Origin of the sequence: Ensifer sp. LC11 (assembly GCF_001695835.1) — a bacterium.
Taxonomy (GTDB): Bacteria; Pseudomonadota; Alphaproteobacteria; order Rhizobiales; family Rhizobiaceae; genus Ensifer.
This window is the reverse complement of sequence record NZ_MBSO01000015.1, coordinates 57,672-113,657: the sequence shown is the minus strand read 5'-3', so window position 1 is coordinate 113,657 and position 55,986 is coordinate 57,672. Positions and strand designations below refer to the sequence as shown.

The 55,986-nt window shown below is 62.8% G+C and carries 54 protein-coding genes (1 of these 54 cut by a window edge); 16 read left to right on the top strand and 38 right to left on the bottom strand.

From position 1 onward, the window contains the following. Window positions 1-192: 192 nt before the first annotated feature. Entirely contained in the window at window positions 193-1,206 is a 1,014-nt protein-coding gene (locus BBX50_RS13095) for an IS30 family transposase (protein WP_201723482.1), read from the top strand. Window positions 1,207-1,460: 254 nt separating this feature from the next. Here the strand turns inward: BBX50_RS13095 and BBX50_RS13090 are convergent, their stop codons facing one another. Next, the gene (locus tag BBX50_RS13090; RefSeq protein ID WP_065775761.1) at window positions 1,461-2,771 is read right to left on the bottom strand and encodes an aspartate aminotransferase family protein; all 1,311 of its coding nucleotides are present in this window, start codon (window positions 2,769-2,771) and stop codon (window positions 1,461-1,463) included. A 97-nt stretch (window positions 2,772-2,868) separates the two neighbouring features. On the opposite strand from BBX50_RS13090, the gene BBX50_RS13085 reads away from it, so the two are divergent. Next, window positions 2,869-3,720, top strand: a complete 852-nt coding sequence (locus BBX50_RS13085) for a LysR family transcriptional regulator (protein WP_065775760.1) — start codon at window positions 2,869-2,871, stop codon at window positions 3,718-3,720. Between the two features lie 408 nt (window positions 3,721-4,128). Further along, window positions 4,129-5,568, top strand: a complete 1,440-nt coding sequence (locus BBX50_RS13080) for an NAD-dependent succinate-semialdehyde dehydrogenase (RefSeq protein WP_065775759.1) — start codon at window positions 4,129-4,131, stop codon at window positions 5,566-5,568. A 186-nt stretch (window positions 5,569-5,754) separates the two neighbouring features. On the opposite strand, the gene BBX50_RS13075 is transcribed toward BBX50_RS13080, so the two are convergent. From BBX50_RS13075 to BBX50_RS13065, 3 genes are all read right to left on the bottom strand, one after another. Continuing rightward, window positions 5,755-7,197 carry a TRAP transporter large permease gene (locus BBX50_RS13075; RefSeq protein ID WP_065775758.1) on the bottom strand — a complete coding sequence of 481 codons (1,443 nt, stop codon included), beginning with the start codon at window positions 7,195-7,197 and terminating at the stop codon, window positions 5,755-5,757. Next, window positions 7,194-7,709, bottom strand: a complete 516-nt coding sequence (locus BBX50_RS13070) for a TRAP transporter small permease (protein ID WP_065783970.1) — start codon at window positions 7,707-7,709, stop codon at window positions 7,194-7,196. Before BBX50_RS13070 ends, BBX50_RS13075 begins: the two co-directional genes overlap by 4 nt. A 65-nt stretch (window positions 7,710-7,774) precedes the next feature. Next, window positions 7,775-8,830 (bottom strand): TRAP transporter substrate-binding protein, encoded by a 1,056-nt coding sequence (locus BBX50_RS13065; RefSeq protein ID WP_065775756.1) that lies wholly within the window; start codon window positions 8,828-8,830, stop codon window positions 7,775-7,777. A 247-nt stretch (window positions 8,831-9,077) separates the two neighbouring features. On the opposite strand from BBX50_RS13065, the gene BBX50_RS13060 reads away from it, so the two are divergent. After that, on the top strand, window positions 9,078-9,365 hold the full coding sequence (locus BBX50_RS13060) for a hypothetical protein (protein ID WP_065775755.1): 288 nt from the start codon (window positions 9,078-9,080) through the stop codon (window positions 9,363-9,365). Window positions 9,366-9,417: 52 nt separating this feature from the next. Here the strand turns inward: BBX50_RS13060 and pta are convergent, their stop codons facing one another. The 8 genes from pta to tauA all read right to left on the bottom strand — a co-directional run bounded on the left by pta (window position 9,418) and on the right by tauA (window position 18,002). Further along, the gene (gene pta / locus BBX50_RS13055) at window positions 9,418-10,425 is read right to left on the bottom strand and encodes a phosphate acetyltransferase (RefSeq protein ID WP_065775754.1); all 1,008 of its coding nucleotides are present in this window, start codon (window positions 10,423-10,425) and stop codon (window positions 9,418-9,420) included. After that, the gene (locus BBX50_RS13050; RefSeq protein WP_065775753.1) at window positions 10,425-11,462 is read right to left on the bottom strand and encodes a YeiH family protein; all 1,038 of its coding nucleotides are present in this window, start codon (window positions 11,460-11,462) and stop codon (window positions 10,425-10,427) included. The genes pta and BBX50_RS13050 overlap by 1 nt, the downstream gene beginning before the upstream one ends. A gap of 75 nt (window positions 11,463-11,537) precedes the next feature. Continuing rightward, window positions 11,538-13,313: a sulfoacetaldehyde acetyltransferase gene (xsc, locus tag BBX50_RS13045; protein ID WP_065775752.1), complete on the bottom strand. Its 1,776-nt coding sequence runs from the start codon at window positions 13,311-13,313 to the stop codon at window positions 11,538-11,540. Between the two features lie 35 nt (window positions 13,314-13,348). Beyond that, complete coding sequence (locus tag BBX50_RS13040) at window positions 13,349-14,749, bottom strand: FAD-binding oxidoreductase (protein WP_065775751.1); 1,401 nt, start codon at window positions 14,747-14,749, stop codon at window positions 13,349-13,351. An 18-nt stretch (window positions 14,750-14,767) separates the two neighbouring features. Continuing rightward, window positions 14,768-15,148, bottom strand: coding sequence for a nuclear transport factor 2 family protein (locus tag BBX50_RS13035; RefSeq protein WP_139108407.1), 381 nt, complete (start codon window positions 15,146-15,148; stop codon window positions 14,768-14,770). A 118-nt stretch (window positions 15,149-15,266) separates the two neighbouring features. Further along, on the bottom strand, window positions 15,267-16,094 hold the full coding sequence (locus tag BBX50_RS13030) for an ABC transporter permease subunit (protein WP_065775749.1): 828 nt from the start codon (window positions 16,092-16,094) through the stop codon (window positions 15,267-15,269). Continuing rightward, on the bottom strand, window positions 16,087-16,899 hold the full coding sequence (locus BBX50_RS13025) for a taurine ABC transporter ATP-binding protein (RefSeq protein WP_065775748.1): 813 nt from the start codon (window positions 16,897-16,899) through the stop codon (window positions 16,087-16,089). Before BBX50_RS13025 ends, BBX50_RS13030 begins: the two co-directional genes overlap by 8 nt. A gap of 86 nt (window positions 16,900-16,985) precedes the next feature. Next, a complete protein-coding gene (tauA, locus tag BBX50_RS13020) occupies window positions 16,986-18,002 on the bottom strand; it encodes a taurine ABC transporter substrate-binding protein (RefSeq protein ID WP_065775747.1) in 1,017 nt (338 codons plus the stop codon). Between the two features lie 144 nt (window positions 18,003-18,146). Between tauA and BBX50_RS13015 the strand changes: the two genes are divergently transcribed. Then, window positions 18,147-19,667, top strand: coding sequence for a PLP-dependent aminotransferase family protein (locus BBX50_RS13015; protein WP_065775770.1), 1,521 nt, complete (start codon window positions 18,147-18,149; stop codon window positions 19,665-19,667). A 5-nt stretch (window positions 19,668-19,672) separates the two neighbouring features. Here the strand turns inward: BBX50_RS13015 and cysG are convergent, their stop codons facing one another. The 13 genes from cysG to BBX50_RS12950 form a co-directional block, all read right to left on the bottom strand. Next, the gene (gene cysG, locus BBX50_RS13010; protein WP_065775746.1) at window positions 19,673-21,154 is read right to left on the bottom strand and encodes a siroheme synthase CysG; all 1,482 of its coding nucleotides are present in this window, start codon (window positions 21,152-21,154) and stop codon (window positions 19,673-19,675) included. Then, window positions 21,126-23,783 carry a nitrate reductase gene (locus BBX50_RS13005; RefSeq protein WP_065775745.1) on the bottom strand — a complete coding sequence of 886 codons (2,658 nt, stop codon included), beginning with the start codon at window positions 23,781-23,783 and terminating at the stop codon, window positions 21,126-21,128. The genes cysG and BBX50_RS13005 overlap by 29 nt, the downstream gene beginning before the upstream one ends. A 1-nt stretch (window position 23,784) precedes the next feature. Next, window positions 23,785-24,114 carry a nitrite reductase small subunit NirD gene (gene nirD / locus BBX50_RS13000; RefSeq protein WP_065775744.1) on the bottom strand — a complete coding sequence of 110 codons (330 nt, stop codon included), beginning with the start codon at window positions 24,112-24,114 and terminating at the stop codon, window positions 23,785-23,787. A gap of 10 nt (window positions 24,115-24,124) precedes the next feature. Beyond that, complete coding sequence (gene nirB, locus BBX50_RS12995; protein ID WP_065775743.1) at window positions 24,125-26,575, bottom strand: nitrite reductase large subunit NirB; 2,451 nt, start codon at window positions 26,573-26,575, stop codon at window positions 24,125-24,127. 17 nt (window positions 26,576-26,592) lie between these two features. Continuing rightward, complete coding sequence (locus BBX50_RS12990) at window positions 26,593-27,849, bottom strand: nitrate/nitrite transporter (RefSeq protein WP_065775742.1); 1,257 nt, start codon at window positions 27,847-27,849, stop codon at window positions 26,593-26,595. 327 nt (window positions 27,850-28,176) lie between these two features. Next, the gene (locus BBX50_RS12985; protein WP_065775741.1) at window positions 28,177-29,391 is read right to left on the bottom strand and encodes a CmpA/NrtA family ABC transporter substrate-binding protein; all 1,215 of its coding nucleotides are present in this window, start codon (window positions 29,389-29,391) and stop codon (window positions 28,177-28,179) included. Next, window positions 29,388-29,990, bottom strand: coding sequence for an ANTAR domain-containing response regulator (locus tag BBX50_RS12980; RefSeq protein WP_065775740.1), 603 nt, complete (start codon window positions 29,988-29,990; stop codon window positions 29,388-29,390). The genes BBX50_RS12985 and BBX50_RS12980 overlap by 4 nt, the downstream gene beginning before the upstream one ends. A gap of 157 nt (window positions 29,991-30,147) precedes the next feature. Continuing rightward, on the bottom strand, window positions 30,148-31,167 hold the full coding sequence (locus tag BBX50_RS12975; protein ID WP_065775739.1) for a sulfate/molybdate ABC transporter ATP-binding protein: 1,020 nt from the start codon (window positions 31,165-31,167) through the stop codon (window positions 30,148-30,150). Then, entirely contained in the window at window positions 31,164-32,042 is an 879-nt protein-coding gene (gene cysW / locus BBX50_RS12970) for a sulfate ABC transporter permease subunit CysW (protein WP_065775738.1), read from the bottom strand. Before cysW ends, BBX50_RS12975 begins: the two co-directional genes overlap by 4 nt. Window positions 32,043-32,044: 2 nt before the next feature. Beyond that, window positions 32,045-32,866 (bottom strand): sulfate ABC transporter permease subunit CysT, encoded by an 822-nt coding sequence (gene cysT / locus BBX50_RS12965; protein WP_065775737.1) that lies wholly within the window; start codon window positions 32,864-32,866, stop codon window positions 32,045-32,047. A 78-nt stretch (window positions 32,867-32,944) separates the two neighbouring features. Further along, a complete protein-coding gene (cysP, locus tag BBX50_RS12960; RefSeq protein WP_065775736.1) occupies window positions 32,945-33,931 on the bottom strand; it encodes a thiosulfate ABC transporter substrate-binding protein CysP in 987 nt (328 codons plus the stop codon). Window positions 33,932-34,114: 183 nt separating this feature from the next. Continuing rightward, the gene (locus tag BBX50_RS12955) at window positions 34,115-34,444 is read right to left on the bottom strand and encodes a type II toxin-antitoxin system RelE/ParE family toxin (RefSeq protein WP_065775735.1); all 330 of its coding nucleotides are present in this window, start codon (window positions 34,442-34,444) and stop codon (window positions 34,115-34,117) included. After that, window positions 34,441-34,680, bottom strand: a complete 240-nt coding sequence (locus BBX50_RS12950; RefSeq protein ID WP_065775769.1) for a type II toxin-antitoxin system ParD family antitoxin — start codon at window positions 34,678-34,680, stop codon at window positions 34,441-34,443. The genes BBX50_RS12955 and BBX50_RS12950 overlap by 4 nt, the downstream gene beginning before the upstream one ends. 176 nt (window positions 34,681-34,856) lie before the next feature. On the opposite strand from BBX50_RS12950, the gene BBX50_RS12945 reads away from it, so the two are divergent. Both BBX50_RS12945 and BBX50_RS12940 read left to right on the top strand, forming a co-directional pair. Next, complete coding sequence (locus BBX50_RS12945) at window positions 34,857-35,309, top strand: hypothetical protein (protein ID WP_065775734.1); 453 nt, start codon at window positions 34,857-34,859, stop codon at window positions 35,307-35,309. Window positions 35,310-35,353: 44 nt separating this feature from the next. Beyond that, on the top strand, window positions 35,354-35,800 hold the full coding sequence (locus BBX50_RS12940) for an MEKHLA domain-containing protein (protein ID WP_065775733.1): 447 nt from the start codon (window positions 35,354-35,356) through the stop codon (window positions 35,798-35,800). Between the two features lie 162 nt (window positions 35,801-35,962). Here the strand turns inward: BBX50_RS12940 and BBX50_RS12935 are convergent, their stop codons facing one another. From BBX50_RS12935 to BBX50_RS12910, 6 genes are all read right to left on the bottom strand, one after another. After that, complete coding sequence (locus BBX50_RS12935; RefSeq protein WP_065775732.1) at window positions 35,963-36,661, bottom strand: alpha/beta hydrolase; 699 nt, start codon at window positions 36,659-36,661, stop codon at window positions 35,963-35,965. Window positions 36,662-36,792: 131 nt separating this feature from the next. After that, on the bottom strand, window positions 36,793-37,302 hold the full coding sequence (locus BBX50_RS12930) for a gluconokinase (protein ID WP_065775731.1): 510 nt from the start codon (window positions 37,300-37,302) through the stop codon (window positions 36,793-36,795). Continuing rightward, window positions 37,299-38,675 carry a GntP family permease gene (locus tag BBX50_RS12925; RefSeq protein ID WP_065775730.1) on the bottom strand — a complete coding sequence of 459 codons (1,377 nt, stop codon included), beginning with the start codon at window positions 38,673-38,675 and terminating at the stop codon, window positions 37,299-37,301. Before BBX50_RS12925 ends, BBX50_RS12930 begins: the two co-directional genes overlap by 4 nt. A gap of 323 nt (window positions 38,676-38,998) precedes the next feature. Beyond that, complete coding sequence (locus BBX50_RS12920) at window positions 38,999-40,585, bottom strand: MFS transporter (RefSeq protein ID WP_065775729.1); 1,587 nt, start codon at window positions 40,583-40,585, stop codon at window positions 38,999-39,001. After that, window positions 40,582-41,676: an HlyD family secretion protein gene (locus BBX50_RS12915; RefSeq protein ID WP_065775728.1), complete on the bottom strand. Its 1,095-nt coding sequence runs from the start codon at window positions 41,674-41,676 to the stop codon at window positions 40,582-40,584. The genes BBX50_RS12920 and BBX50_RS12915 overlap by 4 nt, the downstream gene beginning before the upstream one ends. Before the next feature lie 146 nt (window positions 41,677-41,822). After that, window positions 41,823-42,575, bottom strand: a complete 753-nt coding sequence (locus BBX50_RS12910; RefSeq protein ID WP_065775768.1) for an SDR family oxidoreductase — start codon at window positions 42,573-42,575, stop codon at window positions 41,823-41,825. A gap of 229 nt (window positions 42,576-42,804) precedes the next feature. On the opposite strand from BBX50_RS12910, the gene BBX50_RS12905 reads away from it, so the two are divergent. Then, on the top strand, window positions 42,805-44,400 hold the full coding sequence (locus tag BBX50_RS12905; protein WP_065775727.1) for a winged helix-turn-helix domain-containing tetratricopeptide repeat protein: 1,596 nt from the start codon (window positions 42,805-42,807) through the stop codon (window positions 44,398-44,400). Between the two features lie 46 nt (window positions 44,401-44,446). On the opposite strand, the gene BBX50_RS12900 is transcribed toward BBX50_RS12905, so the two are convergent. Then, window positions 44,447-45,763, bottom strand: coding sequence for an epoxide hydrolase family protein (locus BBX50_RS12900; RefSeq protein WP_065775726.1), 1,317 nt, complete (start codon window positions 45,761-45,763; stop codon window positions 44,447-44,449). Between the two features lie 110 nt (window positions 45,764-45,873). Further along, window positions 45,874-46,299 (bottom strand): VOC family protein, encoded by a 426-nt coding sequence (locus tag BBX50_RS12895; RefSeq protein ID WP_065775725.1) that lies wholly within the window; start codon window positions 46,297-46,299, stop codon window positions 45,874-45,876. Window positions 46,300-46,719: 420 nt separating this feature from the next. On the opposite strand from BBX50_RS12895, the gene BBX50_RS12890 reads away from it, so the two are divergent. Beyond that, complete coding sequence (locus BBX50_RS12890) at window positions 46,720-47,673, top strand: alpha/beta hydrolase (RefSeq protein ID WP_065775724.1); 954 nt, start codon at window positions 46,720-46,722, stop codon at window positions 47,671-47,673. On the opposite strand, the gene BBX50_RS12885 is transcribed toward BBX50_RS12890, so the two are convergent. Together BBX50_RS12885 and BBX50_RS12880 are read right to left on the bottom strand one after the other, a co-directional pair. Further along, window positions 47,670-48,578, bottom strand: a complete 909-nt coding sequence (locus BBX50_RS12885; protein ID WP_065775723.1) for a LysR substrate-binding domain-containing protein — start codon at window positions 48,576-48,578, stop codon at window positions 47,670-47,672. The genes BBX50_RS12890 and BBX50_RS12885 overlap by 4 nt on opposite strands. A gap of 38 nt (window positions 48,579-48,616) precedes the next feature. Then, window positions 48,617-49,234, bottom strand: coding sequence for a TetR family transcriptional regulator (locus BBX50_RS12880; RefSeq protein WP_065775722.1), 618 nt, complete (start codon window positions 49,232-49,234; stop codon window positions 48,617-48,619). A gap of 236 nt (window positions 49,235-49,470) precedes the next feature. Between BBX50_RS12880 and BBX50_RS12875 the strand changes: the two genes are divergently transcribed. The 4 genes from BBX50_RS12875 to msrA all read left to right on the top strand — a co-directional run bounded on the left by BBX50_RS12875 (window position 49,471) and on the right by msrA (window position 51,335). Continuing rightward, window positions 49,471-50,007 carry a DUF417 family protein gene (locus BBX50_RS12875; protein ID WP_083213661.1) on the top strand — a complete coding sequence of 179 codons (537 nt, stop codon included), beginning with the start codon at window positions 49,471-49,473 and terminating at the stop codon, window positions 50,005-50,007. Between the two features lie 91 nt (window positions 50,008-50,098). Then, a complete protein-coding gene (locus tag BBX50_RS29295; protein ID WP_083213660.1) occupies window positions 50,099-50,254 on the top strand; it encodes a DUF1127 domain-containing protein in 156 nt (51 codons plus the stop codon). Window positions 50,255-50,375: 121 nt separating this feature from the next. Next, entirely contained in the window at window positions 50,376-50,819 is a 444-nt protein-coding gene (gene msrB, locus BBX50_RS12870; protein ID WP_065775720.1) for a peptide-methionine (R)-S-oxide reductase MsrB, read from the top strand. Beyond that, window positions 50,820-51,335: a peptide-methionine (S)-S-oxide reductase MsrA gene (gene msrA / locus BBX50_RS12865; protein ID WP_065775719.1), complete on the top strand. Its 516-nt coding sequence runs from the start codon at window positions 50,820-50,822 to the stop codon at window positions 51,333-51,335. Between the two features lie 156 nt (window positions 51,336-51,491). On the opposite strand, the gene BBX50_RS12860 is transcribed toward msrA, so the two are convergent. Further along, window positions 51,492-52,031 (bottom strand): Rrf2 family transcriptional regulator, encoded by a 540-nt coding sequence (locus tag BBX50_RS12860; RefSeq protein WP_065775718.1) that lies wholly within the window; start codon window positions 52,029-52,031, stop codon window positions 51,492-51,494. Between the two features lie 273 nt (window positions 52,032-52,304). On the opposite strand from BBX50_RS12860, the gene BBX50_RS12855 reads away from it, so the two are divergent. The 3 genes from BBX50_RS12855 to BBX50_RS12845 all read left to right on the top strand — a co-directional run bounded on the left by BBX50_RS12855 (window position 52,305) and on the right by BBX50_RS12845 (window position 54,552). Further along, on the top strand, window positions 52,305-53,513 hold the full coding sequence (locus BBX50_RS12855) for an NAD(P)/FAD-dependent oxidoreductase (protein ID WP_065775717.1): 1,209 nt from the start codon (window positions 52,305-52,307) through the stop codon (window positions 53,511-53,513). A 148-nt stretch (window positions 53,514-53,661) separates the two neighbouring features. Then, window positions 53,662-54,072, top strand: coding sequence for a cupin domain-containing protein (locus BBX50_RS12850; RefSeq protein ID WP_065775716.1), 411 nt, complete (start codon window positions 53,662-53,664; stop codon window positions 54,070-54,072). A 24-nt stretch (window positions 54,073-54,096) separates the two neighbouring features. Continuing rightward, window positions 54,097-54,552 carry a carboxymuconolactone decarboxylase family protein gene (locus tag BBX50_RS12845; RefSeq protein WP_065775715.1) on the top strand — a complete coding sequence of 152 codons (456 nt, stop codon included), beginning with the start codon at window positions 54,097-54,099 and terminating at the stop codon, window positions 54,550-54,552. A gap of 180 nt (window positions 54,553-54,732) precedes the next feature. Here the strand turns inward: BBX50_RS12845 and BBX50_RS12840 are convergent, their stop codons facing one another. Then, entirely contained in the window at window positions 54,733-55,185 is a 453-nt protein-coding gene (locus BBX50_RS12840) for a DUF2721 domain-containing protein (protein WP_065775714.1), read from the bottom strand. A 115-nt stretch (window positions 55,186-55,300) separates the two neighbouring features. Then, window positions 55,301-55,986 carry the 3' portion of a DMT family transporter gene (locus BBX50_RS12835; protein WP_065775713.1) on the bottom strand. Its footprint extends 238 nt past the window's final position, so the window shows 686 of its 924 coding nt (coding positions 239-924); the start codon falls outside the window, past its right edge; it ends in the stop codon at window positions 55,301-55,303.

Here is a 55,986-nt window from a genome sequence, read left to right as displayed (position 1 = left end):
GGCGGCTCACGTCTGCGTATTGGTTAAATATGTTCGCTTGCACTCAAAGTAAAAAACGATAGGATGGTGTCGCGTTTCTAAGTTGACTACTTTGTCTCATCTTTAAATAGCTTTGACATTGTGTGTAGCCGGGGCAGATTCCATTTTCAAATGCAACGGAGACAAATTGGCCATCGTTTCAGGAGGATGGATGTGGCCCGCTCTTTTGTGCAGTTGAGTATGGATGAACGCCGCGTCATTGCGCGAATGCATGAGAAGAAGATCAGCCAGGCGGAGATCGCGCGAACGCTGCGCCGGGACCGCTCGACCATCTGCCGCGAGCTGCGGCGGAATTTCTGGCAAGATCGTGAAGTCCCCATCGCCGAGGGCTATTGGCACGTGACGGCGCAACAGATGGCTGCGGACCGCCGCCGACGCTACCGCAAGCTTTTGCGCGACCCGCTGCTTTGCGCCGCCGTCATCGATCGTTTGCAGGATGGCTGGTCACCGGAACAGATCTCGGGTCGCCTGAGGCTCATCAACGGGTCCTCGGCACGACTGAGCCATGAGACGATCTATCAGTACGTCTATTCTCCGGAAGGTCAGGATCAGCAGCTGGGACGTCACTTGCCGGAACGACGTCGCAAGCGGCGCCCCCGATATGCTCGAAAGCCGAGGAGCCTGGTCTTTCCAATCGAATGCGCCATCCGCCATCGGCCAGACAACGTCAACTCCCGCAGCGATTTCGGTCATTGGGAGGCGGATCTGATGATCTTCAGGAAGGAACATGGCTCGGCCAACGTCGCCACCGTCGTGGAGCGCAAGAGCCGCTACACGGTTCTGTTTCGCAACAACGACAGGCGTTCGAAGCCGATCATGGGGCAGCTGATCAGCCATCTCGGCGCCCTACCCGCCCACGCCCGGCAAAGTCTGACGTTTGATCGAGGCCTGGAGTTCGTCTCGTGGCGCGAGCTGGAAAAGGGCATGGGAACATCGGTCTGGTTCTGCGACCCACAGGCGCCCTGGCAAAAAGGCACGGTTGAGAACACCAACAAACGTGTTCGGCGCTACCTGCCGGCAGAGACGATCGTCCTGGATGTGAGCAATTGGGAGATCCGCGCCTTGTGTGACCGTCTCAACACCACCCCGCGCAAGTGCCTGGGGCTCCAGACGCCGAAGGAGATCTTCAGCCAGCACCTGTTGGCTATGGAGGGTCAAAGCATGTAGGCTTCTCGCGATCGTTGCATTCGACCTGGAACCACCACGGGCGGATTCAAGGATGAAGTGCGACTTGCGATAGCTACCAATGGGTTGTCACGCGCAAGGAATGGCTCATGAGACGCACCGCGGCGCCAAAGCTGGGATGATCGTGACAGCGATTGTGGGGGACCAAAGAGTAAGCAATGTTGCGCCCGGCCGGGCGCAACACTGCGTCGGATGATGGCGCCCTCACTCAAAGAGGGGCGTTCCGCGGTTCACGCTCAGAGGGCGCTGGCGACCGCCCCGATCGAATCGGACAGGATCTCCAGCCCGCGATCGATCTCTTCGTGCGTCACCGTCAAAGGAGGCGCGATGCGAAACACGCCGCCCATCCCCGGCAGCTTGACGATGTTCATGCTGAGCCCGCGCCGCATCGCCTCCTCCATGATCCTCGCTCCCATCTCGAAGCCCGGCGCCTTCGTCTGCCGGTCGGCGACGACCTCGAGCCCGAGGAGAAGGCCACGCCCCCTGACATCGCCGACGCATTCGAAGCGCTGTTGCAGCGACAAGAGGCCACGGCGCAACTGTTCGCCGCGGGCGATTGCCTTTCCCACAAGGTCGTCACGCGCGACCACGTCGAGCACCGTCACGCCGACCGCCGCCGGCAGCGGATCGGAGACATGGGTGGTATAGAAGAGGAAGCCCCGCTCGTGCGCCTTCTGCTCGATCTCTGCAGTCGTCATGACGGCGGCAAGCGGCAGTCCTGCCCCCAAAGTCTTCGACAGGGTGAGAATGTCGGGCGTCACCCCGTCCCGCTGGAAGGCAAACATATGGCCGGTCCGGCCAATGCCCGTCTGGGCCTCATCAAGGATCAGCAGCATGCCCCGCTCCTCGCACTTCAGCTTGAGCGCCGCGAGGTAGCCGGGAGGAAGTTCCAAAATCCCTCCGCTCGACAGGATCGGCTCGGCGATGAAGGCCGCCAGGCTGCCCGTCGATTGCCGATCGATCAGCGAGAAGGCATCGTCGAGTTCCGTCTGCCAATCGTTGCTGCCGTCCGGCCGGGTGAAGCGCGGCCGGTAGGCGTTGGGAGCCGGTATCACGAACGAACCGGCGGCGGCAGGGCCATAGCCCTTCCTGCCCGCGCTATAGGTCGCCGATGCCGCGGCACCTGTCATGCCGTGCCAGCTCTGGGCAAAGGCGACCACTTCGTGCCCTCCGGTCACCAGCTTGGCCATACGGATGGCTGCCTCGTTCGATTCAGCGCCCGTGGTCAGGAGTTGTACCCGGTCGAGACCGGGCGCAAGCGCGGCAAGACGGCTGGCGAGTTCGACGACGGGCCGGGAGAGCATGCCACTGAAGAGATGGGCAACCGAGCGCATTTGCCGGTCGACGGTTGCGACGATATCGGGATGCGTGTGGCCGAGAACTCCGCTCATCTGGCCGGAGGTGAAATCCAGGATTGCCCGACCGTCCGCATCGTAGACGAAGCTTCCCTCCGCTCGCTCCACGATGATGGTTTCGAAGTCGGGGCCATAACGCGTGAGATGCCTGTTGGCAGACGCCCAGAACTGAGGATCGGAATTCAGCGACATCGGAAGTCTCCTCGTTGGAAGTGTTCAATGGCTAGCGCGGGTCTCGACTTCAGGCAAATTGATAGTATTCCAGTCGGATATCGGATATTTCGATATCATGAGAAATCTGGACCTTGCTCTCCTCAGGAACTTCACGGTGATTGCCCGAACGGGCTCAATCAGCCTTGCATCGCTTCAGGTCGGGCGTACCCAGTCGACGCTGAGCATGCAGATGCAGCGGCTCGAGGAATTTCTGGAACAGGCGCTCTTCCATCGCACTGGGTCGGGTGTACGCCTGACGGCGGCCGGCGAAAAACTGCTGGCGCACGCGGAACGCCTGCTCGCCGGGCACGACGAGATCCTCGCGGAAATGGGAGGCACGGGCCTCAACGGCTCAGTCACGTTGGGCTGCCCGGAAGACTATTCCATCGCGTTCCTGCCCGGTGTCCTTGAGAGCTTCTTTGAACGCCACCCGGACGTCGAACTGCGCATGGTCTGCGCGCCGACCACCGATCTGCGTCCGCTTCTCCTGCGGCGACAGGTCGACGTCGCCCTCGTTTCGGTCGCCGATCTGGCAAACAGCGAGGTCATTCGCAGCGAGGACTTCGTGTGGGTCGGCAGGACCACGGAACCGGCGATCCTAAGCCGAACAGCGCTTCCGCTAGCGCTTTCGGCCCCGACGACGCTCGATTACCGGGCTGCCTGCGACGCGATGGAAATGATCAATCGCCGCTACCGTGTCGCCTTTGCCAGCAACAGCCTTGCGGGCCTGATCGCGATTGCACGCTCCGGCCATGCAATCAGCGTCCTCACCAGGACCGCCGTCCCGCCCGACCTCTGCATCATCGCACCGGGACTGCTGCCGACGCTTCCGACGATCGGTATCGCACTGGAATTTTCCGAGCCCCGCCCCTCCTCCGTGGTGAAAGCACTCGCAGATCATATACGAGAGGTCTTAGCCGCCAGCTGAAGCACCGCTGCACATTGGCCGTCTTCAGGGCGAGCGGCCATGAGACCCCTTGGGCGGTCACCCTTGCGTCGACACGGCGCTTGCCGGGTTCGCGACCCGGCAACAGAAAGTCTGTGCCGCCTTTGGGCCGCTGATTTCCGCGCTCCCGCTCAAACTGAAACGCCGCTGGACACAGTTCCTGGCCGGAGTCGGTCATAGGCGATGTCGATCTTCCCCGAAGGGGATGCTTGACGCGGACCGGCTGAACGTTTGAGATCAAGGCAGACGAGGATGCTGTCTTGCAACGCAGCAACCCGATCCCCATCTCAGTTTCTCCGTGCCGCCTGGCCAGGCGGCTCCCCCCCATCGGCCCGATCATGCCACCGCGCGCGAACGACGCGATGCACATCATTCAGCAAAGGGTACCCCATGGCTCACTATCCGGACACTCTCCTCCACATCGACGGCACCTGGCGCGCAGCGCGCGCCGGCAAGAGCATTGCGGTCATCGACCCCGCAACCGAGGAGACGATCGGCCAGGTGGCCTGGGCAGAGGTTGCTGATCTCGATGAGGCGCTCACCGCCGCCCAGAAGGGTTTTGAGGTGTGGCGCGCAACCTCGGCCTTCGATCGCGCCAAGGTCATGCGGACGGCGGCAACCCTGCTTCGGGAACGGGCGGACGACATCGCCTGGCTGATGACCCGCGAACAGGGCAAGCCCGTCGCCCAGTCGAAGGGCGAGATCCTCAGCGCCGCCGAGATCATCGAGTGGTTCGCCGAGGAGGGCAAACGCGCCTACGGCCAGATCATTCCGCCGCGCGCGCCGGACGTCACCCAGATGACCGTCAAACTGCCCGTCGGCCCGGTGGCCGCCTTCACGCCCTGGAACTTCCCGATCAACCAAGTGGTGCGCAAGCTGTCGGCGGCGCTCACCACCGGCTGCTCGATCATCGTGAAGGCGCCGGAGGAGACGCCGGCGTCACCCGCCGAACTGATCCGCTGTTTCGTCGACGCGGGCATTCCTTCTGGCGTCGTCAATCTCGTCTACGGCGTACCGGCGGTCATCTCGGAGTATCTGATTGCCCATCCGGTGATCCGCAAGATGTCGTTTACCGGCTCGACACCTGTCGGCAAGATGCTGGCCGCACTCGCCGGCCAGCATATGAAGCGCGCAACGATGGAGCTCGGCGGTCATGCACCGGTCATCGTCACCGAGGACGCCGACATCGAGCGCGCCGTTGCCGTGATGTCCGCCAGCAAGTACCGCAATGCCGGCCAGGTCTGCGTGTCGCCGACGCGCTTCCTGGTACAGGAGCGTGTTGCGGACCAGTTCCTGGAGGGCTTCGTCGCCGCGTCGAAGAAGATCAAGGTCGGCAACGGCCTCGAAGCCGGTGTCGACATGGGCCCACTTGCCAACGGACGGCGCATCCCAGCCATTGAAAGCCTGGTCGCCGACGCGGTGGAGCACGGCGGCAGGCTCGCAACCGGCGGCCATCGCATCGGCAACCGGGGTTACTTCTTCGAGCCGACGGTTTTGGCCGATGTGCCGGTCACCGCGCGGATCATGAATGACGAGCCCTTCGGTCCGGTCTCCATCATCAACCGCTTCCATGATCTGGACGAAGCGATCCATGAGGCCAACCGCCTGCCGTTCGGCCTTGCGGCCTACGCCTTCACCGGATCAGAGAGAAGCGCGCATCGTCTTGCAAGCGAAGTCGAAAGCGGCATGATCTCGATCAACCACCTCGGCCTGGCGCTGCCGGAGGTGCCGTTCGGCGGCATCCGGGATTCCGGCTACGGCACCGAGGGTGGTTCCGAGGCGATCGAGGCCTATCTGGAAACGCGCTTCGTGACGCGCAAGAGCGTCTGACCGAAGACAGAACGCATGCACATTCGAGGTGGCCGGCAACAGGCGATGTCGATGGCGTCGTCTGCTATCGGCCACTTCATGTGCCATCAGCCGTCAGAGCCCGTCGCTCCGGCCCAGCAGTATCTCGAACCTAGCCCGACAGGGAGCCGGCCGCTCGGCTCCCCTCCGCCATGGAAGGACGGGCCCTCAATTCAGCAGGCGAACCAGCGCCAGGGCAACGCCGGGCGACAGCGTGACGATCGCCAACCTGACGAGGTCGGCAATCACAAACGGCATCACGCCGCGATAGGTCTCGACGATCGGAACGTCGGTCGCCAGCTTGTTGATGATGAAGACGTTGAGCCCGATTGGCGGGGCGGAGAGGCCGATGCCGACGACGATGAGGACGAGAATGCCGAACCAGATGGCGACGTCGTCCGTCGGCATCCCGAAATCGAGCGTCAGGATGATCGGGATGAACACGGGAAGCGTCAGCAGGATCATCGCCAACTCGTCCATGACGGCGCCGAGCACGAGGTAGGTGAGCAGCATGCCGCAGACCACGGCATAGGGTGGCAGGCCCGACTGGCCGACCATCGCCGCCAGGGTCGCCGGCATCTGGGTCAACGCCAGGAATGCGCCGAAGACCTCCGCACCCAACAGGATCAGGAAGATCATACCGCTGGTTTCGGCCGTCTGCCGCAGAGCGTTCTTCAAGGCGCCGAGGCCCAGCGTTCGCTGCAGCAAGCCAATCGCCAGGGTGACAGCTGCACCGACCGCCGCCCCTTCGGTCGGAGTGAACACCTCGCCGTAAATGCCGCCAACGACGGTCACGGCGACCGCGGCGGCTGGAACGATCGCGAAATCCGCGAAGAGCAGCAGCAAGCCGAAAATCGCCAGCAACAGACCGCCGACGGTTCCGAGCGAGCCGAACACCCAACCGGCGGCGGCACCGGCAAACAGGATGAGGCCAGCCGGCCTTGCCCAGATCGGGCGGGATGTCTTGGCGACGTCTGCCACCGTTACAGGTGGGGCAAGATGCGGCTTGCGCCGCACGACCACGGCGATCGCTACCAGGTAAAAGGCGGCCGCCAGCAGCCCCGGCACAAGGGCGGCCTGAAACAGCTTGGCAATGTTCTGCTCGGCGGTGATTGCGTAGATCACCAGGATCACCGATGGCGGGATGAGGATGCCGAGCGTGCCGCCGGCGGCAATCGTGCCCGTGCCGAGGCCGGCATCGACCCGCGCCCGCCGCAGTTCCGGCAATGCCGCGCGCCCGAAGGTCGCGGTGGTCGCGACTGACGAACCGCAGATGGCGCCGAACCCGGTACAGGCGGCAATCACCGCCATCGGCATTCCACCTTTGAACCGCCCGAACCCGCGCTCGGCGACACGAAACAAGGTTGCCGCTATGCCTGACTGCTCGGCAAGCGCGCCCATCAGGATGAAAAGCGGGATGACGGAAAGCGTATAGCTCGCAAACTGGCTGTAGGTATTGGTCTGCAGATAATAGATCAGCGCATGCGGGCCGGAGAGATAGGCATAGCCGGCGGCGCCGACCGCAAGCATGGCAAGGGCGATCGGCATCCTGGCCGCGATCAGCAAAAGCATCGCGGCAAAGCCGATAAACGCAATGGCAAACCCGCTCATCGGCCGCCTCCGATCTTCAGAAGGGCAACGGACAGGCCGATGATGGACGCAAGTGCCGCAAGCGCGGCACAGATCAGATAGACGGGCCAGATCGGCCAGGGGAGCTGGATGAGCGTCGTTCCGTACTGGCGCGCCTCCAGACCGCCGGTGAAAAGCCCCCAGGCGAAAAATGCCAGGCAGCCGGCAAGCAGAAGATCCCACAGGCCGTCGATGGATCGCGTCACGCGATCAGGAAGGGCCAGGGTGAAGGTATCGACGGCAATGTGCCCGTTGCGCGCCTGAGTGTATCCGAGGAAGGAGAAGGCCGCGACACCGACCGCGACCTCCACCAGTTCGTAGTCGGCGGGCACGGGCCGATTGAAGAGCCAGCGCCCGAGCACGCTGACGCTGACCAGTCCGGCTGCAAGGCAGAGGAGCGTGCCGCCAATCAGCGCCAGCCCGCCCGCAAGTCGCTCCACTTCACGGCGTCGCCGTACATTCACCGCTTCCCGGCTTTCCACTTCTTCCGTCATTCCGGCCCCAAAATCTTGATCTGTCAGATGGCGCCGGTACAGGCGCGCAGGACTGGCAGCGCCGCTCAGCTGCTTGCGTATTTTTGAACGAGTGCCTTTGCCGCGCTGATCATCGCGTTGCCATCAAGATCCTTGGCCTTCATGTCCTCGACCCACTTGTCGTGGACACTTTTGGTCGCTTCAACCCACTTCGCCTTCTCGTCCTCGCTGATCGTGCTGACGGCTCCGCTTCCGGATGCTTCGATCGAGGCGCGCACTTCGGCGCCGACGCTGTCCCACATTTCCCCGGCCTTCTTGGCGAAGGCCATGCCGCTGTTGGCGTCCAGCACCGTTTTCAGATCGGCGGGCAGGCCCTCATACTTGCTCTTGTTCATCGCCAGGAAGAAGGTCGCCGTATAGAGCGTCGGCGAGCCTGGAATTTCCGTGTGGAACTTGGTGAGTTCGTTCACCTTGATCGAGGGCACCACTTCCCAGGGAATGACGCAGCCGTCGATCGCCCGCTGGGCCAGCGCCTCCGGCACCTGTGGAACGGGCATTCCGACCGGGGTCGCGCCGAGCGCCGCCAGCGCCTCGCCGGCCAGCCGGGTCGGATTGCGGAGCTTCAGGCCAGCAAGATCAGCGCCGGACTTTATTTCCTTGTTGGTGTGGATCAGGCCATGGTCATGCGCCCAGAAGCACAGGAGCTGGGTGTCGCCGGTTTCCTTCAGCACATGCGTCTGCCCGTATTCCTGGCAGGCCTGCGCGTTGACGATCGCCTCCCTCGCCGCAACGAAAGGAAGCTCGAAGACCTCGGTCGACGGGAACCGTCCGGGGGTGTTGCCAGGCAACGTCCAGACGACATCGACGACGCCATTGGCCGCCTGGTCGTAGAGCTGAGGGGGTTTTCCGCCAAGCTGCATGGCCGGAAAGATGTCAACCTTGAGTGCGCCACCGCTCTGTTCTTCCAAGGCTTTCGCCCAAGGCGTCAGAAGCCGTTGATGGACATTGGATGCGGGCGGAAGAAAGTGGTGCAGCTTCAGTGTCACCGCACTCTGGGCGCGCGCGCCACCAGCCCCAAGGATGAAGGGCGCCGCCAGCAAGGCACCACCGGTCTTAATCAGGCTCCGTCTGCTCAGTCTCATAGGTTCCTCCCTGTCGACCCATTTCAAACCGCCGGAGGCGCGTTCGCGCCGGGCGAGCAAGGTGCGAGCACGTACCGGCGACCGCCTCAAATGACGGCTTTCCGACGACGCAGGCCTGCCCTTGATCGCTTGAATCTCCCCTTCGCTCCTCATCCGGGGAACTCAATCCATTAACATGTTAAGTTTATTTTGAACCGACTGTCAAGCGACGGTCGCCGCCCGGGAAGCCTTAAGATATCGCCCTGACGTGGACGCCAGAAATGAGCGCACGCGGGAAAATAGCCGCCGCATCGATCGGGCGATGATCCTCGCCTCGTTTCCCATCGTCCGATTGAGTTCGGCGTCACCAAAAAAGGGGCTGTGTCGGCGGCATAACGCGGCCCAGAAGATCAATGCGCTGGAAGCTTATCAGGTGCCGGTCGCACCACATGCCATTGACGGGCGCATCGATCCGGACGATCGCAAGGTCCAGCTGCCCGGCTGGCAGGCCCAGTTCGATTTCGTCATAGTGCCAGATGGAGGAAACGAACGTTAGAGGCGTCCGTCACGTTCCCCTGAGCGACCTGTATTCTGCGCGATCGGCTTCGTCACCCACTTCGTCCGCCAAACGCCTGGACGACGGTCACGGCGATCATGTGGAAAACATCGTCGACGTTGCAGCCGCGGGAGAGATCGTTGGCCGGTTTTGCGAGCCCCTGGAGGATGGGACCGACGGCGGTGGCGCCACCGATCCGCTGCGCGATCTTGTAGCCGATATTGGCCGCATCGAGATTCGGGAACACGAAGACATTGGCCTGGCCATGCAGCTCCGAATTGGGTGCTTTGGCCGCGCTGACGGCCTCGACGAAGGCGCTGTCGAATTGCAGCTCGCCGTCAATCGCGAGGCCAGGCGCTGCCGCGTGCGCAAGCCTGGTCGCCTCCACCACCTTGGAAACACGCTCGTGCGCAGCGCTGCCGGCGGTCGAAAACGAGAGCATCGCCACCTTCGCGGGCTTGCCCGAGAGCGCCTCGAAAGAGCGCGCCGACGTCACGGCGATGTCGGCAAGGCCCGCGGCATCGGGGTCCACCACAAGGCCGCAATCGGCAAAGACGAAAGCCCCCTTCTTTGCGTGATGCGGCGCGCAGAGCATCATCAGGAAGAAACTCGACACCAGGCCCACATCCGGCGCGCGTCCGATGGTCTGGAGGGCGGCACGCACCGTATCGGCGGTGGTCGCGACCGCCCCTCCAACCGTGCCGTCGGCCGCATCCTCACGCACCATCATGGCGGCAAAGACCAGCGGCGAACGCACGGCTGCGGCCGCCGCCACTTCGTCAACGCCCTTGTTTCGGCGCAGGTCATGGTAGGCCGCGGCAAGGCGCGGGGTAAGTGGCGACGAGGCCGGATCCTCGATGCGGATTTCGCCTGACCGTGCCCCGGCAGCTGCCAGCCGCTCCTCGACCAGGTCCCGGCCGCCGACGAGCGTAATCTCGGCAATACCGGCACGAACGGCGCGAAGGCCCCCCTCGACGATGCGCGGGTCTTCCCCTTCGGCAAGCACGATATGGCGCGGCGCGGCTTTCGCGGCTTCGAGAATACGGTCGAGCGGTTTCATCAGGCGTGCCCCAGATAGTGAATGCCGGCGAGGATGAAGAGAGCGATGAACACGGTTTCGGCGACGACGAGCGCGACGGCATCACCGCCGACGTCAAGAACACGCCTGAGTGAGGTTCGCATGCCGACGGCGACGATGCCGGCGAGCAGCGCCCAGCGGGAGGTTTCCATGCCAGCCTTGGCCACCAGCTCGGGCACGAGCCCGAAGGAGTTGAACGCCGCGAAGATGAGGAAGGCGACGACGAAGCCGGGTAGAAGCGGCGGGCGCTTGCCGGCCTCGCCCTCGGGCTGCGGCACGTTGCGCAACGCCAGCGAGAAGGTCAGCACGACCGGCGCCAGCATGGTGACCCGGATCAGCTTGACGAGCGTCGCCGTTTCCCCCGCTTCCGGCGAGACCGAGAAGCCGGCGCCGACAACCTGTGCGACATCATGGATGGTGCCGCCGAAGAAGATGCCGGTCGCGCGGGCATCGAGCCCCATGGTCTCAGCGATGATCGGATAGCCGATCATGGCGAGCGTGGATAGGACCGTGACCGAGAGCACCGTGAAGATCAGGTTGCGCTCGGAGAACTCGTTCTTCGGTAAGACGGCAGCGATCGCCATCGCCGCTGACGCGCCGCAGATCGCCACCGATCCGCTGGTGATGAGCGCCAGCCGCCAGCCGCGGCCGAGCAGTTTCGCAGCGATGAGGCCGAAGCCAATGGTCGCGGCGATCGCCGAGACGAGCAGCAGGATCGTGCCGGCGCCAAGCCCGATCAGGAGATCGACGCTGATACGCATGCCAAGCAGCGCCACGCCGATCCGCAGCACCTTCTTGGCGCAGAAATCGATGCCGGCGACGCAGCGCCCTTCTTCGGAAAGAAAGTGAAAGGCGATGCCGAGCAGCAGTGCCATCAGCATGGCCGGGGCGCCGTAATGATCGGAGAGAAACTGGGCAGCGACGGCGACGGCCGCGGTGACGGCGAAGCCCGGCCAATAGGTCGCAAAGCCGGAAGGCACGCTCCGGAAGCGTTCGTGGACGGAGGTGACAAAGGTCATGGTTCTGTTCCGGTCATTTGCGGGAGGCTTCGCCCCGCCCGGCACACCGGGCGGAGCTTGATTGAGAGCGGGGGCTCAGGCCCGCTTCTGCGGGCGCATGTCGGCGCGGTCGATACCGGCAACCGGCACGGGCTTCTTCATCGCATCGCGGCGGAAGGGTTCGCCGAGCTCCTGGTTAAGGATGACCTCGACGAAGGTCGTGACACCCTTCTTCTGGTCGGCGATCGCCGTCGAAAGCGCCTCGGTGAGTGCTGCCGTGTTATCGACGGCAACGCCCTTCAGGCCGCAGCCTTCGGCCACCTTGGCGTAGGAGAGGTTGGGGTTGAGCTCGGTGCCGACGAAATTGTTGGCGTACCAAAGTGTCGTGTTGCGCTTCTCGGCACCCCATTGGTAGTTGCGGAAGATCACCATGGTGATCGCCGGCCAGCCCTCGCGGCCGATCGAACCCATCTCGTTCATCGAGATGCCGAAGGCACCGTCGCCGGCAAAGCCGACCACCGGCACGTCAGGGCAACCGATCTTGGCGCCAACGATCGACGGGAAACCGTAACCGCAGGGGCCGAACATGCCCGGCGCGAGATACTTCCGGCCAGCTTCGAAAGTCGGGTAGGCGTTGCCGATCGCGCAATTGTTGCCGATGTCGGTCGAGATGATCGCCTCCTTCGGCAAGGCCGCCTGGATCGCCCGCCAGGCCTGGCGCGGCGACATGCGGTTCGGCTCGCGCGAACGCGCGCTCTCGTTCCATTCCGTGCCCGGATCGTCATCCTCGTGGTCCATCGAGGAGAGCTGCTGCTGCCAGGCCGAACGGGTCTGGTGGATGGCAGCCTTGCGCTCCTCACGGCCGGCGTCGCCGGCTGCGGGCGAGAGCTGCTCGAGGATCTGGCGTGCGACCTGCTTGGCGTCGCCGCAGATGCCGACCGACACCTTCTTGGTGAGACCGATTCGGTCGGCATTGATGTCGACCTGGATGATCGCGGCGTTCTTCGGCCAGTAGTCGATGCCGTAGCCGGGAAGCGTCGAGAAGGGATTGAGCCGGGTGCCGAGCGCCAGCACGACATCGGCCTTGGAGATCAGTTCCATCGCCGCCTTCGAACCGTTGTAGCCGAGCGGGCCGACCGACAGGCGATGGCTGCCGGGGAAGGCGTCATTGTGCTGGTAACCGCAGCAGACCGGCGCATCGAGGCGCTCGGCAAGCTTCATGGAATCGCCAATGGCGTTGCCGATGACGACGCCGGCACCGTTGAGGATGACCGGGAACTTCGCTTCCGACAGCAGCTTTGCCGCTTCCGAAATCGCCTGCGGCCCGCCCGCCGGACGCTCGAAGCGGACGATTGCCGGCAAGTCGACGTCGATCACCTGGGTCCAGTAATCGCGCGGGATGTTGATCTGCGCCGGCGCACAGCCACGCCAGGCCTTTTCGATGACGCGGTTCAGGACTTCCGGAATGCGCGAGGGGTCACGCACCTCTTCCTGGTAGCAGACCATTTCCTCGAACATCGCCATCTGGTCGACTTCCTGGAAACCGCCCTGGCCGATTGTCTTGTTGGCGGCCTGCGGCGTCACCATCAAAAGCGGCGTGTGGTTCCAGTAGGCGGTCTTGATCGCGGTGATGAAGCCGGTGACCCCGGGGCCGTTCTGGCCGATGGCGACCGACATCGTTCCCGTCGCACGGCTGAAGCCATCGGCCATCATGCCGGCATTGGTCTCATGGGCGCAGTCCCAAAACTTGATGCCGGCCTTGGGGAACAGGTCCGACACCGGCATCATGGCCGAGCCGATGATGCCGAAGGCATGTTCAAGGCCATGCATCTGCAAGACTTTGACGAAGGCTTCCTCGGTGGTCATTTTCATGGAGTGGTTCCTTTCCTGGCAGTTATTTCAAAGAGTTAGAGGATCTCATCGCGGAGGTAGTACCAGCGGTACATTCCCCATTGACCAAGCCGGCGGAACGGCGTCAGCAGCCCGTGGCTCGGTAGCGGCGAGGTGAAGATCGGAAGGTCGAGGCTGCCGCCCTTGCCGGCGACCATCTGGGCCATGCGGCGGCCCGCCTGGGCGGAATACATGACGCCATTGCCGCCATAGCCCATGGCGTAGAACAGCCTCTGGGCGGGATCCGGCTGGAAGATGCGCGGCATCATGTCGTGGCTGACATCGACCCAGCCCCACCAGGAGTAGTCGATTTCGATGCCGCGGAGCGCCGGAAACTTGCGATAGAGACCGGCGAGAAGCAGTTCGAGGTGTTTCGGATTGCTGGCGTCGCGTCCGGTAATGGCGCTGCGGCTACCGATCTGCACCCGACTGTCGGGCAGCATGCGGTAGTAGTGGCGCAGCGTGCGCGTATCGGTGAGCGGTATGCGCGCCCTGAAGTTCAACGCCTGCTGTTCGCTCGCAGTCAGCGGTCGGGTGACGATCGAGTTCGACAGGATCGGCATCAGCCGGTGGCGGGTGAGCGCGTTCATGCCGGGTGAGGTATAGCCGGCCGTCGCAATGCAGACGGCGCGGGCGCGCACCGTGCCGCCGGGCGTGGTCAGATAGTGCACGCCGCCCTTGGCCTTGCAGTCGAGCACCGGGCTCGACGTGTGGACCTTTGCACCCAGCTTGCGCGCGAGCCGCAGGTAACCGAAGGCAAGCTTGGCCGCGTGGATGCCCATGCCGTCGGGCTCGTACATCGCCCCGCGCGCTTCCTCGTCGCGGACAAAATCACGGTGGATCTCGTCGCGAGAGATCATGCGGGCGCGATAGCCGAAGGTGTCGTTGAGGACACGGACCTCGCTTTGAAGCGCCGGCAGCATCTTGTCACGATGGGCGATATAGAGATGGCCACCGTCCTGCGGGTCGCAGTCGATCTCAGGCTCCTTGACCAGGGCGCGAAACAGATCGAAGCCTTCGGAAATCTCGGCATGCATCTTGCGCGCGACGTCGACACCCCAGCGGGCGATCCATTGCGAGCGCTTCAGCCGGCCGGCAGAAATCTGCGCCTGCCCGCCATTGCGGGTGCTGCATCCCCAGGCAACACCATTGGCCTCCAGCACCGTCGCCTTGATGCCGTGCTCGCGCGCCAGATGAATGGCGCAGGAGAGGCCGGTGTAGCCGGAGCCGATGATGGCAACATCGACATCGATGTCTCGCGTGACCGGACCGTCGTCCTCCGGCTCCGGTCCGGCGGTGCCGATCCAGTAGGTCGGTGCATAGTCCTTGCCCGTGCCGGGGCTGCGGGCATGGTTCGGATCATAGGCCGGATCGAACGGCTGCCTTGCGGGCTTGAGAGGGGTGGCGCGCAGTTGCATGGCTCTTGCTCCAGGCCATCAGTAGCGGGGCTGCAGGACCGGGCGGTTCTTGCGGAACGCCTGCTTGCGCACGATCTTGCCATTGCGGAAGGTGAAGAGGTCGCAGCCTTCTGCCTCGATGCGGCTGCCGTCGGCGGCGGTGCCCGAGAAGGTCCATTCGGACACGCCGCGATCGGCCTCGACGAAATGGCTGTGGTTGCCCCACTCGGCGTCCGGCATCGATTTCCAGACGCCGCTGAAGGCGTCGGCAATCGCCTGGGTCCCCGTGAAACGGGTACCGTAGACCTCCGGGCCGCCGACCGCGTGGAACACGCAATCCTCGGCGAAGAAGTGCATGACCCCATCGATGTCATGCCGGTTGAAGGCATCGAACAAGGTTTTGAGATCGGTTGCCGTCAGTGTCATGGTCCTGTCCTTTGGCTTGGTCGCAAGGCATGGCTTCGCCGGAGACGGGAAACGCCGTCTTCAAAGGCCGCCAGGCCGGGGTACGAATGGAGTGTCGGAAGTGGTCGCTAAGTTAGAGGCGGCCCTTCCAGGGGATCAGCACCTTTTCGAGGTAGCGGATCAGAAGATCGAAGGCGAAGGCGAAGATGCCGATGATGAAGATGCCCATGATCACCGTGTCGCTTTCGAGGTTTTCGGCGGCGTTCAGAACCATGAAGCCGAGGCCTCGGTTGGCCGCCACCATTTCGGCAGCCACCAGCGTGGTCCAGCCGACGCCGATGCCGATGCGCATGCCGGTGAAGATCTCCGGCAAGGCGGCCTTCATGATGACCTGGCTGATCACCTGTCCGCGGGTGGCGCCCATCGCATAGGCTGCGTGGATCTGTTCGGTCGAGACCGAGCGCACCCCTGCCCTCGCGGCGATCGCCATCGGCGCGAAGATCGCCAGATAGATCAGGAACACTTTCGGGAACTCGCCGATGCCGAGCCAGATGATGACCAGCGGCAGGTAGGCAAGCGGCGGCAGCGGCCGGTAGAATTCGATGATCGGATCGAACAGACCGCGCACGACACGGTTGACACCCATCAGGATACCGATCGGCACCGCGGTTACCAGCGCCAGCAGGAAGGCGCCAAAGACGCGGCCGATACTGGCAAGTGTGTGCTCGATCAGCGTCGAGTTCGAAACACCGTCGGTCAGCGCCAGCATGAACTTGTCCCAGACCGCCAGCGGCGACGGCAGGAAGAGCGGCTTGACCCAGCCGGACTCGGTCACCAGGAACCAGAGGGCGACGATTACGATCGCCGTCGAAAAGCTGATGAGGCCGCTGCTTCCGTCACCCGGAGCGCCGAAGATCTTGCCGGCCTTTGCGGGCTTGGCCCGTGTCACTCTGTCAAGCATGGGCCACCTCCGGGTTGCCGGACGCACGTTCGTCGCCATAGATGATGCCGAGAACTTCCTCGCGCATCCGGATGAATTCCGGGCTGGACTTGATCGCACGGGCATTGCCCTCGGCGAGGAAGCGTTTGTTGAAGTTGAGCTCGTAGGTGTGGGTGATGCGGCCCGGACGCGGCGACATGACGATCAGCCGCGAGCCGAGGAACAGCGCCTCCTCGACGCTGTGGGTGATGAAGAAGAACATCTTGTTGGTGAGCTGCCAGACCTTGAGAAGCAACTCCTGGATGGTCTCACGCGTCAGCGCATCGAGTGCTGCCATCGGCTCGTCCATCAAGAGCATGGCTGGATCGCAGGTGAGCGCCCGGGCGATGCCGACACGCTGCTGCATGCCGCCTGACAGGTGGTAGATCATGTGACGGTGGAAGTCCTGCAGGCCGACAAGAGCAAGGTTCTTGGTGGCGATATCCCGGCGGGTCGCCTTGTCGACGCCGCGCAGCTTGAGGCCGAATTCGGTGTTCTCGATGACGTTCAGCCACGGCAGCAGTGCGTGCTTCTGGAAGACCACGCCGCGCTCGGCACCCGGTCCGTTGACCTGGTGATTGCCAAGGGTGATGTCGCCCTCCGAGGGGGCCATGAAGCCCGCCATCAGGTTGAGCAGCGTCGTCTTTCCGCAACCCGATGCGCCAAGGGCGACGACGAAATCGCCGCTGTTGATAGTAAGGTTGACACCTTTCAAGGCGATGATCGCCTGGTCCGAGTAGAGGCCCGGATAGGTCAGACTGATGTTCCTGACGCTCAATGTTTCCATGAGAAATGCCTCCCTGCACCTCGGTCACGGTATCGATGATGGACGCGCCGGCCGCTCCTCAGGGCCGGCGCAATCGACAGAATAGATTATTGCGCGGCCGCCTTGGCAAAGTCTGCATTCACATAAGGCGCATAGTCGTCGAGCGAATTGCCGATCTGCTTCTGCTCGACGAGAAACTTGGCGCTTTCGGTGAGCGCGCGTGTCGCACCGCCGCCGAGCCAGACCTCGGACGCCTGCTCATCCGCATTCGGGAAAGAAAGGAGGCGCAATGCCTCAACCGTACTCGGGCCATCGCCGCCGATCAGCTTGACGATGCCCTGGACTTGCTCGGACTCCTCCGTCCAAGCCGCCTTGTCGGCATTGTAGTCGGCATAGGCTTTCGCCAGGACCTTGGTGAAGGCTTCCATCAGCTTCGGGTTCTCCGCGGCCCATGCCTTGTCGACGACGAGCCCGTCGAAGGTCGGCACGCTGGCGGCGCCGATCACCTCGGAATCCGAGATTGTCTTGCCGGTCTTCTGGATTTCCGAAAGTGCCGGCGGCCAGACATAGGCGGCGTCGATGTCGCCGCGCTGCCAGGCGGCCACGATCTGCGGCGGCTTCAGGTTGAGGATTTCCACTTCGCGCGGATCGACGTTCCAGACCTTGTTCATGCCAACAAGCAGGTGAAAATGCGAGGTCGAGACGAAAGGCACCGCAACCTTCTTGCCCTTGAGGTCGGCCGGCGTCTCGATACCCGAACCGTCGCGCGCAACCAGCGCCTCCGACTGGCCGATATTGTCGAGGATCCAGAAGAGCTGCAACTCGACGCCGCGGGTCGCGGCGGACGCCGTACCGGTCGAGCCGAGAACACCGATCGGCACGTCGCCCGAGGCGAGCGCCGTCGTGATGTCGCCGGCCGAGCTGAACTGGCGCCAGTCGATCGAGTAACCGGCCCCCTTGGCGGCCGCATCGAAGCGGCCATCGGCGATCGCGGCCACGAACGGGCCGACGATCTGCTGATAGCCGACAACGAGCTTCGTCTCCGCGTAAGCGACGCCGGATGCGGCAAGGCTCGCCACGATACTGGCCGCGGCCGCCAGCCGTTTGAAATGTCCATGTAGCATTCTTCGTTCTCCTCTTTGATTATTCAGTGACCGGTTTTTTCCGGCCTTGCTGACGACGATAAGGCCGAGATCCGGCTTGCGTTATATCCAGTATGGAAGTTGAATAGATCCAGATTAACGTCGTTGGGGGCCGGCGTCGTGCGGATGAACGTTTCCGAGACCATCTTCTTCATCGACCGCGAAAGCGGGGTCGGTCTGCAGGCGCAACTGCGCGAGACGGTTGTTTCCGCCGTACTCGCCGGCCGGCTGCAGCCACATGCGCACCTGCCCTCGACGCGCAAACTGGCCGACTATCTGCGCATTTCGCGCATCACGGTGACGCTCGCCTATCAGGAACTGAGTTCGCAAGGTTATGTCGAGGCCGTCAACCGCAGTTCCTATCGCATATCAGGCAATCCGCCGGGCATGGACGTAGGAGGCAACCGCCCGTCGACCGGCTCCGACCCCGTGGATTGGAGCCGCAAGATCAAGATGAGCTTCGGTGTGGTGCGCCAGATCCCGAAGCCCCTGGACTGGCGACGCTATCCCTTCCCTTTCCTCTACGGCCAGATGGATCCGACGCTGTTTGATCTCAACGCCTGGCGCGACTGCGCGCGCCGGGCACTTGCGCGCGAGGACTTCGTCCTGATGGCGAGCGACTTTGCCGCGGCCGACGACGTGCGGCTCGTCAACTACATCTGTTCGCGCACGTTGCCACGGCGCGGCATTCACGCCACGCCGGACGAAATCCTCGTCACCGTCGGCGCGCAGAATGCGCTTTGGATCGTCACGCGCCTGATCCTGGAAAAGGGCTCCACGGCGGTCTGCGAGAACCCGTGCCATCCGGATATCAGCGCCTCGCTGCTGCTCAGTGGTGCTGATGTTGCGACCGTCGACGTCGACAGCGAGGGTCTCTCGCCGGAGGCCCTGCCGGAGAATGTCGATGCCGTCTTCGTGACACCGAGCCATCACTCGCCGACCGGCGCGACGATGCCGGTCGATCGGCGCGCACGGCTCCTGCAAGCCGCAGAAGAAAAGGATTTCGTCATCGTCGAAGACGACTACGAGTTCGAGATCAGCTATCTCGCTCCGCCCTCGCCGGCGCTCAAGGCGCTCGATCCGACCGGGCGCGTACTTTATATCGGCAGCTTTTCGAAATCGTTGTTTCCGGGACTGCGGCTCGGCTATCTCGTTGCGCCGGCACCCTTCATTCGCGAAGCGCGCGCACTCCGCTCGCTGATGCTGCGCCATCCCCCCGGTCACCTGCAGCGCACCGCTGCCTACTTTCTGGCGCTCGGCCATTATGACGCCGTGCTGCACCGCATGCGCACGGAGTATCACAAGCGACACGTGCTCATGGCCGAGGCGCTACGCCGCGAAGGCTTGACGATCGCCGGCTCCTCGGCTTTCGGCGGCACGTCATTCTGGATGGAGGGGCCGGAAGGGCTCGATGCCGACCGGCTCGTGAGCGAATTGCGACAGGATGGCGTGCTGGTCGAATCCGGCTCGCCCTTCTTCCCGAGAAGCGATCAGCCCTGCCGGTATTTCCGCATGGGCTACTCTTCCATTCCCGGCGCCAGCATCCCGGAAGGGGTCGCACGTGTTCGCGCCGGTGTCGACCGCCTCTGTCAACAAAGCATGGCGGACAGCCGGACAGCTCACCATAAAGACCATTCAGAAGGCTGACGCCGTCAACTTGCTCTGGCGACGGCGTGGTGGCTATCGCAGATGAACCCTGCGCGCACCTCTCGCGCCGCAAGCGCCTCTCCGACCGAGATGAGGACCGGGTTATCATAGCCGATCTCGGTGATGCCGACCGGGAGGGTCGCAAGCGTGCCGCGCCAGCTGCGTTCCGTCGCCCGGCTGACATCGCTCATGATAATGGCCGGCGTTTGGGGTGGCAGGCCCTGCTCCATGAGTTTGGCGGCGATGAGCTTCGCCGTTCGGCCGCCCATGTAGAACACGGTCGTGCTGCGGCGATCGGCGACGCGCGCCCAGTCGACATCGTCAGGCAGGCCGCCATGCCGGGAATGGCCGGTCACGAGGCGCAGCGATTGGGCGTGGTCGCGGTGGGTCAACGACAGGCCGAGACGCGAGGCCATCGCGCTCGCCGCTGTAATGCCGGGGATGACATCCACCGGAATGTTCTCACGGTCCAGATGCGCGATCTCTTCGCCAGCCCGGCCGAACACCATGGGGTCGCCGGATTTCAGCCGCACCACGCGTTTTCCCGCCTTGGCGAGCTTGACCATCATGGCATTGATGTCCTCCTGACGGCAGCTCTCGCGGCCGCCCCGCTTTCCGACCAGCATTCGCTTGGCCTCCCGACGGGCGAGTTCGAGCACGTCGCCGGAAACGAGATCGTCGAAAAGGATGACATCGGCCGCCTGAAGCGCCCGCACGGCCTTCAGAGTCAGGAGCTCGGCATCGCCAGGCCCCGCACCGACCAAGGTCACGCGCCCGACGGCGGGGGCTTCTGCGAGCCTTTCGGCATCAGCAAGAAGCGCCCCACCTACGCCCTCCTCCGGCGCATCCGTTGTCGAAAAGACCCGATCGGAAAAGCGTTCCCAGAAGGCGCGGCGCTCTGAGCCGGACTGGAGGCGCCGGTTCACCTCGTCGCGCAGAGACTGCGCCAGCGCCGCCCAGGTCTTGAGACTGCGCGGCAACAGGGTCTCGATCTTGCGCCGGATCGTCTGGGCCAGGATCGGAGCGGCGCCATCCGTCGAGATCGCGACGACGACAGGCGAGCGGTTGACGATGGAGCCGAACTGGTACTGGCAGAATTCAGGTTTGTCGATGACGTTGACCGGGACACCGGCCGCACGGGCCGCCCCAAAAAAAGACCGCGCTTCCGCTGCATCCTCACAATCGCCAACGGCGAGTGCTGCGCCGTCAAAATCGGTCGGCGCCACACGCCGACGGTGACACCTAAGGCTGGCAGCCGGGTGATCCGGCGTGCGTGCAATGAGCTTCTCGAAGCCGTCGCCGTATTCCTCGGCGTAAATCTCGACCCTGGCACCGCAGGCGGCGAGCAGTTCCGCCTTCCACATCGCCGCATCCGTCCCGCCGGCAACCACGACACGCTTGCCCTCCAGCGCCCAGAAAACCGGCAGCTTGGCGAGTGGCTCCATGCGGGCCGGTGTTTCATTCCGCGGCCGTTGCAAGACATCCATCGATGATCCCCCTGATTTCCGCGCGGCACGAGCCGCAATTGGTACCGGCATTGAGCACTTTGCCCACCGCCTCGACGCTCTGGCAGCCTCCGCGCACCGCCGCGACGATCTGGTTGACGCCAACGCCGAAGCAGGAGCAGACGGTGGCCCCGGGATCCGGCTTGTCGGCGCCCGGCCGGCCGGCGACGAGCGCGAAGCGCTTGCGCAGGTTGGCGTGGTCAGTGGCGAGTTGCGCGATCGCCCAGTTGCGGGCAACAGCGACGGGTTCGCGCGCCAGGAAGAAGGCGGCGAGAAGTCGCGTGCCATCGAAGAAGGCGAGACGGACGTCGCCGGTCTGCGCATCGGCATAGCCGAGCGGTTCGACCCCTTCCCGGATGGCAAAGACACGGCGGCACCAGTCCGCCCAGTTTTCCACCGGCCCGGCAAAGGCCAGTTCCAGCCGCCACCCGCCTTCGGCCTTGGCAAGCGCCCAATAGGCGGCATCCGGATCCGTTGGTTTTGCCTGCGATACGGCAAAGCCGTAGTGGCCCACCTTAAACGTGCGCGCGGCGACCGCAACGTTCTTCGAGGCGGGCTGGCCGGACACACGATCAGTGATCGCCGGCACGACGGCATCGATGCGCGCCTTTGCCGCAAACTGGTCATTCCAGTGCATGGGCGCAAAGATACTGCCGCGCGCCTGTCGCTCGGTGATGAGCGCGCGCACGATCGCGTTGCCCTTAGGGCCCTCGATCTCGACAAGGCCGGCATTGGCGACACCGATCTCCATGGCGTCACGCGGGTGAAGTTCGGCAAACGGCTCTGCGATATGAGCGGAGAGGCGCGCACTTTTGCCTGATCGCGTCATCGTGTGCCACTGGTCGCGAATGCGCCCGGTGTTGAGGGTAAAGGGATACTCGGGATTGGTACGGTCGGAATCCACCGGTTGAACCGCGACAAAGCGCGCCTTGCCGTCGGCATGGTAGAAGCCGCCATCCGCAAAGAAGCGGCTTTCGACGCGACCCTGCCCCGCGGGCTGCGGCCACTGGAACGGCGCCAGCCCATCATAGGCCTGACGGGTGAGACCAGCGTGGGCGCCGATGTCAAAGTCGCGGCTGCCGGCGTTCTCGAAGGCCGAGAGCGCTGCGTGTTCCGAGAATATCTCTACGGGCGCGCCATAGGTGAAGGCTTCTGCAAAGCCCATACGGCGTCCGACTTCGGCAAGCTGCCGCCAATCGGCCCGCGCCTCCCCCGGCGCATCGAGAAACGGACGCTGGCGGGAAATGCGGCGTTCGGAATTGGTGACCGTGCCGCTCTTCTCCCCCCAACCAAGCGACGGCAACAGGACATGGGCGTGACGGGCCGTGTCCGTTTCCTTCAAGATGTCCGAAACGACGACGAAGGGACAGGCCCTGATCGCTGCCTCGACGGCGTCGGCATCCGGCATGGAGACAACAGGGTTCGTCGCCATGATCCAGAGCGCCTTGACGCGCCCTTCTGCCACCGCCTGGAAGAGATCGACGGCCTTGAGGCCGGGCTTCTCGGCAATGGTCGGCGAGCGCCAGAAGCGCTGCACGCGGTCGCGATCCCCGGCATTTTCGATCGCCATATGGGCGGCGAGCATGTTGGCAAGCCCACCAACCTCCCGTCCGCCCATGGCATTGGGCTGCCCCGTCAGCGAGAACGGCCCCATGCCCGGCCGGCCAATGCGGCCGGTAGCGAGATGGCAGTTGAGGATCGCGTTGACCTTGTCCGTGCCGGAAGAGGACTGGTTGACGCCCTGGCTATAGCAAGTCACGACCTTTTCGGTCGCCGTGAAGAGACGATAGAACTCGCGCAGCTGCATGGCCGCAAGCCCGGTCCGATCGAGCACCTCGTCGAAGGAAACGGCCCCGGCTGCCACGAAGGCCTCCCCGAAACCGGCCGTATGCGCCGCGACATAGTTCTGATCGACGGCATTGCTGGAAACCAGATGCGAGAACAGGCCGACGAACAACGCCACGTCCGTGTCCGGGCGGATCGGAAGATGCAGGTCGGCGATGTCGGCCGTCATGGTGCGGCGCGGGTCGATGACGACCACTTTCATGCCCGGCCGTTTCGCCTTGGCGGCGGCAAGGCGCTGATAGAGGACGGGATGGCACCAGGCAAGGTTGGAGCCGGTGAGGATGACGAGATCCGCCAGTTCCAGATCCTCATAGCTTCCCGGTACCGTGTCCGAGCCGAAGGCGCGGCGGTGGCCGGCGACGGAAGAGGACATGCAGAGCCGCGAATTGGTGTCGATGTTGGCCGAACCGACAAAACCCTTCATCAGCTTGTTTGCGACGTAATAGTCCTCCGTCAGCAGCTGGCCCGAGACGTAGAAGGCGACGGCATCCGGGCCATCTTCGGCAATCGTGCGGGCGAATTTTTCAGCGACGAGGTCGAGCGCCTCGTCCCAGGATGCCCGTCGCCCGTCGATCTCCGGATAAAGGATGCGATCATCGAGATCGAGCGTCTCGGCGAGCGCCGAACCTTTCGAACAGAGCCGGCCGTAGTTTGCGGGATGATCCGGATCGCCCTTGACGGAGACGGCGCCGTCGTCGGCAACGGACGCGATGACCCCGCAGCCAACACCACAATAGGGGCAGGTTGTCTTGACGGCCTTTTCCATCCTATTCGGCCGCCATCATGAGGCTTTCGAGCGCGATGAAGAGGGCGCCATCATCGTTGCGCAGCGCGATCGTCTTCACCGCCCCCTCATCCGCGCCAAGCGCCTTGCCGGTCTCCAGCGATATCACCCAGTTGTGCAGCGGGCAGGTGACGGCTTTGGCATGGACGATGCCCTGCGACAGCGGCCCGCCCTTGTGTGGGCAATGGTCCTCGATGGCAAAGACCTCGTTTTCCGCCGTACGGAACACAGCGATCTTGCCTTGGGGGGTTTTGACACAACGCGCACCGCGCAGTGGAATGTCGGCGATGTTTCCAATGGCGAACCAGTTCATGGCCGACCTCCTATTCCGCTGCTTCGGGATAACCGACGGTCGCCATCGGTCTGAATTCATGCTTGTCCTTGCCGGAGACACGCTCCGACCAGGGATCGACCTGTGCGAATTTCTGGGAGAACACGAAGCGGTCGTAGTAGGCCTTGCGCTTGTCCACATCTTCCATGATCTGGCGGCGGATTTCCTCAAGACCGATGCGTTTTGCCCATTTGTAGATGCGTTCGAGATAGCGCGCCTGTTCGCGGTACATCTGCGTCAGCGCCACGATATGCTCCAGCGCCTCATCCTCGGTTTTCACCAGACCGAGAACCTCCGTTCCCTTGATGTCGAGGCCCGCCGCGCCGGCGAAATGGATCTCGAAACCGCTGTCGACGCAGATGACGCCAATGTCCTTGCAGGTCGCCTCCGCGCAGTTTCGCGGACAGCCGGAGACCGCCATTTTCAGTTTGGCCGGCGTCCAGGAGCCCCACATGAACTTTTCGATGCGGATGCCGAGGCCGGTGGAGTCCTGCGTGCCGAAACGGCACCAGTCCGAGCCGACACAGGTTTTCACCGTGCGCAGGCCCTTGGCATAGGCCTGGCCCGAGATGAAACCGGCCTTGCCGAGATCGGCCCAGACCGCAGGCAGGTCCTCCTTCTCGATGCCGAGCAGGTCGATGCGCTGACCGCCCGTCACCTTGACCAGGGGTATCTCGAACTTGTCGACAACGTCGGCGATCGCCCGCAGCTCCCCGGAATTGGTGACCCCGCCCCACATGCGCGGCACCACCGAATAGGTGCCGTCCTTCTGGATGTTGGCGTGAACGCGCTCGTTGATGAAGCGCGACTGGTAGTCGTCGGCATATTCATCGGGGAAGTCGCAAACGAGGTAATAGTTCAGCGCCGGGCGGCATTTGGCGCAGCCGCAGGAGGTCTTCCATTCAAGCTCCTGCATGACGGCCGGAATGGTCTTCAGCCCCTTGGCCTTGATCAGGCGGCGCACGTCGTCGTGACCAAGGTCGGTGCAGCCGCACATCGGCTGGACGGCGGCCGGACTGTAGCCCTCGCCGAGCGTCAGCGTCATCAACTGCTCGACGAGGCCGGTACACGAGCCGCAGGACGCGGACGCCTTGGTGTGAGCGCGCACGTCGTCGAGTGACGTCAGGCCCTTGTCGGCAATCGCCGAAACGATCTTGCCCTTGCAGACGCCGTTGCAGCCGCAGATTTCCGCATCATCCGGCAAGGCTGCAACGGCCGCCATAGGGTCCAGCGGAGCACCTCCCTGGTAACCCTGGCCGAAGATCAGGGTCTGGCGCATGTCGGAGATGTCGGTCTCCTTCTTCTTGAGGTCGTTGAACCAGGCGCCATCCGCGGTCTCGCCGTAGAGCACCGTGCCGATGATGCGGTTGCCCTTCAGCACCAGCCGCTTGTAGACGCCGGCTGCGGCATCGCGCAGCACGATCTCTTCGCGGTCGTCGCCATCGGCAAAGTCGCCAAGCGAGAAAAGCTCGATGCCCGTGACCTTGAGTTTGGTCGGCGTGTCGGAATGGACGAAGGTGGCGGAGCGTTCGCCGGCAAGATGGGAGGCTGCAACACGGGCCATCTCGTAGAGTGGTGCGACGAGGCCATAGACCATACCGTCCACTTCCGCGCATTCGCCAAGCGCCCAGATGCGGCCGTCCGAGGTCTGCATACCATTGTCGACGACGATGCCGCGGTTGACGGCAAGGCCAGCCTCCTTGGCGAGCCCGACACTCGGCCGGATACCGACAGCCATGACGACTAGCGTCGCCGGGATGACGCGGCCGTCATCGAGCTCGATGCCCTCGACCTTGCCATTGCCGACAATCGCCTTGGTGTTTGCCTTGCAGATGATCTTGATGCCGCGCCCTTCCAGCTCCTTCTGCAGGAGATAACCCGCGGCCGGATCGAGCTGGCGGTCCATCAGCGTCGGCATCACGTGAAGAACCGTGACATCCATGCCGCGGCCGGCAAGGCCGGCAGCGGCCTCGAGGCCCAGCAGACCACCGCCGATGACGACAGCTTTCTCGCGCGACTGGGCGGCGAGCAGCATCGCCTGCACGTCGTCGAGGTCGCGATAGGTGATGACGCCGCGCATGTCGTGGCCCGGCACGGGCAGGATGAAGGGCACGGAGCCGGTGGCGATCACCAGCCTGTCATAGCTCTCGGTGACGCCATGGTCGGACGTCACGGTCCTTTGGTCACGGTCGATCGAAACGATGCGGTGGCCCTTGTAGAGCGTGATGCCGTGTTTGATGTACCAGCCATCACCATGAATGATGATCTCTTCGTAGTCCTTCTCGCCGGAGAGCACCGGCGAGAGCATGATGCGGTCGTAGTTGACGCGTGGCTCGGCATTGAAAATGGTCACCTCGTAGCGGCCAGGGGCCTTTTCGAGGAGGTGCTCCAGCATGCGCCCGGGCGCCATGCCATTGCCGATGATGACGAGTTTTTCAGTCATGGTCTGTCCTTGTATGTTCAGGCAGCAGCAGCCGTCGGCAGGGAGAGCGCGCGGCGCTCCATCTGGCGGATCGAGAGGTGCATCCAGACGAGCGACACGGCGACGACGGCGAAGAGAAGCAGGAAGCAGCTCGACCAGAGACCGGTTGCATCCTTGAGCAGGCCGAAGGCGATCGGCAGGACGAAGCCGCCAAGCCCGCCGACCATGCCGACGATGCCGCCGACCGCCCCGACGCTGTCGGGATAGTAGGCCGGGATGTGCTTGTAGACGGCTGCCTTGCCGAGGCTCATGACGAAGCCGAGCACGAAGACCGTGACGATGAAGACAACCGGCGTGATGCCGAATGCGCCCGCCTCGCCCCCTGCCGGCAGCGAGAGAATGAGCGTTGCAACTGCCGAGACGCCGAGCATCCAGTACATGACGCTGCGGGCGCCCTTTCGGTCCGAAAGCATGCCGCCAAAGGCGCGGAAGATGCTGCCGGGGATAGAATAGGCGGCCGCGATCATGCCTGCTGCGGCGATATCGAAGCCATAGACGCCGACGAGATAGCGCGGCAGCCAGAGCGAAAGAGCGACGAAGCCACCGAAAGCGAAGAAGTAGTAGAGCGAGAAACGCCAGACCTGAGCGTTCTTCAGGGGCGCGAATTCCTGGAGGAGGCTACGCTGCGGCACCTGGCGCTCGCGGCGGCTGCGGAAAGCCGGATCATCGCTGGTCGTGAACCAGAAGACGAGCGCTGTGACAACAAGCGCGGCGGCCCAGATCTCAGCGACAGCCTGCCAACCCCAGGCCAACAGAACGAAGGGCGCGAGGAACTTCGTCACCGCCGCGCCGACATTGCCGGCACCAAAGATACCCAGTGCCGTGCCCTGCTTTTCCGGCGGGAAGAACGGCGAGATATAGGCGACACCAACTGCAAAGGACCCGCCGGCGAGACCCACGCCAAGTCCGGCAAGCAGCATCTGCGGATAGGTCGTCGCATAGGTGAGCAGAAAGGTCGCAAGTGCTGCGGCCAGCATGGTGAGCGTGTAAACGAGACGCCCGCCGTAGCGGCCCGTCCACACGCCCAGCAGGATGCGCACCAGCGAACCGGTGAGAATCGGTGTGCCGACCAGGAGGCCGAACTGCGCCTCGCTCAAGCCGAGGTCCTGCTTGATGCGGATGCCGATGATCGCAAAGATCGTCCAGACGGCGAAACAGATGGTGAAGGCGAAGGTCGACATCCACAACGCGGTGGCGGGTTCGCTGGCGGATAGAGGCTGCTTGTTCTCAGACATGACTTCTCCGAGGCCCGACAAGGTCGTGCCGCTCCATCTTGGGGTTGAAAAACAAAAAGCCGCTGGCCAGGCGCGCGCGACACGGTGGGTCCGTACGTGCAGAAACCTGATCAGCGGCTTTGCTGGTGAGGCGCCCGTCGTTGGACACCGATCTCATGGCCCGAGGGCCTGAAAACTAAAAAGCAATCGCCGTGCCAGTTTCCGCAAGCGATTGATTTGAAAGAAAAAGATAGATCATCACGCCTTGAAGCGACCTGGGTCGGCCTTCGCCCTGTGCAGTGCAAAAGCTATTTTTTGTGCACCGCGCATAAATTAGGCGCTCGGCAATTACCCTGATGATTGGGATGCAATATAGGCGTCCACGTCGTCAGGATCGAAGCGCCCGCCGTCGAAGAAACCATCCGGCCCCAGCGTCAGCGCACCCGACGAGCCGACTGGCGTTTCAACAGTCAACGCGCCCTCAACCTTGGCGCTTGCCGATGGCATGGCGATGCCGAGTTGCTTCAACGCGGCCCGGTAGATGTCCGGCCGATAGGTTTCCGCAGCGATCCGCTGCCGGTCGGCCGTGTGCTCGATCTGCCGCCAGCGCACCATCTGGGTGTAGAACCACAAAGCATGGCTCTTCCAGGGGAAAGTCGCGGCTTTGGCGTTCGGGACGAAAAAGTCCCGGACGGCCCGCATTTCTCCGCCGCCGACCGGCAGGGTGCCGTTGAGGGCGGGAAGAAGCAGTTCGGCGTCGCGCCCCACATAGGCAGGCTTTGCCAGAAGTGCTGCAAGCGCCTCGTGGTTTTCCGGCCGGGCGCACCAGAGCGATGCCTGATGAAGCGCGACGAGCAGGGCGGCCATCGCCTCCGGATTGGCCTCTCCCCAGCGCGCATTGACGCCAAGCACTTTTTCCGGACTCGACCGCCAGATTGCGGCCTTAACGGTCGCGAGGTGGCCGCCGCGACGAAGCACGCCGAAGGTGTTCCAGGGCTCCCCCGCGCAATAGCCGTCGATCACGCCCTCTGCAAGCGCATCGCCCATGTCCGGCGGCGGCAGGACGACGATCTCGATGTCGCGGTCCGGATCGATGCCACTGGCCGCCAGCCAGTAGCGCAGCTCGTAGTTGTGTCCCGAATAGGGGTGGACGACGCCGAAGCGCAGCGGCGCACCCGACCGCAACTCGATAGCCTTGCGCAACGCTCCGCCGTTGGCGCGCGCATCAAGCCCCGCCGTCGCTCCGTTGTCCGCCATCATCTGCCACAGCGCCGGAGACACAGTGACAGCATTGCCACCGAGCCCCAGCGCCATCGGCACGATCATGTCGGGCGCCGGCACGTTGAGCCCGAGGTTGCAGGCGATCGGCATGGGACCGAGAATATGCGCGACATCGACGTGGCGAACGGCAAGCCGGTCGCGGATGCTCGCCCAGGAGCGCTCGCGCAAGAGCGTAAGATCGATCGCCTGTTCTTCGGCAAAGCCCATTTCGCGGGCGACCACAAGCAACGCGCTGTCGAGCAGCGGCACAAAACCGGCGGTGATGGCATGGCGCGTCGTCATTGCTTCCCTCCGGGATCGAGCAGGCTCGCCGCCGTGATCAGGCTTTGGGCAATTTCGACGATCTTGCGGTTCTGGTTCATCGCCGTGCGCCGCAGCAGCGCATAGGCCTCGTCTTCGGAAAGGCCGCGGGAGCGCATCAGCAGCCCCTTGGCGCGATCGATCACCTTGCGGCTTTCCAGTTCGCCGCGCGTCTCTTCCAGCTCGCGGCTGAGCCGGGAGAAAGCGTTGAAACGGCTGATCGCCATCTTCAGGATCGGGCGCACCCGCTCCTGTTTCAGCCCGTCGACGATATAGGCAGAGACCCCCGCCTCTACCGCCGCCTCGATCGAGGCCTCGTCGGACTTGTCGACGAACATGGCAATGGGGCGCTTAACCGCACGCGACAGCTGGAACATGCTCTCCAGCATGTCCCGGTTCGGGTTTTCGAGGTCGATGACGATGACGTCGGGATTGAGATCGGCGATGCGCCGCGCGAGGCCATGCATGTTGTCGATGACGGTCAGCTGGTCAAAACCCGCGTCGCGCAGCCCCTCTTCGATGATGGCGGCACGGATGCGATTCTCGTCAATGACCAGTACGTTCAATCCGCTCGGCTTCATCTCGCGACCGCCATGAGACAGCGCAACTCTATTGCCGCGCCCTCATTTTCGCAATGCAGCATGTCGCATCCGAAATCAAGCGCAAGTCGCGAGGTTCGTTGCGGGGCGCCGTCTGCCGGCATCGTCCTGAATGGAGGAAACCTGTGTGCCGCGCCGTTCAGAGAGCAAACACTTTCGCCCGCCGCAGCGTCACGAAACCGATATCGCCGGATTTCACGGCGCATTCCGGTTCCACGTCCAGTTCCAGATGCGTACCGCTCTGGGTGGTCGCGATCACGCGGCGACCGTCCGGCCGGTCCATGACCCGGCTGACATTGGCCGCGATCCCGGGGCCCCCCGGCGTCCAGTCGAGATCGACCGGACGGGCGTAGAGTTCGGCTTTGCCATCTGCCATGCCTGAGGCTTCGATGACGGCACCGTCGGCATAGGCCATGCCGTCGCGCACCTCGGCTGCGAGCATGTTGGCATCGCCGAGGAACTTCATGACGAAGGCCGACTGGGGGTCGCGGCAGACCGCCTCCGGCGTTCCCTGCTGGACGATGTGGCCGTCCTTCAGGATCACGACCCGGTCGGCGAGATCCAGAGCCTCTTCCTGGTCATGGGTGACGAACAGCGTCGTGATGCCGAGCTGGGTATGGATCTCGCGCAGCCAGCGGCGAAGCTCGCGTCTGACATTGGCGTCGAGCGCACCGAAAGGCTCGTCAAGCAACAGCACCTTCGGGTCAACCGCAAGGGCACGGGCAAGGGCGACGCGCTGGCGTTGCCCGCCGGAGATCTGCGCCGGGAAACGGTCACCAAGCCCTTCGAGGCGGACCAGGTGGAGGAGCTGGTCGACCCGCGCATCAATGGCCGCCTTCTCGCGCTTGACCTTCGAGACTTCCATGCCGAAGGCGATGTTTTGTGCCACGGTCATATGCGGGAAAAGCGCGTAATGCTGGAACACGAAGCCGACGCCGCGATCGCGCACCGGTATGTCGGTCGCGTCCTGGTCGCCGAAGTAGATGTGGCCGCCATCGGCGAATTCGAGGCCCGCAACCATGCGCAATATGGTCGTCTTGCCGGAGCCGGACGGTCCGAGCAGTGCGACGAGTTCGCCGCTTTCGATTTCCAGCGAAACGTCCTTGACGGCACGGAAGGTTTGGAAAGTCTTGACGACGTGGTCAAGGCGGATCTTCATGATGCATTCTCCGCGGGATTGGCGGCCTGGCGGACACGGCCCGCGCCTTGGCGCTCGAGCGCCACCTTGGCGATGATGGTGAAGACGGCGATCAGCGCCAGGATGGACGCCGACGCGAAGGCGCCTGCCGCCTGGTAATCGTGGTAGAGCAGTTCGATATGGAGCGGCAGCGTGTTGGTCTGGCCACGGATATTGCCCGACACGACCGATACGGCACCAAACTCGCCCATGACCCGCGCATTGCAGAGGACGACGCCATAAAGCAGCGCCCATTTGATGTTTGGCAGCGTCACCGAGAAGAAGGTGCGCCAGCCGGAGGCCCCGAGTGAGGCCGCGGCCTCTTCAAGATCCCGCCCCTGAGCCTGCATGAGCGGAATGAGCTCACGGGCAACGAAAGGCGCGGTGACGAACATCGAGGCAAGCACGATGCCGGGAATGGCGAAGAGGATCTTGATGCCATAGGCATCAAGCGTCGGGCCGAACAGGCCCTGAAGGCCGTAGACGAAGAGATAGGCGACGCCCGCAACGATCGGCGACACCGAGAACGGGATCTCGATCACGACCAGCAGGAAGGCCTTGCCGCGGAAGTCGAACTTGGTGATGGCCCAGGCGGCGGCAACGCCAAAGGCGGTATTGACCGGCACCGCGATCAGCGCCGCGAGCACGGTTAGCATGATCGCGTGCCGCGTGTCCGGGTGCAGGATCGTGTCGCGATAGACCTGCCAGCCCTTGGCGAAGGCTTCGACGCCAATGATCAACAGAGGCGCGAGGATCAGGAACGCGCCGACAATGAGGACGGCGCCGATAAGCGCACGGCGGAAGAAGGGCCCGTCGCCGACGCGTGGCGGCGTGCGTCCCGTTCGAAAAGCGCGCATCGTCAGTTCCTCACCGTGTAGCGCAGCGCTCGCGCCTGCAGCCAATTCGTGACCGCGAGCATGAGGAAGGCCGCGAGCAACAGGACGGACGCGATCGCGGCCGCTGCCTGATAATCGTATTCCTCCAGCCGGATAAAGATCAGCAATGCGGTAATTTCCGTCGACATCGGCTGGTTGCCGGCGATGAAGATGATCGCGCCGAACTCGCCAAGGGAACGGGCGAAGGAGAGCGACACGCCGGCGAGGAGCGCCGGTGTGAGGAGCGGCAGAATGACCTTGCGGAAAATCGCCCCGTCTGAACCGCCAAGTGACTGAGCCGCCTCTTCCAGAGCCGGGTCGAGATCCTCCAGCACCGGCTGCACCGTGCGCACGATGAAGGGCAGCGAGGTGAAGCACATGGCGATCATAATGCCGAGCGGGGTATAGGCGACCTTGATGCCCACATCGCTCAGAATGGACCCGAACACACCGTTCGACGTGAAGAGTGCGGTCAGCGCAATACCGGCGACCGCCGTCGGCAGGGCGAATGGCAGGTCGACCATGGCGTCAACGATGCGCCGCCCCGGAAACCGGTAGCGCACCAGCACCCAGGCAAGCGCCAGGCCGAAAACGAGATTGAAGAGGGTCGCCCCAAGAGCAGCCAGCACGGTAACGCGGTAGCTTGCGAGCGCCCGCGGCGACGAGACGATCTGCCAGTAATCCCCAAGGCCGAGGCTCGCGGCCTTGAACACGAGTGCTGCCAACGGCAGGACGACGATCAGGCTCACATAAAGCAGCGTCACACCCAGCGACAGGCGTAATCCGGGCAGGACATTGCGTCTCACGCGGTCATTTCCTTTGCACGGTAAAACCCGGCAGACAATTCGTCTGCCGGGTTGGAGGAAAGCGAAACCTAAGGGCGATTAGCGGCTGCCGTAGAGCTTGTCCAGAACGCCGCCGGAAGCGAAGTGCTCAGCCTGGATCTTGCTCCATCCGCCAAAAACGTCGTCAACGTTGACGAGGCGGATTGCAGGGAACTGATCCTTGAAGTCGCCGGCTACCTTCTCGTTGCGGACGCGGTGACCGAACTCAGCCGCGATGCGCTGACCTTCCTCGGTGTAGAGGAAATCGAGATAGGTCTTGGCGAGCGCTTCCGTGCCATGCTTCGCAGCAACCTTGTCGACCACCGCCACAGGGAACTCGGCAAGCAGGCTGACCGAGGGAATGACGCTCTCGACCTTGTCGGCGCCGTACTGCTTGACGATGCTGCGGGTCTCGGCTTCGAAGGTGATCAGAACGTCGCCAGTCTCGCGTTCGACGAAGGTCGTCGTTGAGGCGCGGCCGCCGGTGTCGAAGACCGGCACATTGTCGAAGATCTTGGTGATAAAGGCCTCGATCTTCGCCTCGTCGCCTTCATAGGCCTCCTTGGCCCAGGCATAAGCGGCAAGATAGGTATAGCGCGCATTGCCCGACGTTTTCGGATTGGGGAAGACCGCATGAACATCGTCGCGGGCGAGATCGCTCCAGTCCTTGATGTTTTTTGGGTTGCCGGTGCGCACCAGGAAGGACGGGAACGAATAGAACGGCGAGGCATTGTTCGGGAAAGCCTTCGCCCAATCCTTGGCGACAAAGCCGTTCTTGGCGAGGAACTCAATATCGGTGGTCTGGTTGAAGGTCACGACGTCGGCCTCGAGGCCTTCGAGGATCGAGCGAGCCTGCTTGGAGGTGCCGGCATGCGATTGGTCAATCGTCACACCCGGATGCTGCTTGATGAACGCCTCGTTCTCAGCAACGAAAAGCTCTCGCGACACGTCGTAGGAGGCGTTGAGAAGCTTCGTTGGCTCCTGTGCCAGCGCGGGCGTGATGAAGTGCGCGGCAAGGGTGGCGCCGAGAATGAGGAGGCGTTTCATGCGGTTCTCCGGAGTTGATGCTCCCTCAGAACCTATCGGCGTGCGCGTGGGAGCGCGAGGGACCGCAGACCCTGGTTGTGCGAAGCCTTAGAAATTTCCTCTCGTTTCCGCCAAATTTCGCGGAGTTTTTGCCTCATCTTTCCCAAGGCAACCAACAACTTACAGCCACAAATTTCGAAGCGATCAGGGACCGTCCGGTCCCTGCATCCATTGCGGGATGTCCCGTTTGGCATGCAGCAGGCGCCACACGTCGATATAGTCGGCCTGCGGACGATAGAAAACGAGGTAGGGGTACTTCTTCAACCCGACGCTTCGCACGTCAGGCAGTCCCAGTTCGTACGCATACCGCAACGATCCGGATACCGGATGGCTGCCAATCAGGTCGTAAGCTGCCTGAAGAGCGTCGATAAAGCCGAGAGCGACATCTGGCCCCGCCTCGCTTGCGTAATAATCGACAGCCGATTCAACATCGCTCAGAGCCAATGCATGCAGATTGATCGGCTTGCCGTTCACTTGCTCTGCTGGCCACGAACCCGGTCACGCAAGCTGGCGAAGTAGTCAGCGTCGGCAGGCGCGGCCTGCGCGGAGGAAGCACCGTCGAGCAACAGCCGGCGCAGGGTGAGCCTGTCCTGATCCCGACGGATCAACTCCCGGATGTACTCGCTGCTCGTCCCATAACCTCGCCCGGCGACCTGCTCATCGACAAAGCTTTTCAGATAGTCCGGGAGGGAGATATTCATGGTGCTCATGGAACCGAGAATAGCGTCGATGGCAAAAATTGGCAAGAATGACAACTTTGAACAGCCGTAGCCGATTGCCCCCATGGCAGGAAAGTCCTTCGCGCAGCATCAATCTGACATTCGGGGGACTAGATACGTCCTCAATGCTTTGACTACATAGGCGGCAAGGCAGGGTTGGCGATTCGATGACGATATTCTTCAAGGCAGCAATTTCCGATGACATCGCATTCGCGTTGATCGAGCGGTGCTTTTCCGATCCGGACGACTACGACGGCTATCTCGACATCTTTGCCGACCACACCGAAAAGACGGTCTCTTGGAGCAAGGGCCGGTCGGTCGACGAGTTCAAGGACCAGATAACCGAAGCACTGCGCTCGGCCTGGGAGACCTCGCCCTTCTGGCAGGTCTATGAACGGCGCGAAGACCGGGACGACGCCGGTACCAATGAAATTCGCAGAGCCGCAATCAACCTGACCCGCACCTATGGCGGCGTGATCGTCATCACGCTCAGCCTGCTTGGAAGGCGCAGCGGCGCAAATGACCTCGAACTGGTGTTCGTCTGCTTCCAGGAAGATGCCCAACGCCGGAATTTTCGCGTGCGTTATGACGGAAAGTTCATCCCGGCCTTGAGCGCTTGAGAAGCCTCAACCAATGAAGAGGGCTCGCGGAGACGAGATCGAACATGACGATCGAGCATGACACCGAGGAAATCTTCGCGCTTATCGTTGCGAGCTTCCGCCAGGTGACCGGTAGAAACCTGGTTGGCCATCCGGTCGACAGCCGATGGCTCTACGAGTCCGCGCCCTTTGCCCTGCTCGCCCACGATCGATCCGAGGACCCTTGCTTCATCTATGCGAACAAGACCGCCCAGGCCTGCTTCGGCTATGATTGGGGGGAATTTGTCGGCATGCCGTCGCGCCTGTCTGCCGAGGCTCCGGATCGCGAGGAAAGGCAGCGTCTCTTGGACAGCGTCTCGGCCAAGGGCTTCATTGACAATTATCGCGGCCTGCGGATTGCGAAATCCGGCCGTCGGTTTTGGATTGAAGACGCTGTCGTCTGGCAGCTCGTGCGCTCCGACGGCGAGCATGTCGGCCAGGCCGCCATGTTCCGCACGTGGAGAGACCAGTAACCGCGCTTGCTCCGTGTTGCGTTCGATCGGCTCAGGGGAGAGCCCGTTGCAGACCCCAAGCGTGAGGAACCGGCCGCGCCCGTCTGGCATGGTTCCGGTCGCTCTGAGGTCACAGGAGCATCGGCCGCGCGATAAAAGGCACTTTGCGGCCACATGCGAACGTCACAACCCGAGCGGTTGTTGAGCCAGCCATTCACGCATGATGGCGGCGAGACGCTGCGGGGCTTCCATCGGGACCATATGTCCCGTGTTTTCGATAATTTCGAAGCTCGAGCCGACAAGTGCCCGGTGAAGCTCGATAGCCTCCTCACGAGACCTCAGTTGGTCCTGCTCTCCCGCGATGACCAGGCTTGGACACCCGATCATTCCCAGATCATCCCGTTCGTCGCGTCGATCGATGAGGGATTGCCGGCGAAAGACGTCGCCTCCCAATCGCTGCCCTGCCGCCTGGATGCGTGCAATGATGTCGGCGCGATCCGAATTGTCAGGATGCAGCGACGACGCCACGGCCAACCTGCTGAGCCCCTTGAAGGCTGCGCTGCCCGTCTGTCCCGCTATTGCGGCCTTGCGCTGACGCTGCACGTCGCTATCGCCGCGGGCAGACGTCGCGATGAGGACGAGGGCAGCAACCCGATCGGCGGCTTGCCGTGCGATCTCCCGAGCGACGTAGCCGCCCATGGAAAAGCCGACCAGAACAAACTTGGACGGCGCATCTGCCAGCGCGCGGTGGGCCATGGCCGTGATCGTGTCGTCCTGCGAGAGATCCGCGTATGTGGCCGGGCCGTATTCGGTCAGTGCCGGCACCACATCACGCCAAAGATCGGCGTCGAGCATGAAGCCCGGAACCAGGAGCATTGCCATGTTTCGCTACCTCTGCATGGACCCTATCGAAGGGGCCAAGTCGTCAAGATGCAACGACAGAGACATCGAAACCAGCATTTTGCGTTCGCTCCAATTGTCCGCTGGTCTGGACACCGCAAGCACCGGTCTGGCTATTCGCCCAGTCCCCGCACAGCACGGTCGACTTGCTCGCTTGTCGAAAGCGCCACGTCGACGACCACGCCGTCCTCATCCGGGCCAAGCGGCTCGAGGGCTGCAAGTTGGGATTCGAGAAGCGAGGCGGGGAAGAAGTGCCCGGCGCGATGTGAAAGCCGGTCGGCGAGGACCGCGCGGTCGCCGTGAACATGCACGAAGCGTACGCGAGGTGCTCCCGTGCGCAGGATGTCGCGATAGGCGCGTTTCAGGGCTGAACAGCCGACCACCGAGGGCCGGCCAGCCGCCTCGTCCTTGGCTATTTCTGCCGCGAGTGTCCTCAGCCATGGGGCGCGGTCGTTGTCATCGAGCGGAATACCGGCGGACATCTTGGCCACGTTCTGTGGCGGATGGAACGCGTCACCCTCGATAAAGCGCCAACCGAGCCTTTCGGCAAGCGCCTCCCCGACAGTCGTCTTCCCGCTGCCGGAAACGCCCATGACCACGATATGCTGCAGGCTGCTGCTCATAGTATCCACCATCCGACGAGCGCGAATGCGAAGCCAATCACACCGAGCAGGGTTTCCATCACCGTCCAGGTCTTGAGCGTAGTCCGTTCATCCATGTCGAGGAAGCGGCCGACGAGCCAGAACCCGGAATCGTTCACATGGCTCAACACCGTCGCGCCGCACGCGATGGCAATGACGAGGAAGCAGAGATCGAAAGAGCTCAGCCCCGTGGTCGCAGCCACGGTGGGCGCAAGCAGGCCCGCCGTCGTCGTCAGCGCAACGGTCGCCGAGCCTTGCGCGACGCGCAACGCCGTCGAGATGAGGAACGCGGCGACGATCAGCGGCATGCCGATCGCCTCGAGGCTGCCGGCAAGGGCCTGACCGATGCCACTTGCACGCAGCACGCCGCCGAACATGCCGCCGGCACCGGTGACAAGGATGATGCCGCAGATCGGGCCCAGCGCCCCGTCCATCAGCTTTTCCATGTCCTTGAGCGTGCGCTTTCCGCTCAGAACCCACATGCCGACGAGAACGGTAATGAGCAGGGCGACGGGTGTCTGTCCGGCCATGCGCAGGATGTTCACCCACACAGCGCTTCCGTCTATTGCCTTGGCGGCCACAAGCGTTGCGAGCCCGGTGTTGAGGAAGATCAATACGAGCGGCAAGAGCAACACGAGCATGACAGTGCCGAATGACGGCGTTTTCTGGTCATGGATCGCTTCACTGGGGGACCCGAGAAGCGCGGGAACCGGAAGCTCGAAGCGCTTGCCTGCCCACAGACCGAAGATATAGCTGCCCAGATACCAGGTGGGCAGTGCGAGGACGAGGCCGACCAGCACGAGAAGACCGATGTCTGCGCCCAAAAGTTCGCTCGCGGCGACCGGGCCCGGATGCGGCGGCAGGAAGGCGTGCATGACCGCGAAAGCGCCTGCCGAGGGCAGCGCATAGAGCAACACCGAGCCGCCGAAGCGTTTTGCGACGCTGAAAATGATCGGCAGCATGACGACGAGACCGGCATCGAAGAAGATCGGGAAACCGAAAAGCAGCGAGGCGACGCCGAGTGCCAGAGGGGCGCGATCATGACCGAACTGCCCGATCAGCCGGTCGGCGAGCACCTGCGCACCGCCGGAGACCTCCAGCATCCGCCCGATCATCGCGCCAAAGCCAACGAGTAGCGCCACGGAGGCGAGCGTCGAGCCGAAGCCCTGCAGCAGCGTCGGCACGACATCCTGAAAAGGGATACCGGTAACCAGTGCCGTGAGCAGGCTGACCAACACCAGCGCCACGAAGGCATGCAGGCGCAATCGCAGGATGAGCAGAAGGAGCAGCCCCACGGCAGCCGCCGCGATCAACAGGAGCGTCACTGTCCCGTAAACTGGTTCGGTCGAAGTCATGAATCCCCTTTCGCAGAAATCGCGTCAAACGCCATATAGTCTATGGCCTTTGCCGGCAACCCAACCAAAATAGGGAGTGGAGACAAGGCGATAAGCGCTCGTTTAAGGGCTCACGCTGCTCGGGATAGAGGCAACGACGTGACTATGCGGACCTCGGTCCTTGAACGCCGACGGTGACGAAAACGACGCTTGCACCAAAGCGATTACGGCCCAAAGCGCCAAGGAGCGTTGGCCGGCCGCATACGAGGGGCTGAACATACAATAGGGCTTCCGCGCGATCGGCCGCGCCAGAACAAGAGGCGTGGACGCCCTGCGTCCGTGCGTTACTTCCCGTGGCGCGCCTTCGCACGTCGGGCAAATCCGATCTTGATCGCGACCAGGACGGGCGCTGCGAACACGAACAGAAGGGCGACGGCGTAAAACGCCGTGTCGAAGGCGATCACGATGGACTGACTGGTGACTGCGCGGCCGAGAAGCGCCATCGCTGCCCGGCTGGCGGACACGGCATCCATCCCCCTTGCCGAAAGCATGGCTGTCGTATTGGTCAGCCGTTCGATAACGGCCGCCCCTCCCCCATTGATGTTGGCGCCGAGGACCGCGACATTCGCGACGACGTTATGGTCGATGAGGGTCTGCAGCCCGGCAACGCCGATGAGACCACCGAGTTGGCGGCCGGTGTTGAAGAGGCCGATACCCGATGCGAGGTTTCGGCGGTTGAGGTCGCTGAACGCAATCAGCGTGATCGACAGAAACAGGAAGCCAAGGCCAAGGCCGCGCAACAGGATTGCGGTCATCATGTCATCCGCGCCGCTTTCGCTGGTCGACCCGGACAGCATCCACATCGCCACCATGATCAGGAGGATGCCGAAGGGCACCGTCGCGAATGGCGGCACACGGCGGACCTGCATGAGAAAGGCAGCAAGGAGCAAGGCCCCGACGAAGAGCGCGCCGCTCGGCAAAAGAAGCTGGCCCGCATCTGTGGGCGTGAAGGCAAGGACCGACACGGCAAACGAGGGTATCAAAAACGCGCTTCCAAACAGCGCAGCACCGGCAACGAAACTGACGATGAAGGCGAAGGAAAAATCCTCCGATTTGAACAGGGTGAAATCGAGAAGGCCATTGCCCTTGCGCAGCACCTGTTGCCCCAGAAACATCAGCAGGGACGCAACACCCGCCACGCAGAGCCACAGGATGCGCGGCTCTTCGGACCAGTCCCAGCGGCTACCCTGGCTGAGGACATAGGTGAAAGAGAAAAGCGATACAGAGATGAGGGAAAAGCCGACCCAGTCAAACGGCCGCGGCTGCGTCATGGCGGGTGTCGGATCATCGACCACCAGCAGAAGCCCTGCGGCTGCCAAGGACAGGATGACATTGCAATAGAAGATCCACGTCCAGGATTGAGTATCCAGCAACCACCCCTGAAGCGCCGGGGCCAGTGTCGCAGGTGCCACCACGGCCCCCATCGCAAACAGCGCCTGAAGGATGGGCTGGTGGGCTTTCGGATAGACAAAAAAGAGGATGGCCTGGCCTGCGACCAGAAGGATGCCGCCAGCGAGACCTTGCGTCACTCTCAGCGCGATCAACAGGTCCAACCGCGCGGTGAAAACCGCAAGACCGCATGCAAGCCCCATGACGAGCGTTGCGGCGGCGATGAGGCTGAGCGGCCGGACACGGTGGAGCATCGAAGGGGCGACCAGGAAGCCGATGAGCTTGAACGCGGTGTAGCCGATATCGAGCCAGGCGAATTCGTCGGGAGTGGCATGGATATCGCCGATGATATCGCCGCGTCCGAGTGAAAGGACGGTGCTGGCGATCGCTTCCGTCAGCGCCGCCAGCACGATGCCGATGACAAGCAGCGCGCCTGCCGTCGACATTTCGCGGCTCGCCGTCGTGGCTACGTGCGTGGTCATGACCCGCTCCCGAGATCGACGTCGACCCGCGCGGACAGACCCGGAACGAGACGTCCCGGCAACGGGTTGCTTAAAAACCGTATCTTGACCGGCACCCGCTGGACGACACGAACGAAGTTGCCGGTTGCATTGTCCGACGGGAGAAGGCTGAAGGCTGAACCGCTGCCCGGGGCAAAGCTGTCGACTGTGCCTTCAAGCGCCTGATCCGGATACCCATCGATGACGATGCGGACGCGCTGACCTGTCCGAATATGTTCGAGTTGCGTTTCCTTGAAGTTGGCGACAACCCACACATCGTCAACCGGAACGATATCGAGCAGGGACGTGCCCGGCGCGACGAACCGGCCGACACGAACCTGACGGTTACCGATCACGCCGCCGACGGGAGCGCGAACGATCGTGCTTTCAAGATCGATCTGAGAAAGATCGCGCGCGGCCTCCGCCTGCGCCACGGCAGCGACCGCGGCTTCACGCTGGGCCGCAAGCACGGCGATCTTCTGCCGTTGTGCCTCTATTGTCGCGGACGCCGCAGACACACTTGCCTCGGTTCTCGATCGCGCCGCATCGCTTTCATCGACATGGGCCTGGCTGATGGTGTTGCTGCGGATGAGTTCGCGGCGACGCTCGTACGCCTTGGCCGCCAGATTCATCTCGGCGACGGCCGATCGCTTCTGAGCCTCGGCCTGCCGAATGAAGGCGTGCTGGAGTTCTGTCTCGGCATCGACGTTGACGAGCCGAGCCTTTGCGGCTTCGACATTGGCGGCCGCTTGCGCAAGGCGCGCGCGGTAGTCCCGGTCGTCGATCCGGAAAAGCACCTCTCCCGCTCGAACACTCTGGTTGTCCCGGACTTCGACAGCCGTGACATAGCCCGCAACCTTCGGCGCGAGCGATGTCACGTCGCCGCGGACATAGGCGTTGTCAGTCGACGCATCGCCGCCCGAACGAGCCCAGGCCCAGCCGCCTGCGACAGCCACCACAGCACTGAGGCACAGCAACATGCCAAGCATCTTCCTCTTGCTGGAGCGCTTCCCGGCGGTGCCGACTGCGACGCTTCCTGTGGCGATGGCAACCTTGTCCTCGAACGTATCCATTGTCTCAGTTCCTGTTGGATGGCTACGAAGGCGCCGCGCGGTGAAGCTCATCCGCGGCGCCCTCGCCGATAGCGTGGCCGATTCCGTTTTGGCGGGATTGAAGGCATCAGCGATGCAGGCGCGACGGCTTGCCGATGATTGCTTCGTCAGTGCCCGGCTTGCTGACGAACCCAGTCGTCGAACCGGATCGCGCCAAGCCGCGGGTTCTTGCCGGGGGTCAGCGACTGGTCGTCAAGGACGGCGCCGAAGTAGCGTGCGTGAACATCCGGCACCACCTTGCGCTCGTCCTTTGTCGCCCCCAGGAAGCGTCTCACCACCTCGTCGAGGGGAATGGCATCGGGACCGGCGACTTCGACCGTGCCGTTGACCGGCGGTGCGAGGGCGATATCGGCGAGTGCTGCGGCCACATCGTCGGAGGCGATCGGCTGGAACAGCGCGGGAGACAGGCGGATCTCCTTCCCGACGGTTGCCGACTGGGCAATGCCGCCGACGAACTCAAAGAACTGTGTGGCGCGCAGGATGGTATAGGGAATGCCAGACGCCTTGATGAGGTTCTCCTGCGCGACCTTCGCCCGGAAGTAGCCGTTACCGGGCAACCGTTCGCTACCAACGATCGAAAGAGCGACGTGGTGGCGCACGCCGGCGGCGGCTTCCGCTGCCAGCAGATTGCGCCCCGATGCCTCGAAGAAGTCGAGAACAGCCTTGTCGTCCCAATCCGGCGCGTTGGCGACGTCGACGACGACCTCGGTTCGATCCATCGCTGCGGCAAGGCCTTCACGCGTGATCGTGTTGACGCCGGTGCTTGGTGCGGCCGCAAACGCGTCATGGCCGCGCTCGCGCAGGTTCTTCACAAGTTTCGATCCGATAAGGCCAGTGCCTCCGATGATGACGATCTTCATGGCTTCACTCTGCTTTTTCTCGGCTGCACCATTGCCGCCGATCTGCGGTGAGAGTGCCTGCATGCTTCGGGCAAGTCCTTGCGCCCACCTTGAATTACCCTTGAGAAAAGCTTGATTGTCCGTCCAAGCGATTGCCCGCTCGGCAAGGGATGCTCTAATCACGCGTTGCCGTGCTATCTATCGACGGATCGCAATCGCCGGCCAGGAGCGTCGCGCCAGGAGAGCAGAGGTGCAGTTCAAGTTCGCAGACTATCTGCTCGATCCGGAGCGCCGGGAATTGACCCTGCGCGGGCAGGTCGTTGCCATCGGCCCGCAGGTCTTCGACCTGTTGCTCTATCTCATAGAGAATCGCGACAGGGTCGTCGGCAAGGACGATCTGCTGCAGGCGGTCTGGGGTGGTCGGATCGTATCGGAATCGACGATCACCAGCCACATCAACGCCGTCCGCAAGGCAATCGGCGACAGCGGCGAAGAACAGCACCTGCTGCGAACCATCGCCCGCAAGGGCTTCCGCTTCATCGGCGAGGTGAACCCCGTCGATGTCGAAAACGGGGTTATCTCTGAAGCGCCGAGCAGCAGCGTCCGCAGTTCCGGCAAGACAAGCGTGGTGCCGCCTGCGCTCCCCCTGCCCGACAAACCCTCCATCACCGTTTTGCCCTTCCAGAATCTGAGTGGCGATCCGGAGCAGGACTATTTTACGGATGGCGTGGTGGAGGACATCATCACCGCGCTGTCACGGATCCGCTGGCTATTCGTCATCGCGCGCAACTCGAGCTTCACCTACAAGGACCGCACAGTGGAAGCGACCGACGTGGGGCGGGAACTTGGCGTGCGCTATGTTCTGGAAGGCAGCGTGCGCAAGTCCGGAAGCAAGGTGCGCATCACCGGTCAGCTCGTCGACGCCACGACCGGCGCGCACCTGTGGGCGGAGCGCTTTGAAGGCACGTTCGACGACATTTTCGAGCTGCAGGACAATATGGCAGAAAGCGTCGTCGACGCGATCGCGCCGCAACTCGAACGGGTCGAGATCGAGCGCGCCAAGCACAAGCCGACCGATAGCCTCGACGCTTACGACTACTATCTTCGCGGCATGGCAAAACTGCACAGCGGGACCCGGGAAGCGCTCGAGGCAGCGCTGCCATTGTTCTACAAGGCGATCGCGCTCGACGATGAGTTTGCGTCCGCCTATGCCGGCGCCGCCTGGTGCTTTTTCTGGAAGAAGCTCAACGGGTGGATGATCGACCGCACGGCAGAGATCGCCGAGGGAACACGACTGGCGCGGCTCGCGGTGGAGCTTGGCCGGGATGACGCCGTGGCGCTGACGAGAGGCGGCCACGCACTCGGTCATCTCGCCGACGACCTCGATGGTGGCATTGCGCTGATCGACAGGGCACGGCTGCTCAACCCGAACTTCGCGCTCGCCTGGTTCCTGGGGGGCGTGCTGCGTGTCTTCCGTGGCGAAGCCGAGAATGCGATCAGGGATCTCACCCATGCCGTTCGCCTGAGCCCGCTCGATCCGGAAGTGTTCCGGATGCAAACGGGAACCGCACTCGCGCATTTCTTCTCCGGCAACTATGACGAAGCGGTAACCTGGGCGGAGAAGGCACTCGCAAACCTGCCCAGCCTGCTGGTGGCGGTCGCGCTCGTTGCGGCGAGCCATGCGCTTGCGGCCCGTCCGGAAGAGGCCCGTCGGTGCATGCAGCGTCTGCGCACGCTGGATCCGTCGCTGCGCGTTTCAAATCTCAGAGACTGGCTGCCGATCCACCGACCTGACGACTTCGCCCGGTTTGCGAACGGATTGCGTCAAGCAGGTTTACCGGAGTGACGGCAACAAGCCTCTCTGGCCCAGGGCGTATTGTTGAGCTGGCGTTCTAGGAACGCATGGGCCTGAAGCCTGCCCTGATCTCTTCGGTGAAAAGTTCGGGCTCCTCCCAGGCGGCGAAGTGCCCGCCCTTGGAGACCTGATGATAATAGACGAGCTGCGGATAGGCCTTTGACAGCCACTTCCTGGGTGGTCTGTAAACCTCGCCCGGAAACACGGTAACGGCGACAGGAACCTTGGCCGCCGAGAGCTTCGCCCCGGCCTTGAGGTTTTCCCAATAGATGCGTCCGCTCGAAGGCCCGGTGTTTGTCAGCCAGTACAATGTGATGTTGTCCAGAATGTCGTCCCTGCTCAACGCCTGTTCCGGAGCACCCCGAGTGAACACCCAATCCGCGATCTTGTCGTAAAGCCAGGCCGCCAGCCCCACCGGAGAATCCGCAAGCCCGTAGCCGACAGTCTCCGGTCTGGTGCTGAGGATCGACGCGTAGCCGAAACCGTTGTTCAGGAAGTCGCGGGCCTCATCGAAGACCTTCTTCTCGTCGGCGGACATGTTGTCGGGAGCCGGGCCTCCATTCTTCAACGCTTGCGCAGCGTCTGGCGGAAGCGTCGTGCTGCGCTCGATCCGGTTCACATGGATGCCGACCAGACCCGCCGGAGCCTGCCGCGCCAGAGTGTCGCTGATGATCGCACCCCAGTCGCCACCTTGCGAGACATAGCGGTCGTAGCCGAGCCGTTTCATCAAGGCGGCCCAGGCCATGGCGATGCGCTGCGCGTCCCAACCCGTCGAGGTGGGCTTTTGCGAGAAACCGAAGCCGGGAATGGATGGGATGACGAGATGGAACGCGTCTTCGGCCTTGCCGCCGTAAGCAGTCGGGTCGGTCAGCGGATCGATCACGTCCAGCAGCTCAAAGATCGAACCGGGCCAGCCATGGGTCATGATCAGGGGAAGTGCGGTCTCATGGGGGGAGCGCAGGTGGATGAAATGAATGTCAAGGCCGTCGATGGTGGTCAAAAACTGAGGAAAGGTGTTGAGCTTTCGTTCGGCCCTGCGCCAATCATAGACGGACTGCCAATAGGCAACGAGGTCTTTCATCGTCTCCTGCTCGACACCCTGGGAGCGGTCACTCACGGTTGCGCTGTCCGGCCAGCGCGTTGCCGCAAGGCGGCGTCGCAGATCGGCGAGGGCCTCCGCAGGCACGTCGACCTTGAACGGCCGGATGTTATCGATGCTCTTCGGCATGCCAAGGTTGTCGGCTGCGATGGAGGCCACGGGCAGCCCCGCGGCCGCAACGCCGATCGCCGCGCTACCCAACAGAAACGAACGCCGCGACACCTCAAATTTCCCAGCTTTGCTCTCCCGGTCCATATGAGGACCCTCCTTCCTGAATGCTCCGAATGCTCACCGAACGGATCCCGCCGCCGGTTTGCGGCGCGGGGGCATGCCATCCAAGGCATACCCCGCCTGCTGCGCGGGTATCAGTCCGCGTCGGGACCAGTACGGTAGACGAGAAACTTGTTGCCTTCGGGATCGCGGAAATAGGCACAGTATGGGTCGCCGCCGTTCGGACCCCTCGGACCGGGTGCACCTTCATCCGAACCGCCTGCTTCCAAGGCCGTCGCATGGGCGAGATCGACCTGGGTGCGGGAGCGCGCCTCGAAGGCGATCATTGATCCGTTGCCGGCAATGGCGGCCTCGCCATTGAACGGTTTTGTAACACCGAACTCGAGAGTGCGATGCCCGTAATAGATAGCGCGACCGGGCTGGACGAGCACACGGCCGATGCCGAAGACGGCAAGCAGCTTGTCGTAGTAGGCGGCGGCGGCATCCAGATCGTTCGTGCCGATGGTCGAGTGGCCGGGGAGCGCCCTGATTTTCTCTGAAGCAGCATTGGTGTCGTTCATTTCATCTTCCTTTTCGTGGAGAGCGAGTTTCGTCGGCTCGCGGTTTGACGGGATGGCCGACGATCCGCGAAGGACCGGAATCTAGGAACGGCACCAGGGGGCTGGTACCGAGTGAAATTGAGAGCCACCCTCTCGCTTTGACGCTGGGCCCAATCGAAACGGCTGCAAGAAGGCCTGTGCGGCTCCATGCGAACGTCGATGTAATGGTCGCCATGAACACAAGGCATGGACACCGCGATCAGACCGCGCGTGCTGGGGACTTTGGCTGCAGCGGAGTACTTGCAGGGTATTGGTGAGTTCACTCTCGCGGACCTGTGCAGTTGTCCGGTTCAAGAGGGTTCCTCTCAGAATCTCCGTCTACCCACGGCCCGCCGGGTGTCCGATCTTTTCGTCAAGTCAACTCGGAAGGAGCCTGACACGATGTTCCGGTCACTCAAGAATTTCGTTGCGACCGCCTCGGTGGTGCTGGCCTCGGCGGACGTGGGGCAAGCTTTGAATGCCGTCACTCCGGCGGTCCCGAAAATCGACTTCGTCACCATCGACAAGAACATTACGCTGCGGCGCATGGTCTCCCATGCCGTTAACCCCAAGGGCATCGCGCTCTTCCTGCACGGATTCCCGGAGACGTTGACCGTCTGGAAGGAAATCGCCGGAACACTGAGCAAGGACTACGAGGTGCATGCATTTGACTGGCCCGGCTATGGTCAGTCGTCGCGCCCTTCCCCGGAGCAGTTCTCCTATTCACCAAGGGACTATGCCTCGGTTCTGAAGGCCTACATCGACAAATCGGGCGTCGACCGTTCGAATTTGGTCATCTACGCCTCGGACATCGGCAGCCTTCCAGCACTGCTTCTGGCCCTCGATGAACCGAAGATCGCGAAGAAGATCATCGTCGGCGACTTCGCGCCGTTCAACAGGCCGCATTGGATGTATGAGAGCCTGCAAAATCTAAAGGCTGAGCCGACGGCAACGCCGACGCGGGCCTATATGAACAGGACCAGCGACGAGATCCTACAAAACGTGCATCGTCGTGGCCTTGCGCCGGAGGCCCAATACGAACTGTCGTCCGAGGTGCAAGCGGACATGAAAGAGTCCTGGACACACGACGGCATGACGACTGCCGATGCCTTCGCCTCCTATTACGCTCACTTCACGCGTGATGAAGACTATCTGGAGGCCAATCTGTTTAAGCTCAAGACTCCGATCAAGGTGATCTGGGGCGAAAGGGACATCTATATCAAGTCGGAGATGGGCAGGGAGTTCGCCGACCGAACCCATGCAGAGTTCGACGTTCTGACGGGTATCGGCCACTTCCCGCATCTCCAGGACCCGGCGAGAACCATCGATGAAGTCCGGGCGGCTTTTGCCGACTAGACCTGCAGGCTCTCGCCTCGCCCAAAAGCTGCGCGGAGACGTGGCAAGGCCCAGTCAATGAAGGAACGCACCTTCAAGGTGAGCATGCCCTGTCCCGAATAGACGATGTGGATCGGTTTCGACGCCCCGGCGAAATCCTCCAGGACCGGTACAAGGGCGCCGCAAGCCAGCTCATCCGGGATCTGATAGTCGAACAATCGGGCGATGCCCGCTCCACCGATCGCCGCGGCCACGCAATTGGCCGCGGTGTTTACCTCGAGACGATTGCGTGGAGCGGCTTCCACGGGACGGCCGTCGACCTCGAACGTCCAGAAGAACGTCCGCTTGTTGAAGAGTATTCCGTCATGAACCTCAAGATCGCTCGGATGCGTCGGCACACCCCGACGCTCAAGATATGCGGGGCTCGCGCAAGTCAGCAGGCGAAACTCTCCCGCCTTTACCGCATAAAGAGAACTATCCGCGAGGTCACCGAGGCGAATGGCGATATCGACCTGTTCTTCGATAAGGTGCACAGTTCTGTCGAGCGATAGGAGGTTCAGCGATACCTCAGGGTGTTTCTCCATGTAGCCAAGCGCGATCGGCATGATGTAGCGGGCGCCGAATTCGACCGGCATGGTGATTGTCAGTGTGCCGCGCGGTGTCTGGTATTCGCCCGAGGCTCGCCTCTCCGCTTCCTCCAGATCGGTCATGATCTTTCGGGCTGCGTCGACATACTCCCTGCCCGCATCGGTGAGTTGAAGATTGCGGCTGGTGCGCACGATGAGGCTCGCCCCAAGGTGACGTTCGAGTTCGGCAACCTTGCGACTGACGCTGGGCAAGGGAGCATTCAGTTTCCTGCTCCCTGCGGAAATGCTGCCGGCGTCGACGACGGCCAGCAACATCTTCATTGCTTCGAGACGATCCATAATACCTCCCGGCTGCATCCTTGATGTTGTTTACGCCATCAGGGCCGTGCTGCCTGGGCGTCCGCCCTTTGCGCTGACGATACCAAAGGAGCCCGCACCTCCCGATCGAACAAGGTCACCGCCATCCTCCTGCTCTGGCGAACAGGCTCGGCGCTGCGGGTCACTTGTGCAACGGCGACCGCTCCTTCGTGCAGGAGGTTGATGGCGTCCGCGATCCGTTTCGGCTCGGCGATCCGGGCCGCATGCGCGAGTTCCTCAAAATAGGCGAGCACCAGGCGTTTATGCATCAGGGCAGCACGGAATACCGGATCGGCAGCTTCCTTGTGCTCGCCGGCAGCACTCATGAATATGCAGCCGCGAAACTGGCTGTCGCGAACGCAGGCTTCCAGGAAATCGAAGGTTGCCATCAGGCGCTCCACGGGGTCGCTCGTCCGCTGCTCGACATAGGTGCGCATCTCAGCGCGGGCCTCCTCGTCCCGCCGCTCAAGCGCAGCCAGGATCAGATCTTCCTTGGTTTCGAAATGCCGATAGAGCGTGGTCTTCGCCACCCCCGCCTCGGCGATGATCAGATCGATACCGGTCGCGTGGTAGCCGTGCAGGTTGAACAGGCGCAGGGCTGTGTCGAGCAGGTGCCCCCGGATCTCAGAACGGCGCATTGCAATCTCCAAAACTAAACAGATCTGTATCTTTATATCGGCGACGTGAGAAAAGCAAGGAGCGGGCTTGCGCGCTTTCATAAACGGATTGTGAATGCTTGTGAACATGCGGCTCCCAAGGCGGCATTGCTAAACGATACAGATCGGTATATTTACGTTCGTAACGATACAGATCGGTATCGTTTTTCTCGCGTCAGTTTGGCGGATCGCCGACGCGAACAACCCAGGAGAAGACAATGCCTCGTGATCCCATGCCCCCTCTGTCAGCGTATCCGAGCGTTCAGGCTCGAGCCGCCGTTTCTGCACTCGATCTCGTCGACCGCCACAGTCAGGCCGTCACTGCGGCAGGCCTCTATGGCTCGCTGGCGATAATTTATGGTTGGTTCGGCGGCATGAAGTTCACCAGCTATGAAGCGGAGGGCCTGGTTGGCCTCGTAAGCAACAGCCCTCTTTTGGGCTGGACCTATTCGCTTTTCAGCGTGGAAGGCTTTTCCAACCTCCTTGGCGTCGTTGAGCTGAGCATCGGCGCCCTGATCGCGGCGCGTCTGGTGAAGCCGATCTATTCGCTTATCGGCGGCCTGCTTTCGGCTGGTTTGTTCGCAACCACGCTCAGCTTCATGGCGACGACGCCGGGTGTGTTCCTGCCAGATCTCGGTTTTCCGGCGATTTCGGTCGCTCCCGGCCAGTTCCTGCTGAAGGATATCGGACTCCTCGCCCTCTCGCTCTGGATCGCCGTCGACTCGCTCGCGTCGCTCCGTTCGACCCGTATCTGATTGACGATAAGGCGGAGCCTTTTCGGGCTTCGCACCCTGTCATCGCAAGGACTGAAGCAAAATCGACGGCCAAATTGGAAAGGCACATGCCATGTTCATGAACTATATCCTGTCAAGGATTCGCGCTCATCAACACTACCGCCAGACCTACCGGGAACTGGCACGATACAGCGAGCACCAGCTCGACGACATCGGCATCTCCCGTGCCGAGATCGACGGGATTGCCCGCCGACGGTTTGCCTCCTGAGGGCGGCAAGGACAATTGGGCCTGGTCGGTTGGCCGGGCCCCGCAGAGAGACGCTGCCAGGCTGAAGTCGTGGCTTCGTCAAAACGACCAAGCATCAATGTCCCATCTTGGAGACCAGGAAATGACCTACCGAAAGACAGATGAGGCGATCAGAACGCTGACGCCCGAGCAGTTTCGCGTAACGCAGCAGAGCGGGACTGAGCGCCCGTTCACCGGCGAATACAATGACAACAAGCGGCCGGGGATCTACGTCGATATCGTTTCCGGCGAGCCCCTGTTTGCGTCTTCCGACAAATTCGATTCCGGTTGCGGCTGGCCGAGCTTCACCAAGCCGATCGTAGCTGCAAATGTCGAGGAACTGCATGACAATTCCCATGGTATGATCCGCACCGAGGTGCGGTCCAAGCATGGTGACAGTCATCTCGGCCATGTGTTTCCCGACGGGCCTCGGGATCGAGGCGGCTTGCGTTACTGCATCAATTCCGCCGCCCTGCGCTTCATCCCCCGCAAGGAGATGGAGGCCGAGGGTTACGGCGCGTTCGTCAACCAGGTGGAGGATATCTGAATGACCGAGAGAGCTGAAAGAGCTGTTTTGGCCGGTGGCTGCTTCTGGGGGATGCAGGATTTGATCCGCAAGCTCCCCGGCGTCATTGCTACAAGGGTGGGTTATACTGGAGGCGATGTGGCCAATGCCACCTACCGTAACCACGGCACCCACGCCGAGGGCATCGAGATCGTCTTCGATCCGGGAACGATCAGCTACAGGCGGATTCTGGAGGTTTTCTTCCAGATCCACGACCCGACCACCAAGAACCGCCAGGGCAACGACATCGGAACGTCCTACCGCTCAGCGATCTACTACGTCGACAACGAGCAGAAGCGCGTTGCCGAGGACACGATTGCGGACGTGGAAGCCTCGGGTCTGTGGCCGGGGAAGGTGGTGACGGAAGTCGAACCCGTCGGCGATTTCTGGCAGGCGGAGCCGGAGCATCAGGATTACCTGGAGCGCTATCCCAACGGCTACACGTGCCATTTCATCCGCCCGAACTGGGTGCTGCCGCGTCGATCGGCTGCTGAATAGGCCGCTGTGGACGCCACGGCCAATCGAACTCGGGCAAGCACGCGCAGCGGCTCGCCCGAGTTCGCCACAGCCTGGCGTGGCGCGATGCCCAAGCGGTCGTTGATCACACGCCTCTCGTGCAGCCTCTCAAGAGACGGCCGCACAGCGCTCTAAGCGTCACTCAACCTTTGCTGAATCGCCGCGGCGTCGACGCTGCGGCGTTCGCGCTGCGAGCCAATCCCTTACGTCGTCCGCATGCTCCTTAGGCGCTTTCGCCGCGGCCCTCCCGGCGATACCGGCCAGGGTGTGGGCGGCCATAACTTCCCTTGCGCGCTTCTCAGCTTCGATCATGACCGCGTGAATAGAGCAGACGCCGTCCACGGCCCAAGCAGGCGTATGGCCGCCGAAAAGCGCACACTGTCCACGGATCTCTTTACATTCGAACAGTGCCTTGCGCCCGTCAACGGCCTCGATGACCTCGAGCGCCGTGATCTCGGTCGCGGGGCGCGCAAGTGCGAAGCCGCCGCCAATTCCCTCGCGGGCGACGACGATGCCTGCCTTCTGCAGCTTTGTGAGAAGCTTCGCCACGTACTCGCTGGAAAGCTGCTGCAATTCGGCTAGATCGCGTGCGCTTGCCGGGTGGCCGGTCTCCTCCGCGTCAACGAGAAACAGCAGACTGTGAAGGGCGTATTCGACACCCGCGCTTACGTGGGCCATGCAGCACCATAACACCGACAAATTTTGTCGGAGATAGCATCGAAAGCCCGGCAGCGCAAGTGCTCAGCCGTCTTCCCTCCGTTGACAGTGCGTTTCCGAAATCCCCTGGAATTGCCGTTGCTCAATTACTCCGACAAAGTTAGTCTTAGTTAAGCGGCGACATGTAGATCATCGCGGAAACCGTCTCCGGTCTGGAGACATCAACCTGAACAGCAATCGTCTGATGACTGGACCTCCTCCAGCCCATGGCGAAGCTTTGTCTGAGGAAAAGAAATGCGTGAACGAATTCTGATTATCGGCGCCGGCTTTGCCGGAATGTGGTCGGCACTCGGCGCCATGCGGCTACTGGACCAGCAAGGAAGGGCGGACGGATCCATCGAGATCGCCGTGATTGCGCCGCAGCCCGACCTTCACATTCGCCCGCGGCTTTACGAGAAGCATGCATCCAAAATGACGGCGCCCTTGTCGGAGATATTTGCCAACGCCGGCGTGCGCTTCATCAAGGGCTATGCGACGGCCATTTCGACGGCGAACAACACCGTCACCTATGCCGATGACGAAGGCCGGGAGACAACGATCGATTACAGCAAACTGGTTCTGGCGACCGGTAGTGTCCTGTTCCGCCCAGATATCCCGGGGCTCGCCCATGCCTTCAATGTCGACCAGGTTGCCGACGCCGTCGAGCTCGAGGAACACATTCTCCAACTCGCGCGTCTTCCCGAAAACCGCGCACGCAATACAGTAATCGTCGCCGGCGGCGGCTTTACCGGTATCGAAACGGCCGCCGAAATGCCGCATCGCCTGCGCGCCGCACTTGGAGAGAACGCCACCGTCCGCGTCGTAATCGTCGAGCGCGGTACGGCGATCGGACCGGATCTTGGACCTGGCCCACGTCCGATCATCGAGCAGGCGCTTTCGGAGCTGGGCGTCGAGACGCGTCTGCGGTCCCCGATCGTCGCCATCGACGATCGCGGCGTCGCCTTGGCATCCGGCGAACGCATCGACGCGGCGACGGTTATCTGGACCGCGGGCGCCCGCGCCAACCCGATCACCAAGCAGATCGAAGCGGACAAGGACTCGTTCGGGCGTCTTCATGTCGATCGGAACCTCAAGGTCGTCGGTCACGCGAACGTCTTTGCGACCGGGGACGTTGCCTGTGCAGCGACGGATGACGTCGGCAACCGCACGATGATGAGCTGCCAGCACGCGCAGAACCTCGGACGCTCCGCGGGGCACAACGTCGCAGCCGATCTGCTGGGGGTTACCTCTATTCCCTATAGCCAGGAGAAGTACGTCACCTGCCTCGATCTTGGCCCATGGGGTGCTGTCTACACAGAAGGATGGGACCGCCAGGTAAAGCTTCAGGGTGCAGAGGCCAAGAAGCTCAAGACGATGATCAACACCATGTGGATCTATCCGCCGAGTGCCGATCGCGCGGCAGCTCTCCAGGCGGCGGATCCGCTCCGCATCGTCGTGGCCTGACCATCGCGGGCAGCCGGATTGCTGAGAGGAAAGCGTCGGCAATCAAGCGCCAGTGGACCTTTCAGCCTGCCCTGGCGGCTACCGGCGAGCACCGCTCTGCGAACGGATGCGGGCTCGCCTCCCAAACCTGATTAAGGAGAAAATCATCATGAGCACACGAATGATCGCAGGCGCAGTCCTTGCCACCATGGTTTCCGTGATCCCTGCCGCCGCACACGACACCGGCGACGTTGTCACGCCCCACTTCGCTCAGGCGATACCCAACATACCGGGCAAGACGTTGACGGCCCTGCTTGTCGACTATCCGCCGGGCGGAGCCTCGGTGCCGCACAGGCATGCAAAATCGTCCTTCATCTTCGCCTACGTTCTCTTCGGAGAAATCGAGTCCAAGGTGAATGACGGTCCGACGCAGACCTATCACGCCGGCGAGAGCTGGTACGAGCCGCCGGCGTCCGACCACCTCGTCAGCCGTAACGCGAGCAAGACGACGCCGGCAAAGCTGCTCGCAGTTTTCGTCGCCGATAGCGACGAAAAGCAACTGACCACACCCATCAAGTAGTGACGAACCCAAGGAGCAGAACCAATGAGCAATCGCCTCGACTACAACCAGATAGCACCTGCTGGCGTCAAAGCGCTCGGCGGCGTCTACGGCTACATCCTCCAGAGCGGCCTGCCGCCGGTGCTGGTCGAACTGGTCTACCTGCGCATCTCGCAGATCAACAATTGCGCCTATTGCCTCGACATGCACACCCGCGACCTGCTGAAGAAGGGCCAACGGATCGAGAAAATCGCGCTGGTGCAGGCGTGGAGGGAAGCCGGCCCTCTTTTCGACGAACGGGAGCGGGCCGCGCTTGCCTGGGCCGAAACCGTCACACGTGTCGCCGAAACAGGCGTCCCGGATGACGCCTATGAGGTTGCGCGCGCTCAGTTCAGTGATCGCGAACTCACCGACCTCACGATCGCGATCGGACTGATGAACGCCTATAACCGTATGGCGATCAGTTTCCGGAACACGCCGCAGGCAGCACTTGAGACGTAGCCGTGGCGCAAGTTGCGGGCGCGATCATTGCGCGCCCGCAAGCTCCGAAGGACCCGATATCCGGACCATGGCCCGAAGAAGGCGGCGCTCGTCGCCAACATCGCGACCGCACTCAGAAAGCATCTCGACCGGCGAGATGCTGTTCTAAACGGTAGCGAAGACTGACGCTCATCAAGATTGTCAGTCACGCTCAGGCGTTGCCTGATCCAGGCGCATCTGGCGCAGCATGTTCCGCCCGGCAATCAGCATCTCAAACAGGAATGCCACGAGCGATCCGATGAGCGAAAGGATCGCACTGCCGAAGAACCAAAAGAGATTTTCTTCGCGAAATCCGAACTCGAGCGCGCCAGCGAGCAGGTTGAGGATGGCGCAGCCTGTGCAGATCGCAGCCAGTGTCCCCAAGACGACCGCAATCTCCAGTGCAAGCGTCCGCCGGCGCAGGTAGTCGAGCTGCATGCGCCGCGCTTCGCTCTGCTCCACTTTCTCCCCGATCTCGTTCACCCGGTCCGAGACCCTGCCGAGACGTGTCGCGTAGACACTGACGAAGCCCGCCGTGCCGGCAAGCAGGAAGACAGGCGCCAGGGCGGTCTGGATGATCGAGGCAAGATCATTGACGATTGATGGCGGCTCCATAGGGCTCCGGTCAGCTTCCCTTGCGTGGCTTCAATTCTGCATGCGGCGGCATTGTAGTCATATTTTGGCGGCCGCAAGAACAGAGAAATCGAGAACGCCCCGGTCGGCTCCGAATTCAGATGAGCTTGAGCAAAGCGACACCGGCCAGCAGCAGAACCACACCAGCCAGGCGCAGGCCTGACACTGGCCGTTGCGGAAGGCGGAACCAACCGTAGCGATCGACGAACACGCTTGCGACCTGCTGGCCTGCAACGGTGAAGCCAACCGCGGCGGCCGCGCCGATAACGGGGATCGCGGTGAACACGGTGGTGACATAGGTTGCCCCCGCAAGACCACCCAGCCAGCCCCACCAGGGCATCGTCTGTACGCCGCCCAGCTTGGGGCGGGGCGTCTTCTGCCAAGCGAGCGCCACGAGCATCACTGCTGCCATGGCGAGCGTTGCAACGAAGAACGAGATCGTGCCGACCGCAAACGGCGCACCCCCAAGATCCTGCCGCAACAATGCATTGACCGCCCCCTGCACCGGCAGCGCCGCGCCAGCCACAAGGGCCAGGGCAATCCAGCCAAGCTTGTCCGCCTTGATGGTGTCTTGACCGCCTTGGCCGAACACGATCATGCCAACGCCGGCGAGCACAATCACGGTGCCAATCGCTGCGCCGAACCGAAGCCCGGTCTGCGCCACACCGAGCAGGCCGAAACTATCGAGGGCAAGGGAGGCAAGCATCTGCCCGGCAATGAAAAGCCCGACGGAAACCACAGCGCCCAGACGCGGGAAAAGAACGATGGTCGAAACAACATAGA

Excerpts from the sequence above, each read along its gene's own strand:
- BBX50_RS13090 (WP_065775761.1), bottom strand. The coding sequence starts at position 2,771 with ATGTCGCTGAATTCCGATCCTCAGTTCTGGGCGTCTGCCAACAGGCAT.
- BBX50_RS13085 (WP_065775760.1), top strand. The coding sequence starts at position 2,869 with ATGAGAAATCTGGACCTTGCTCTCCTCAGGAACTTCACGGTGATTGCC.
- BBX50_RS13080 (WP_065775759.1), top strand. The coding sequence starts at position 4,129 with ATGGCTCACTATCCGGACACTCTCCTCCACATCGACGGCACCTGGCGC.
- BBX50_RS13075 (WP_065775758.1), bottom strand. The coding sequence starts at position 7,197 with ATGAGCGGGTTTGCCATTGCGTTTATCGGCTTTGCCGCGATGCTTTTG.
- BBX50_RS13070 (WP_065783970.1), bottom strand. The coding sequence starts at position 7,709 with ATGACGGAAGAAGTGGAAAGCCGGGAAGCGGTGAATGTACGGCGACGC.
- BBX50_RS13065 (WP_065775756.1), bottom strand. The coding sequence starts at position 8,830 with ATGAGACTGAGCAGACGGAGCCTGATTAAGACCGGTGGTGCCTTGCTG.
- pta (WP_065775754.1), bottom strand. The coding sequence starts at position 10,425 with ATGAAACCGCTCGACCGTATTCTCGAAGCCGCGAAAGCCGCGCCGCGC.
- BBX50_RS13050 (WP_065775753.1), bottom strand. The coding sequence starts at position 11,462 with ATGACCTTTGTCACCTCCGTCCACGAACGCTTCCGGAGCGTGCCTTCC.
- xsc (WP_065775752.1), bottom strand. The coding sequence starts at position 13,313 with ATGAAAATGACCACCGAGGAAGCCTTCGTCAAAGTCTTGCAGATGCAT.
- BBX50_RS13040 (WP_065775751.1), bottom strand. The coding sequence starts at position 14,749 with ATGCAACTGCGCGCCACCCCTCTCAAGCCCGCAAGGCAGCCGTTCGAT.
- BBX50_RS13030 (WP_065775749.1), bottom strand. The coding sequence starts at position 16,094 with ATGCTTGACAGAGTGACACGGGCCAAGCCCGCAAAGGCCGGCAAGATC.
- BBX50_RS13025 (WP_065775748.1), bottom strand. The coding sequence starts at position 16,899 with ATGGAAACATTGAGCGTCAGGAACATCAGTCTGACCTATCCGGGCCTC.
- tauA (WP_065775747.1), bottom strand. The coding sequence starts at position 18,002 with ATGCTACATGGACATTTCAAACGGCTGGCGGCCGCGGCCAGTATCGTG.
- BBX50_RS13015 (WP_065775770.1), top strand. The coding sequence starts at position 18,147 with ATGAACGTTTCCGAGACCATCTTCTTCATCGACCGCGAAAGCGGGGTC.
- cysG (WP_065775746.1), bottom strand. The coding sequence starts at position 21,154 with ATGGATGTCTTGCAACGGCCGCGGAATGAAACACCGGCCCGCATGGAG.
- BBX50_RS13005 (WP_065775745.1), bottom strand. The coding sequence starts at position 23,783 with ATGGAAAAGGCCGTCAAGACAACCTGCCCCTATTGTGGTGTTGGCTGC.
- nirD (WP_065775744.1), bottom strand. The coding sequence starts at position 24,114 with ATGAACTGGTTCGCCATTGGAAACATCGCCGACATTCCACTGCGCGGT.
- nirB (WP_065775743.1), bottom strand. The coding sequence starts at position 26,575 with ATGACTGAAAAACTCGTCATCATCGGCAATGGCATGGCGCCCGGGCGC.
- BBX50_RS12990 (WP_065775742.1), bottom strand. The coding sequence starts at position 27,849 with ATGTCTGAGAACAAGCAGCCTCTATCCGCCAGCGAACCCGCCACCGCG.
- BBX50_RS12985 (WP_065775741.1), bottom strand. The coding sequence starts at position 29,391 with ATGACGACGCGCCATGCCATCACCGCCGGTTTTGTGCCGCTGCTCGAC.
- BBX50_RS12980 (WP_065775740.1), bottom strand. The coding sequence starts at position 29,990 with ATGAAGCCGAGCGGATTGAACGTACTGGTCATTGACGAGAATCGCATC.
- BBX50_RS12975 (WP_065775739.1), bottom strand. The coding sequence starts at position 31,167 with ATGAAGATCCGCCTTGACCACGTCGTCAAGACTTTCCAAACCTTCCGT.
- cysW (WP_065775738.1), bottom strand. The coding sequence starts at position 32,042 with ATGCGCGCTTTTCGAACGGGACGCACGCCGCCACGCGTCGGCGACGGG.
- cysP (WP_065775736.1), bottom strand. The coding sequence starts at position 33,931 with ATGAAACGCCTCCTCATTCTCGGCGCCACCCTTGCCGCGCACTTCATC.
- BBX50_RS12950 (WP_065775769.1), bottom strand. The coding sequence starts at position 34,680 with ATGAGCACCATGAATATCTCCCTCCCGGACTATCTGAAAAGCTTTGTC.
- BBX50_RS12945 (WP_065775734.1), top strand. The coding sequence starts at position 34,857 with ATGACGATATTCTTCAAGGCAGCAATTTCCGATGACATCGCATTCGCG.
- BBX50_RS12940 (WP_065775733.1), top strand. The coding sequence starts at position 35,354 with ATGACGATCGAGCATGACACCGAGGAAATCTTCGCGCTTATCGTTGCG.
- BBX50_RS12935 (WP_065775732.1), bottom strand. The coding sequence starts at position 36,661 with ATGGCAATGCTCCTGGTTCCGGGCTTCATGCTCGACGCCGATCTTTGG.
- BBX50_RS12930 (WP_065775731.1), bottom strand. The coding sequence starts at position 37,302 with ATGAGCAGCAGCCTGCAGCATATCGTGGTCATGGGCGTTTCCGGCAGC.
- BBX50_RS12925 (WP_065775730.1), bottom strand. The coding sequence starts at position 38,675 with ATGACTTCGACCGAACCAGTTTACGGGACAGTGACGCTCCTGTTGATC.
- BBX50_RS12920 (WP_065775729.1), bottom strand. The coding sequence starts at position 40,585 with ATGACCACGCACGTAGCCACGACGGCGAGCCGCGAAATGTCGACGGCA.
- BBX50_RS12915 (WP_065775728.1), bottom strand. The coding sequence starts at position 41,676 with ATGGATACGTTCGAGGACAAGGTTGCCATCGCCACAGGAAGCGTCGCA.
- BBX50_RS12910 (WP_065775768.1), bottom strand. The coding sequence starts at position 42,575 with ATGAAGATCGTCATCATCGGAGGCACTGGCCTTATCGGATCGAAACTT.
- BBX50_RS12900 (WP_065775726.1), bottom strand. The coding sequence starts at position 45,763 with ATGGACCGGGAGAGCAAAGCTGGGAAATTTGAGGTGTCGCGGCGTTCG.
- BBX50_RS12895 (WP_065775725.1), bottom strand. The coding sequence starts at position 46,299 with ATGAACGACACCAATGCTGCTTCAGAGAAAATCAGGGCGCTCCCCGGC.
- BBX50_RS12890 (WP_065775724.1), top strand. The coding sequence starts at position 46,720 with ATGTTCCGGTCACTCAAGAATTTCGTTGCGACCGCCTCGGTGGTGCTG.
- BBX50_RS12885 (WP_065775723.1), bottom strand. The coding sequence starts at position 48,578 with ATGGATCGTCTCGAAGCAATGAAGATGTTGCTGGCCGTCGTCGACGCC.
- BBX50_RS12880 (WP_065775722.1), bottom strand. The coding sequence starts at position 49,234 with ATGCGCCGTTCTGAGATCCGGGGGCACCTGCTCGACACAGCCCTGCGC.
- BBX50_RS12875 (WP_083213661.1), top strand. The coding sequence starts at position 49,471 with ATGCCTCGTGATCCCATGCCCCCTCTGTCAGCGTATCCGAGCGTTCAG.
- BBX50_RS29295 (WP_083213660.1), top strand. The coding sequence starts at position 50,099 with ATGTTCATGAACTATATCCTGTCAAGGATTCGCGCTCATCAACACTAC.
- msrB (WP_065775720.1), top strand. The coding sequence starts at position 50,376 with ATGACCTACCGAAAGACAGATGAGGCGATCAGAACGCTGACGCCCGAG.
- msrA (WP_065775719.1), top strand. The coding sequence starts at position 50,820 with ATGACCGAGAGAGCTGAAAGAGCTGTTTTGGCCGGTGGCTGCTTCTGG.
- BBX50_RS12860 (WP_065775718.1), bottom strand. The coding sequence starts at position 52,031 with ATGGCCCACGTAAGCGCGGGTGTCGAATACGCCCTTCACAGTCTGCTG.
- BBX50_RS12855 (WP_065775717.1), top strand. The coding sequence starts at position 52,305 with ATGCGTGAACGAATTCTGATTATCGGCGCCGGCTTTGCCGGAATGTGG.
- BBX50_RS12850 (WP_065775716.1), top strand. The coding sequence starts at position 53,662 with ATGAGCACACGAATGATCGCAGGCGCAGTCCTTGCCACCATGGTTTCC.
- BBX50_RS12845 (WP_065775715.1), top strand. The coding sequence starts at position 54,097 with ATGAGCAATCGCCTCGACTACAACCAGATAGCACCTGCTGGCGTCAAA.
- BBX50_RS12840 (WP_065775714.1), bottom strand. The coding sequence starts at position 55,185 with ATGGAGCCGCCATCAATCGTCAATGATCTTGCCTCGATCATCCAGACC.